Origin of the sequence: Achromobacter sp. UBA4530 (assembly GCF_002388205.1) — a bacterium.
Classification (GTDB): Bacteria; Pseudomonadota; Gammaproteobacteria; order Burkholderiales; family Burkholderiaceae_B; genus Achromobacter; species Achromobacter animicus.
In genome coordinates this window covers 276,128-332,701 of sequence record NZ_DGMA01000025.1, presented here as the reverse complement: position 1 = coordinate 332,701, position 56,574 = coordinate 276,128, and the positions used below count along the sequence as shown (strand labels likewise).

The 56,574-nt window shown below is 65.2% G+C and carries 53 protein-coding genes and 1 other RNA gene (2 of these 54 only partly in view); 44 read left to right on the top strand and 10 right to left on the bottom strand.

Features of this window, described 5'->3' with window-relative positions; all coding sequences use genetic code 11:
- Positions 1–1,426, top strand: the 3' portion of a protein-coding gene (locus tag B2W22_RS18520) for a TonB-dependent siderophore receptor (protein ID WP_286939109.1). 1,025 nt of this gene lie to the left of the window's left edge; the window shows 1,426 of its 2,451 coding nt (coding positions 1,026–2,451); its start codon lies off the left edge, out of view; the stop codon is at positions 1,424–1,426.
- A 170-nt stretch (positions 1,427–1,596) separates the two neighbouring features.
- Positions 1,597–1,851: a hypothetical protein gene (locus B2W22_RS18515; RefSeq protein ID WP_175122842.1), complete on the top strand. Its 255-nt coding sequence runs from the start codon at positions 1,597–1,599 to the stop codon at positions 1,849–1,851.
- A gap of 75 nt (positions 1,852–1,926) precedes the next feature.
- Here B2W22_RS18515 and ssrA read toward each other — a convergent pair.
- The 5 genes from ssrA to ompA all read right to left on the bottom strand — a co-directional run bounded on the left by ssrA (position 1,927) and on the right by ompA (position 6,132).
- Positions 1,927–2,315: a transfer-messenger RNA gene (gene ssrA / locus B2W22_RS18510) on the bottom strand.
- A 90-nt stretch (positions 2,316–2,405) separates the two neighbouring features.
- Positions 2,406–3,584 carry an MFS transporter gene (locus B2W22_RS18505; RefSeq protein ID WP_175122841.1) on the bottom strand — a complete coding sequence of 393 codons (1,179 nt, stop codon included), beginning with the start codon at positions 3,582–3,584 and terminating at the stop codon, positions 2,406–2,408.
- Positions 3,585–4,002: 418 nt separating this feature from the next.
- Positions 4,003–4,677, bottom strand: coding sequence for an HAD-IA family hydrolase (locus B2W22_RS18500; RefSeq protein WP_175122840.1), 675 nt, complete (start codon positions 4,675–4,677; stop codon positions 4,003–4,005).
- Positions 4,674–5,402: a bifunctional 2-polyprenyl-6-hydroxyphenol methylase/3-demethylubiquinol 3-O-methyltransferase UbiG gene (gene ubiG / locus B2W22_RS18495; RefSeq protein WP_105237922.1), complete on the bottom strand. Its 729-nt coding sequence runs from the start codon at positions 5,400–5,402 to the stop codon at positions 4,674–4,676. Before ubiG ends, B2W22_RS18500 begins: the two co-directional genes overlap by 4 nt.
- Positions 5,403–5,550: 148 nt before the next feature.
- On the bottom strand, positions 5,551–6,132 hold the full coding sequence (gene ompA / locus B2W22_RS18490; RefSeq protein ID WP_056322232.1) for an outer membrane protein OmpA: 582 nt from the start codon (positions 6,130–6,132) through the stop codon (positions 5,551–5,553).
- Positions 6,133–6,544: 412 nt separating this feature from the next.
- Here ompA and gyrA point away from each other — a divergent pair, with 412 nt between their 5' ends.
- The 15 genes from gyrA to cysM all read left to right on the top strand — a co-directional run bounded on the left by gyrA (position 6,545) and on the right by cysM (position 23,200).
- Entirely contained in the window at positions 6,545–9,205 is a 2,661-nt protein-coding gene (gene gyrA / locus B2W22_RS18485; RefSeq protein WP_175122839.1) for a DNA gyrase subunit A, read from the top strand.
- Positions 9,205–10,335 carry a 3-phosphoserine/phosphohydroxythreonine transaminase gene (serC, locus tag B2W22_RS18480; RefSeq protein ID WP_175122838.1) on the top strand — a complete coding sequence of 377 codons (1,131 nt, stop codon included), beginning with the start codon at positions 9,205–9,207 and terminating at the stop codon, positions 10,333–10,335. The genes gyrA and serC overlap by 1 nt, the downstream gene beginning before the upstream one ends.
- Complete coding sequence (pheA, locus tag B2W22_RS18475; protein WP_175122837.1) at positions 10,328–11,413, top strand: prephenate dehydratase; 1,086 nt, start codon at positions 10,328–10,330, stop codon at positions 11,411–11,413. Before serC ends, pheA begins: the two co-directional genes overlap by 8 nt.
- Before the next feature lie 10 nt (positions 11,414–11,423).
- Positions 11,424–12,545, top strand: coding sequence for a histidinol-phosphate transaminase (hisC, locus tag B2W22_RS18470; protein ID WP_175122836.1), 1,122 nt, complete (start codon positions 11,424–11,426; stop codon positions 12,543–12,545).
- Positions 12,542–13,444 (top strand): prephenate dehydrogenase, encoded by a 903-nt coding sequence (locus B2W22_RS18465; RefSeq protein WP_286939103.1) that lies wholly within the window; start codon positions 12,542–12,544, stop codon positions 13,442–13,444. The genes hisC and B2W22_RS18465 overlap by 4 nt, the downstream gene beginning before the upstream one ends.
- A gap of 4 nt (positions 13,445–13,448) precedes the next feature.
- Positions 13,449–14,771, top strand: coding sequence for a 3-phosphoshikimate 1-carboxyvinyltransferase (gene aroA / locus B2W22_RS18460; protein WP_286939101.1), 1,323 nt, complete (start codon positions 13,449–13,451; stop codon positions 14,769–14,771).
- 15 nt (positions 14,772–14,786) lie between these two features.
- Positions 14,787–15,473 carry a (d)CMP kinase gene (gene cmk / locus B2W22_RS18455; RefSeq protein ID WP_175137464.1) on the top strand — a complete coding sequence of 229 codons (687 nt, stop codon included), beginning with the start codon at positions 14,787–14,789 and terminating at the stop codon, positions 15,471–15,473.
- A 223-nt stretch (positions 15,474–15,696) separates the two neighbouring features.
- Positions 15,697–17,409 carry a 30S ribosomal protein S1 gene (gene rpsA, locus B2W22_RS18450; RefSeq protein WP_175122832.1) on the top strand — a complete coding sequence of 571 codons (1,713 nt, stop codon included), beginning with the start codon at positions 15,697–15,699 and terminating at the stop codon, positions 17,407–17,409.
- A gap of 3 nt (positions 17,410–17,412) precedes the next feature.
- Positions 17,413–17,775 (top strand): integration host factor subunit beta, encoded by a 363-nt coding sequence (locus tag B2W22_RS18445; protein ID WP_056322254.1) that lies wholly within the window; start codon positions 17,413–17,415, stop codon positions 17,773–17,775.
- Positions 17,776–17,984: 209 nt separating this feature from the next.
- Complete coding sequence (locus B2W22_RS18440) at positions 17,985–18,299, top strand: LapA family protein (protein ID WP_062838607.1); 315 nt, start codon at positions 17,985–17,987, stop codon at positions 18,297–18,299.
- Positions 18,300–18,344: 45 nt separating this feature from the next.
- Positions 18,345–19,559, top strand: a complete 1,215-nt coding sequence (gene lapB, locus B2W22_RS18435) for a lipopolysaccharide assembly protein LapB (RefSeq protein WP_175137465.1) — start codon at positions 18,345–18,347, stop codon at positions 19,557–19,559.
- The gene (gene rfaE1 / locus B2W22_RS18430; protein WP_175122830.1) at positions 19,556–20,497 is read left to right on the top strand and encodes a D-glycero-beta-D-manno-heptose-7-phosphate kinase; all 942 of its coding nucleotides are present in this window, start codon (positions 19,556–19,558) and stop codon (positions 20,495–20,497) included. The genes lapB and rfaE1 overlap by 4 nt, the downstream gene beginning before the upstream one ends.
- Entirely contained in the window at positions 20,494–21,483 is a 990-nt protein-coding gene (gene rfaD / locus B2W22_RS18425) for an ADP-glyceromanno-heptose 6-epimerase (protein ID WP_056567633.1), read from the top strand. The genes rfaE1 and rfaD overlap by 4 nt, the downstream gene beginning before the upstream one ends.
- Before the next feature lie 222 nt (positions 21,484–21,705).
- Positions 21,706–22,215, top strand: coding sequence for a ComEA family DNA-binding protein (locus B2W22_RS18420; protein WP_286939099.1), 510 nt, complete (start codon positions 21,706–21,708; stop codon positions 22,213–22,215).
- Between the two features lie 76 nt (positions 22,216–22,291).
- Positions 22,292–23,200: a cysteine synthase CysM gene (gene cysM, locus B2W22_RS18415; RefSeq protein ID WP_056569425.1), complete on the top strand. Its 909-nt coding sequence runs from the start codon at positions 22,292–22,294 to the stop codon at positions 23,198–23,200.
- 114 nt (positions 23,201–23,314) lie between these two features.
- On the opposite strand, the gene mltB is transcribed toward cysM, so the two are convergent.
- The gene (mltB, locus tag B2W22_RS18410; RefSeq protein ID WP_286939096.1) at positions 23,315–24,475 is read right to left on the bottom strand and encodes a lytic murein transglycosylase B; all 1,161 of its coding nucleotides are present in this window, start codon (positions 24,473–24,475) and stop codon (positions 23,315–23,317) included.
- A 10-nt stretch (positions 24,476–24,485) separates the two neighbouring features.
- Here mltB and B2W22_RS18405 point away from each other — a divergent pair, with 10 nt between their 5' ends.
- The 16 genes from B2W22_RS18405 to B2W22_RS18330 all read left to right on the top strand — a co-directional run bounded on the left by B2W22_RS18405 (position 24,486) and on the right by B2W22_RS18330 (position 43,181).
- Entirely contained in the window at positions 24,486–25,409 is a 924-nt protein-coding gene (locus B2W22_RS18405) for a histone deacetylase family protein (protein WP_175124735.1), read from the top strand.
- A gap of 72 nt (positions 25,410–25,481) precedes the next feature.
- The gene (locus B2W22_RS18400) at positions 25,482–26,231 is read left to right on the top strand and encodes an electron transfer flavoprotein subunit beta/FixA family protein (protein WP_056322273.1); all 750 of its coding nucleotides are present in this window, start codon (positions 25,482–25,484) and stop codon (positions 26,229–26,231) included.
- Between the two features lie 2 nt (positions 26,232–26,233).
- Entirely contained in the window at positions 26,234–27,163 is a 930-nt protein-coding gene (locus tag B2W22_RS18395) for an electron transfer flavoprotein subunit alpha/FixB family protein (protein WP_056567625.1), read from the top strand.
- A gap of 181 nt (positions 27,164–27,344) precedes the next feature.
- On the top strand, positions 27,345–29,036 hold the full coding sequence (gene aspT, locus B2W22_RS18390; protein WP_286939093.1) for an aspartate-alanine antiporter: 1,692 nt from the start codon (positions 27,345–27,347) through the stop codon (positions 29,034–29,036).
- Positions 29,037–29,144: 108 nt separating this feature from the next.
- Positions 29,145–30,965, top strand: a complete 1,821-nt coding sequence (locus B2W22_RS18385) for a bifunctional aspartate transaminase/aspartate 4-decarboxylase (protein ID WP_175184321.1) — start codon at positions 29,145–29,147, stop codon at positions 30,963–30,965.
- Positions 30,966–31,110: 145 nt separating this feature from the next.
- On the top strand, positions 31,111–32,811 hold the full coding sequence (aspT, locus tag B2W22_RS18380) for an aspartate-alanine antiporter (protein WP_175124723.1): 1,701 nt from the start codon (positions 31,111–31,113) through the stop codon (positions 32,809–32,811).
- Between the two features lie 220 nt (positions 32,812–33,031).
- A complete protein-coding gene (locus B2W22_RS18375) occupies positions 33,032–33,673 on the top strand; it encodes a peroxiredoxin (protein ID WP_175124722.1) in 642 nt (213 codons plus the stop codon).
- A gap of 213 nt (positions 33,674–33,886) precedes the next feature.
- The gene (locus tag B2W22_RS18370; protein WP_175124721.1) at positions 33,887–34,915 is read left to right on the top strand and encodes a sulfate ABC transporter substrate-binding protein; all 1,029 of its coding nucleotides are present in this window, start codon (positions 33,887–33,889) and stop codon (positions 34,913–34,915) included.
- A 24-nt stretch (positions 34,916–34,939) separates the two neighbouring features.
- Positions 34,940–35,830 (top strand): sulfate ABC transporter permease subunit CysT, encoded by an 891-nt coding sequence (cysT, locus tag B2W22_RS18365; RefSeq protein WP_286939088.1) that lies wholly within the window; start codon positions 34,940–34,942, stop codon positions 35,828–35,830.
- Positions 35,827–36,726: a sulfate ABC transporter permease subunit CysW gene (gene cysW, locus B2W22_RS18360; RefSeq protein ID WP_175124719.1), complete on the top strand. Its 900-nt coding sequence runs from the start codon at positions 35,827–35,829 to the stop codon at positions 36,724–36,726. Before cysT ends, cysW begins: the two co-directional genes overlap by 4 nt.
- A 27-nt stretch (positions 36,727–36,753) precedes the next feature.
- Complete coding sequence (locus B2W22_RS18355; protein WP_175124718.1) at positions 36,754–37,818, top strand: sulfate/molybdate ABC transporter ATP-binding protein; 1,065 nt, start codon at positions 36,754–36,756, stop codon at positions 37,816–37,818.
- Positions 37,815–38,558: a phosphoadenylyl-sulfate reductase gene (locus tag B2W22_RS18350; RefSeq protein ID WP_175184324.1), complete on the top strand. Its 744-nt coding sequence runs from the start codon at positions 37,815–37,817 to the stop codon at positions 38,556–38,558. Before B2W22_RS18355 ends, B2W22_RS18350 begins: the two co-directional genes overlap by 4 nt.
- 39 nt (positions 38,559–38,597) lie before the next feature.
- The gene (gene cysD / locus B2W22_RS18345) at positions 38,598–39,506 is read left to right on the top strand and encodes a sulfate adenylyltransferase subunit CysD (protein WP_175137476.1); all 909 of its coding nucleotides are present in this window, start codon (positions 38,598–38,600) and stop codon (positions 39,504–39,506) included.
- 42 nt (positions 39,507–39,548) lie between these two features.
- Positions 39,549–40,847, top strand: coding sequence for a sulfate adenylyltransferase subunit 1 (locus tag B2W22_RS18340; RefSeq protein WP_105237942.1), 1,299 nt, complete (start codon positions 39,549–39,551; stop codon positions 40,845–40,847).
- 212 nt (positions 40,848–41,059) lie between these two features.
- Positions 41,060–42,598 (top strand): PA0069 family radical SAM protein, encoded by a 1,539-nt coding sequence (locus B2W22_RS18335; RefSeq protein WP_286939083.1) that lies wholly within the window; start codon positions 41,060–41,062, stop codon positions 42,596–42,598.
- A 76-nt stretch (positions 42,599–42,674) separates the two neighbouring features.
- Positions 42,675–43,181, top strand: coding sequence for a hypothetical protein (locus B2W22_RS18330; RefSeq protein WP_286939082.1), 507 nt, complete (start codon positions 42,675–42,677; stop codon positions 43,179–43,181).
- Between the two features lie 33 nt (positions 43,182–43,214).
- Here the strand turns inward: B2W22_RS18330 and B2W22_RS18325 are convergent, their stop codons facing one another.
- A complete protein-coding gene (locus tag B2W22_RS18325; RefSeq protein ID WP_286939081.1) occupies positions 43,215–44,087 on the bottom strand; it encodes a DMT family transporter in 873 nt (290 codons plus the stop codon).
- Positions 44,088–44,448: 361 nt separating this feature from the next.
- On the opposite strand from B2W22_RS18325, the gene rplS reads away from it, so the two are divergent.
- On the top strand, positions 44,449–44,829 hold the full coding sequence (gene rplS, locus B2W22_RS18320) for a 50S ribosomal protein L19 (protein WP_175124715.1): 381 nt from the start codon (positions 44,449–44,451) through the stop codon (positions 44,827–44,829).
- Positions 44,830–44,952: 123 nt separating this feature from the next.
- The gene (locus B2W22_RS18315) at positions 44,953–45,684 is read left to right on the top strand and encodes a CoA pyrophosphatase (RefSeq protein WP_175137478.1); all 732 of its coding nucleotides are present in this window, start codon (positions 44,953–44,955) and stop codon (positions 45,682–45,684) included.
- A 97-nt stretch (positions 45,685–45,781) separates the two neighbouring features.
- Here B2W22_RS18315 and rsgA read toward each other — a convergent pair whose 3' ends face one another.
- A complete protein-coding gene (rsgA, locus tag B2W22_RS18310) occupies positions 45,782–46,684 on the bottom strand; it encodes a ribosome small subunit-dependent GTPase A (RefSeq protein WP_286939079.1) in 903 nt (300 codons plus the stop codon).
- A complete protein-coding gene (locus B2W22_RS18305; protein WP_218345135.1) occupies positions 46,681–47,931 on the bottom strand; it encodes a M48 family metallopeptidase in 1,251 nt (416 codons plus the stop codon). Before B2W22_RS18305 ends, rsgA begins: the two co-directional genes overlap by 4 nt.
- A 61-nt stretch (positions 47,932–47,992) precedes the next feature.
- Between B2W22_RS18305 and orn the strand changes: the two genes are divergently transcribed.
- Together orn and B2W22_RS18295 are read left to right on the top strand one after the other, a co-directional pair.
- Positions 47,993–48,538: an oligoribonuclease gene (gene orn, locus B2W22_RS18300; RefSeq protein ID WP_286939076.1), complete on the top strand. Its 546-nt coding sequence runs from the start codon at positions 47,993–47,995 to the stop codon at positions 48,536–48,538.
- Between the two features lie 52 nt (positions 48,539–48,590).
- Entirely contained in the window at positions 48,591–49,232 is a 642-nt protein-coding gene (locus B2W22_RS18295; RefSeq protein WP_286939075.1) for an NAD(P)H-hydrate epimerase, read from the top strand.
- Between the two features lie 19 nt (positions 49,233–49,251).
- Here the strand turns inward: B2W22_RS18295 and paaX are convergent, their stop codons facing one another.
- A complete protein-coding gene (paaX, locus tag B2W22_RS18290) occupies positions 49,252–50,181 on the bottom strand; it encodes a phenylacetic acid degradation operon negative regulatory protein PaaX (protein ID WP_175124710.1) in 930 nt (309 codons plus the stop codon).
- A gap of 172 nt (positions 50,182–50,353) precedes the next feature.
- On the opposite strand from paaX, the gene paaA reads away from it, so the two are divergent.
- From paaA to paaG, 7 genes are all read left to right on the top strand, one after another.
- Positions 50,354–51,343 (top strand): 1,2-phenylacetyl-CoA epoxidase subunit PaaA, encoded by a 990-nt coding sequence (gene paaA, locus B2W22_RS18285; RefSeq protein ID WP_218345132.1) that lies wholly within the window; start codon positions 50,354–50,356, stop codon positions 51,341–51,343.
- A 189-nt stretch (positions 51,344–51,532) separates the two neighbouring features.
- Positions 51,533–51,817 carry a 1,2-phenylacetyl-CoA epoxidase subunit PaaB gene (gene paaB, locus B2W22_RS18280; protein ID WP_006388300.1) on the top strand — a complete coding sequence of 95 codons (285 nt, stop codon included), beginning with the start codon at positions 51,533–51,535 and terminating at the stop codon, positions 51,815–51,817.
- 16 nt (positions 51,818–51,833) lie between these two features.
- The gene (gene paaC / locus B2W22_RS18275) at positions 51,834–52,598 is read left to right on the top strand and encodes a 1,2-phenylacetyl-CoA epoxidase subunit PaaC (RefSeq protein ID WP_286939073.1); all 765 of its coding nucleotides are present in this window, start codon (positions 51,834–51,836) and stop codon (positions 52,596–52,598) included.
- Positions 52,595–53,101 (top strand): 1,2-phenylacetyl-CoA epoxidase subunit PaaD, encoded by a 507-nt coding sequence (gene paaD, locus B2W22_RS18270; protein WP_218345130.1) that lies wholly within the window; start codon positions 52,595–52,597, stop codon positions 53,099–53,101. The genes paaC and paaD overlap by 4 nt, the downstream gene beginning before the upstream one ends.
- Positions 53,102–53,115: 14 nt before the next feature.
- The gene (gene paaE, locus B2W22_RS18265; protein WP_175124707.1) at positions 53,116–54,204 is read left to right on the top strand and encodes a 1,2-phenylacetyl-CoA epoxidase subunit PaaE; all 1,089 of its coding nucleotides are present in this window, start codon (positions 53,116–53,118) and stop codon (positions 54,202–54,204) included.
- A 47-nt stretch (positions 54,205–54,251) separates the two neighbouring features.
- On the top strand, positions 54,252–55,916 hold the full coding sequence (gene paaN / locus B2W22_RS18260) for a phenylacetic acid degradation protein PaaN (RefSeq protein ID WP_286939070.1): 1,665 nt from the start codon (positions 54,252–54,254) through the stop codon (positions 55,914–55,916).
- A 15-nt stretch (positions 55,917–55,931) separates the two neighbouring features.
- Positions 55,932–56,574, top strand: the 5' portion of a protein-coding gene (paaG, locus tag B2W22_RS18255; protein WP_175124705.1) for a 2-(1,2-epoxy-1,2-dihydrophenyl)acetyl-CoA isomerase PaaG. The gene runs 146 nt beyond the window's last position; the window shows 643 of its 789 coding nt (coding positions 1–643); the start codon lies at positions 55,932–55,934; its stop codon lies beyond the right edge, outside the window.

Genomic DNA, 56,574 nt, shown 5'->3' with positions numbered 1-56,574 from the left:
GAACAACGATCCGCGCGGACAGTCGTCGACCGGACTGCCGCTCTTTTACGCTGACGGTCAACAGACCGATTTCAAGGCGTCCGACAACGCCGGGGCACGCTGGAACACCGACGAGCTCAAGGTCTACAACGCCTTCCTCAACCTCGAGCACAAGTTCGCCAACGACTGGAAGCTCAAGTTTTCGGGCAACTACCTTCACGGCAAGCGCGAGTTTTCGTCGGCCGACGCCAGTTGGGGTTTCGTCGAGCGCAATACGGGCGAAGGCGTGCAGTTCTATGGCGGCCTGGGTAGCGCCCGCCAGCGCCAGACCGGCTTCGACGTGCAGGCGGCCGGACCATTCGAATTGTGGGGAAGGCAGCACGAGTTCGTCGTGGGAATGAATTGGGCGGAGTTCAATAACTATCACGAGCCGGCCGACGACGACATCGAAGGCCGTGACGTCAACATTTACACCTGGGGCAACGACACTGCAGGGCCTACCGCGTCAGGCCAGAAACTCATGGATTACGACGGCTGGCAAAAGCAGCAGGGCGTCTATTCCGCGTTGCGCCTGAAGCCCACAGACGACCTCGCCGTCATCGTGGGCGCGCGCGTCAGCAACTACCGCTACAAGCTCTCGCAGATCTACACGTCGCCCGCGCTGGCGCGAAACAACAAGATCACGGAAATGAGCGAAAGCGGCGTTGTCACGCCCTACGCCGGCATCGTCTACGACCTGAACGACCAGCATTCCGTCTACGCCAGCTACACCAGCATCTTCAAGCCGCAAAGCGCCCGCGATCGCAATGGCAACGTGCTGGACCCGCGCACCGGCGACAACTACGAAATCGGCTTGAAGAGCGACTACTTTGGCGGCCGCCTCACCAGCGCCATCGCGCTCTATCAGATCCGCCAGGACAACCTTGCCGAAGTCGACGAAGGCCAGTTCGTGCCCGGCACCGTGCGGGAACCGGCGTACCGCGCCGTCAGCGGCGCCAAGACGTCGGGCCTGGATATCGAGTTCAACGGCGAATTGGCCCCCGGCTGGCAAGCCGCGCTCAGCTACAGCTACAGCATCACCAAAGACGGCGAGGGCGGGACCATCCGAACGATCTTCCCGCGCCACATGGCCAAGCTGTGGACCACCTACCGCCTGCCCGGCGACTGGCACCGCCTGACCCTGGGCGGCGGCGTCAACTGGCAAAGCCGCATCTACTACAGCGCCACCACCTGGTCCCTGCCGGGCGTGACGCTCAAGGGCGAGCAGCCCGCCTACGCCGTCGCCAACCTGATGGCGCGCTACGACTTCAACCGCCAGCTCTCGGCCACGCTGAACCTGAACAACGTGTTCGACAAGAAGTACCTGCAGGGGCTGGACACCACCTTCTACACCGGGATCTACGCGCCTACCCGCCACGCCATGCTGACATTGAAGTATCAGTTCTGACCTGGGAGGCCGCGCCCGCGCCCGACCTGCTTCGGTGGGAGGGGGGAAGGCTGACGTGGGCGGCCAGGCGACCGGAGCTGCCTGACGCGGCCACCCTAATGCGAGTAAGGTACGGGAAAGGCCGTTTCGCCTGGCACGCCGGCCTGTGCCCCCAGCAGGAACCGAACACCATGAAGATTCATCACGCAGCGCTGCGCCTGCTGCTCGCCGGGGCGGCCATCGCAGCCCTCGCCGCCTGCGCAGAGACCCCGCAGCAACCGCGAAACAACGTGGACTACCGCAGCCGGCCGCTGGATTCGCCGGCGGGTTCCAACAACAACGCCAACCCGTCCGGCCAGCGCCTGACGATTCAATCGGGCGAGGGCGAACGCCTGAATCTCCCCTGGTTCATCGAAGGAGCCCAGGACTGGGTCAACCGGCAGTGACCCAAACGAAAAAAATCCTCAAGGGTCTGCACCCTTGAGGATTTTTGGTTTCAGCTGACGTTGCTGAACGGAATTTGGTGGAGCCGGGGGGAATTGAACCCCCGTCCGCAAGCCCTCCGCAACCAGTTCTACATGCGTAGTCGATTTATTTGGTTTTAACTTTGGACTTAGCCAACCGACAGGCCGGACCAAAGCGATTCACGTAATTTAAATCTGAGCCGTGTGACCCCAGCGCAGACCGATTCCTTGTGAATGTCGCTGCTGCGGTTCGAGGGTTACCCCCCTAGGAAGTTGCCTTCCTCCGCCTGACCCAAGGACAGATCAGTGCAGCGGCTCACCGCTTAAGCGGCGAGAGCGAAACGCTCGTCGTTGGCGTTTGTAGTGTTCCAGTGGTTTAACGAGCGTACTGGTGCTCGGCATGCCCTGAGTTGTTTCGCGACCCACGTCGAATCCGGATCGGCCCCAAGACCTTCCATTGTACTGCAAATGCAAGCGCCTGCCATCCTGTAAACCCAAGCGGTGTCAAGCGTGGCGGGGGCGAGACAAGCTTGGCGTCAGGCCGCGTTGGCGCACGCCGCCTTGGATTGCCGCCGGCCCCGGGACGCCGCCATCATTAGCGCGGCCAACCCTACGGAAACCGCCACGATGACGGCCGCGGCGCCGCCCAGCGTCGCCAGGCCATAGTGGTCGATCACATGTCCGCCAACCACCGCGCCCAGGCCGATGCCGATGTTCGCGCCGGAGATGTTCAGCGACGCGGCAAACGCGGGCGCCTCGGGGGCGGACTTCATCAGCCGTACGTGGCAGACGATGAAAAGTGCGGCCTGCGCGATTCCCCAGATGCCCAGCGCGACAGCCAGCAGGCCGTGCGACTGCATGACCGGCGCGACGAACGCCAGGCCAACCGCCATCAGCGACGAGAACAGCGCCGTGGCGCCGAGCGGGCTGCGGTCCACCAGGCGTCCGCCCAGCGTGTTGCCCACCAGTCCAACGGCGCCAAACGCCATCATCGTCCAGCCGACGGTCTCGCCGTCAAAGCCGCCCAGCCGCTCCAGCATGTCGGCAAGATAGGTATAGGCCGTAAACATGCCGGTGAAAACCAGCAGCGACAGCACCACATGGCTCACAACGATGGGTTTGCGCAGGATCCGCAGCTGCGTGACGAGGCGCACGCTGTCGGCGCGGATGCGCGTGCTGGGGAAGGTCAGCAGCAGTAGCAGGGCCTTGGCAAACGCCACCACGGACAGCACCCAGAACGCGGCGCGCCACCCGAACGCGTCCGAGATCAGCACACCGATCGGAATGCCGAATACCGTGGCGGCCACGATGCCGAACGCCACCGTCGAAATGGCGCGTCCGGCGCGCGCGGGGCCCACCAGTTCAACGGCGGTGGCGCTGGCCAGCGACCAGAACACCGGCAGGGCCAGCGCCGGCACAAAGCGCGCGATCGCCATGATCCAGATGTTGGGCGCCACGGCGGCCAGCGCGTTGGACAGGCCAAACAGCACCAGCACCCCGATGAACAGGCGCTTGCGCTCCATGTTGGCCATCAGGGCGGTGAGCAGGGGGCCGGTCGCCGCGACCGTAAAGGCAAACAGCGTCACCAGCAGGCCTGCCTGGGAAACGGTCACGTCCAGATCGCGGGCAAGCCCGGGCAGCAGCCCCACGATCAGGAACTCGGTGGTCAGGATGGTGAAGCCGGCGGCGGAAAGTAGCAGGATGGGCAAAAGCATAGGCATTCCTTGGACGCGAGGCCGGATGGCGCCGCGCGGGCAGGGAGTTGAAGGCAAGGTCAAAAGGTCGGGCGTGCGCCGCGTCAACGTAGCGGGCACGGTGCGGCGGGACGCGGAGGTCCGCCAGCACGGAGATGTCGTCGCCGCCTGCGAGAGGCTGCAACGCCGGCATGAGCCGGAAACGGAGCGATCCGGACAACCCGGATCGCGATGCACGGTTCACACTTTAGGGGAGATCGCCGGCCGGATAAACCCCCGGCATCCGGATAGATTGTTCGGCCTGCTGCACTAATTCGGCCGAACAATCGCGGGCAGCTGCGGCGTCATCAGCGAGAATGCCGCGTTGGAAGGTGCGTCATCACCGAAGGCGGGCGTGACCGAAGGCGGGGCGGACGGGCAAAGGGCCCATCCTCGAAATTTAGCGCAAGTCGCGGGGCAGCAGCGGCTCGATGGCGGACCAGAGTTCCTCTGGCGAATTCGCGCAGGTTTCAGCCTGCCAGGCAATGACGTTGTCGTCTTCGCCGACATAACCATAGGCCGCGGCGACAGCGGGCATGCCCGCCGCGTGGGCGGCCTGGATATCGCGCAGGTCATCGCCGACGTAGACGCAGCGGTCGGTCTCAAAACCCGCTTCGCGCGCGGCGTGCTGCAAGGGTAGGGGATGCGGCTTGGCGTGGGCAGTGGTGTCGCCGCAGACCAGCACGGCGCTGTCGCGCGTCAGGTCCAGGAATTCGACGATGGGCAGGGTCAGGTAGGTGACCTTGTTGGTGACGATGCCCCAGGACATGCCACGGTTGCGGATGTCGGCCAGCAGGTCTTCGATCCCGGGGAACAGCTTGCTGTGAACCGTCGAGCTGGCGGCGTAGTCTTCCAAAAACTGCAGGCGGGTGGGCTCATAGTCTGCGTCGCCCGGTTGCAGGTTCAGCGCGACGCGCAACAGTCCGCGCGCGCCCTGAGATGCCACGGGACGCAGCGCCTCGTATGCCATCGGCTCCAAGCCGCGGCGGGTGCGCTGACGGTTCGCGGCGGCTGCCAGGTCGGGGGCGGTGTCGGCCAGGGTGCCGTCGAAATCGAACAGGATCAGGGCGCTCATTTACGGGTTGCCATCAGATAGTTGACCGAGGTGTCGGAAGTCAGCGAGTAGATCTGGGTGATCGGGTTGTATTCCATGCCGCGCATGCTCACCGGTTCCAGGGCCGCGCCGCGCGCCGCCGCCGACAGCTCGCTGGGCTTGATGAACTGGTCGTAGGTGTGGGTGCCGCGGGGCAGGAGGCGCAGGACGTACTCCGCGCCGATGATCGCGAACACGAACGACTTGGCGTTGCGGTTCAGCGTGGAAAAGAACACCCAGCCGCCAGGTTTCACCAGCGTCGAGCAGGCGCGCACGATCGAGGCCGGATCCGGCACGTGCTCCAGCATTTCCATGCAGGTCACCACGTCGTACTGACCCGGCTGCTCGGCAGCCAGTTCTTCGACGGGCACCTTGCGGTACTCCACCTTCACGCCCGATTCCAGGCCATGCAGGCGCGCGATCTTCAGGGACTTGTCGGCCAGGTCGATGCCGGTTACATCGGCGCCGCTGCGGGCCATCGCTTCCGACAGGATGCCGCCGCCGCAACCTACGTCCAGCACCTTGCGGCCGGCTAGGCTGCCGGCGCATTCCTGAATCCACTCCAGCCGCAGCGGATTGATGGCATGCAGCGGCTTGAACTCGCTTTCGGGGTCCCACCAGCGGCTGGCCAAGGCGCTGAACTTGTCGATTTCGGCCTGATCGGCGTTGACGGAGGCTTGCGCGGTGTCGTGAGTTTGCGTGTTCATGGGCGGTCCGGCGTAAAGCTGCTCTATATATAGAGGGGTCCAGCGCGCTAGGCGAGGAAGGGGCTTGCCGATGCACCAGAGGGGTGCATCGCAGGCGAAAAAAAGGGCCTCGCTATGCGAGGCCCCCTTATTGTAGCTAGTCCGGCAATTACTTGCGGCTACCCACGATTTCGATCTCAACGCGACGGTTCTGGGCGCGGCCTTCCTTCGTCTTGTTGGAAGCGATCGGCTGCAGTTCGCCCTTGCCTTCCGTGTAGATACGGTTGGGGTCGATGCCCAGGCTGACCAGGTAAGCCTTGACCGAAGCGGCGCGGCGCTCGGACAGCTTCTGGTTGTACTGTTCGGTACCGATCGAGTCGGTGTGGCCGACGGCGATGATCGTTTCCAGATCGATGGTGCTGGCTTGCTGAGCGACTTGCTGCAGCAGTTGGCGACCTTCGGGCTTCAGGGTCGACTTGTCGAAGTCGAAGAACGTGTCAGCATTGAACACGACCTTTGCCGCCATCGGGGCCGGCTTCGCCTTCTGTTGGGCAACCGGGACGCCGTCGCAACCGGGGATACCGGTGGCCGGGGTCCAGAAGGCATCGCGCCAGCACAGTTCGTTCGTGCCGTTCTTCCAAACGTTACCGAACGGGTTGCGCCAGTTGTCCACGGTTTGCGCGGAAGCTACACCAGAGGCCGTGACGGCGGCGAAGGCGAGCGCCAGAGCGAATTTGGAGGGTTTGTTCATGTTTCTCCTCGTTGAGCTTGAAGCTGGATAAGTGACTCGCAGCGAACCCCCGCCGCATATCAGGAAAACGGGGCCAGTATAGCAACGCCAAGAGCTGGTTCAAAGGAATAGCTACTGGGTTTCCTGCGTGCTGGAAACAATCTTAAGGCATTTGGGGGGCTTTGGCTTCCCTGGACAGGCGCATTAATGCTGGATATGACGTTTTCGGCACTCCTGCCGTTTCCCATGTTGGTTTTTGACAACAGGGCCGCAGGGCGCGGGTGGGCGTGGCCGGGCGGCGTTTCTGATCGGTCCGTCGCGGCCCGCTTTCGGCGCCTTCGGACGGCCCATCGGACCGGTCCCCCAATCGAATGATAGAATTTCCTGTTTACCCGGCCCGGGTTCCTCCTTACACGATTCTGTCGTTATATATATGGATTCCTTTGCCAAGGAGACGCTTCCGGTATCGCTGGAAGAAGAGATGCGCCGCAGTTACCTCGATTACGCGATGAGCGTGATCGTCGGTCGGGCGCTACCGGATGTGCGGGACGGCTTGAAGCCTGTCCACCGGCGCGTGCTCTACGCGATGCACGAGCTGAACAACGACTGGAACCGCGCCTACAAGAAGTCAGCGCGTATCGTCGGGGACGTCATCGGTAAGTACCACCCCCACGGCGACCAGTCCGTGTACGACACCATTGTCCGCATGGCGCAGGATTTCTCCATGCGCTACATGCTGGTCGACGGCCAGGGCAACTTCGGTTCCATCGACGGCGACAACGCCGCGGCGATGCGTTACACCGAAATCCGCCTGGCCAAGATCGCCCACGAGCTCCTGGCCGACATCGACCAGGAAACCGTCGACTTCGGACCCAACTACGACGGCAGCGAACAGGAACCCCTGCTGCTGCCGTCGCGCCTGCCCAACCTGCTGGTCAACGGCAGCTCCGGCATCGCGGTGGGCATGGCGACCAACATTCCGCCGCACAACCTCCAGGAAGTGGTCGACGGCTGCCTGTACTGCCTGCGCAATCCGGCGTGCACGGTCGATGAGCTGATCGAGCTCATCCCGGCGCCGGACTTCCCCACGGGCGGCATCATCTATGGCATGTCCGGCGTGCGCGAAGGCTATCGCACGGGTCGCGGCCGCGTCATCATGCGCGCCAAGACGCACTTCGAAGACATGGAGAAGGGCAATCGCCAGGCGATCGTGATCGACGCGATTCCCTACCAGGTCAATAAGAAGACGCTGCAGGAACGCATCGCAGAGCTGGTCAACGACAAGAAGATCGAAGGCATCTCCGACATCCGCGACGAGTCGGACAAGGACGGCATGCGCCTTGTCATCGAGCTCAAGCGCGGCGAAGTGCCCGAGGTCGTGCTGAACAACCTCTACAAGAACACCCAGCTGCAGGACACCTTCGGGATGAACCTGGTGGCGCTGGTCGACGGCCAGCCCCGCCTGCTCAACCTGAAGCAGATGATCGACTACTTCCTGCAGCATCGCCGGGAAGTGGTCACGCGCCGCACGGTTTTCCAGTTGCGCAAGGCCCGCGAGCGCGGCCACGTGCTGGAAGGCCTGGCGGTGGCGCTGGCAAACATCGACGATTTCATCGCGATCATCAAGGCGGCCCCGACTCCTCCTGTCGCCCGTCAGGAACTGATGGCGAAGTCCTGGGATTCGTCGCTGGTGCGCGAAATGCTGTCGCGCGCCGACGGCGACACGCCGGGCGGCCGCGCGGCTTTCCGTCCGGACGATCTGGGCGTCGAGTTCGGTCTTCAGGGCGACGGCCTGTATCGCCTGAGCGATACGCAGGCCCAGGAAATCCTGAACATGCGCCTGCAACGCCTGACCGGGCTGGAGCAGGACAAGATTGTTGGCGAGTACAAGGACATCATGTCCACCATCGCCGACCTGCTGGACATCCTGGCCCGTCCCGAGCGCATCACGACGATCATCAGCGAAGAGCTGCAGGCCATCAAGGCCGAGTTCTCGACCGGCGCCAAGGATTCGCGCCGTTCGGAAATCGAACTGAACGCGACGGAACTCGATACCGAAGACCTGATCACGCCGACCGACATGGTCGTGACGCTGTCGCACGGCGGCTACATCAAGAGCCAGCCGCTGTCCGAGTACCGCTCGCAAAAGCGTGGCGGACGCGGCAAGCAGGCGACGGCCATGAAGGAAAACGACTGGATCGACCAGCTCTTCATCGCCAACACGCATGACTTCCTGCTGTGCTTCTCGAATCGCGGCCGTGTGTACTGGCTGAAGGTCTGGGAAGTGCCGCAAGGCACGCGTAACTCGCGCGGCAAGCCGATCGTCAACATGTTCCCGCTGGCCGACGGCGAGAAGATCACGGTGGTGCTGCCGGTCAAGGAATTCAGCGAAGACCACTATGTCTTCATGGCGACCTCGCGCGGCACGGTCAAGAAGACCCCGCTGTCCGACTTCTCCAACCCGCGCAAGGCCGGCATCATCGCCGTCGACCTTGACGATGGCGACTACCTGATCGGCGCGGATCTCACCGACGGCAAGCACGACGTCATGCTGTTCTCGGACGCCGGCAAGGCCGTGCGCTTCGACGAAAACGACGTGCGTCCGATGGGCCGTAACGCCCGCGGCGTGCGCGGCATGATGCTCGAGGACACGCAGACGGTCATCGCGCTGCTGGTCGCCGGCGACGAAACGCAGACGGTGCTGACCGCCACGGAAAACGGCTACGGCAAGCGCACGCCGATCGCGGAGTACACGCGCCATGGCCGCGGCACGAAGGGCATGATCGCCATCCAGACCACCTCGCGTAACGGCAAGGTGGTGGGGGCGGTGCTGGTCACGCCTACCGATGAGATCATGCTCATCACCACCGGCGGCGTCCTGGTGCGCACCCGTGTCGCGGAAATCCGCGAAATGGGCCGTGCGACGCAGGGCGTCACGCTGATCAACGTCGACGACGGCAGCACGCTGTCCGGCGTGCGCCGTGTCGTCGAAAGCGACGCGGACGATGACGGCGAACTGGACGAAGACGGCCAGCAAACCGGTGGCGACGACAGCAACGACGCAGCAGATTCGACGGAACCTACGGAGCAATAATGGCCCGCCCCTGGAACTTCTCGGCCGGCCCCTCGGTCTTGCCCGAGGTGGTGCTGCAGCAAGCCGCTGCAGAAATGCTGGACTGGCACGGCAGCGGCATGTCCGTGATGGAAATGAGCCATCGCGGCAAGCATTTCGTGCAGATCTGCGATGAAGCAGAGTCCGATCTGCGCGACTTGCTGGGCCTGCCGGCCGATTACGCCGTCATGTTCATGCAAGGCGGCGGTTCCGGGGAAAACGCCATCGTTCCCATGAATCTCATGGGACGCCGCGGCGCGCCAGCCGCGGATTTCGTCGTGACGGGCCATTGGTCCAAGCGTTCGTACAAGGAAGCCGGCCGCTACGGCAGCACGCACGTCGCGGCCAGCTCCGACCACGCCACCCAGATTGACGGCCGCGAACAGGCGCCGCTGACCTGGGTGCCTCCTGCCGATACCTGGCAGGTGCGCAAGGAATCGGCCTATCTGCACCTGTGCAGCAACGAAACCATTGGCGGTGTCGAATTCCTGGACTGGCCCGACACCGCTGACCTCGGTGCACCCGACGTGCCTCTGGTCATCGACGCCTCTTCGCACTTCCTGTCGCGCCCGATGGACGTGTCGCGCTGCGGCATGATGTACGCCGGCGCGCAGAAAAACGCTGGCCCGGCCGGCGTCACCATGGTCATCGCGCGCCGCGACCTGATTGGCCAGGCCTTGCCGATCTGCCCCTCGGCGTTCGACTACGCCAACGTAGCGGCCGAACACTCGCGCTACAACACCCCGCCTACCTTCGCGATCTACATCGCGGGCCTGGTGTTCAAGTGGGTCAAGGCCAATGGCGGCGTGGCCGGCATGGAAGCCGCCAACAAGGCGAAGGCCGATCTGCTGTACGGCTACCTGGACAGCACCAGCTTCTACCGCAATCCCATTCACGCACCCGTGCGTTCGCGCATGAACGTGCCGTTCGTGCTGCATGACGAGTCGCTCAACGACGCCTTTCTGAAGGGCGCCGAGGCAGCGGGCCTCACGCAGTTGAAAGGCCACAAGAGCGTGGGCGGCATGCGCGCCTCCATCTACAACGCGCTGCCGCTCGAAGGCGTGGCGGCGCTGGTCGAGTACCTGAAGGAATTCGAGCGCCGCCATGGATGACGAGCTGCAGCGCAAGCTGCTTCCCCTGCGCAAGCGCATCGACGACCTCGATGCGCAGATTCTCGATCTTCTGTCGCAGCGCGCGCGCGCCGCGCTGGAAGTGGGCGAGGCCAAGCATGCCGCGCACGCCGATGGACCCGTGCTGCGTCCCGAACGCGAAGCCGAGGTCATCCGCCGCCTGCAGCAGATCAATCCCGGTCCGTTCCCGAACGCCGGCGTGGCGTCGGTCTGGACCGAAATCATCTCCGCATGCCGGGGCCTGGAGCGCGGCATGACCGTCGCGTTTTTGGGACCGCAGGGTTCTTTCTCTGAGCAGGCCGCGCTGGAACACTTTGGCCATGCGGTCCAGAAGCTGCCTTGCGCCTCGTTCGACGAGGTCTTCCGCGCCGTGGAAGCCGGCCAGGCCGACGTGGGGATGGTGCCGGTGGAAAATTCCACCGAAGGCGCCGTCAACCGCAGCCTGGACCTGCTGCTGAACACGCCGGTCAAGATCCTGGGCGAGCGTTCGCTCGTCATCCGCCATTGCCTGATGTCGCAATCGGGCGGCATGGACGGCATCAAGACCATTTCCGCGCACCCGCAGGCGCTGGCCCAGTGCCAGGGCTGGCTGACGCGCAACTATCCCGACGTCGAGCGCGTGGCCGCCTCCAGCAATTCCGAAGCAGCGCGCGCCGCCGCGTCGGATGCGAGCATCGCGGCCATTGCCGGCGAAGTGGCTGCGCCCGCCTGGAACCTGCAGATCGTCGCCGCCGGCATCCAGGATGACCCGCACAACCGCACCCGCTTCCTGGCAATCGGCAACATCGAGCCCCTGGTCAGCGGCAAGGACAAGACCAGCCTGATCCTGGCGGTGCCGAACCGCGCGGGCGCCGTCTATGAAATGCTGGCGCCCCTGGCCGCCAACGGCGTGTCGATGACGCGCTTCGAGTCGCGCCCCGCGCGCACGGGCCAGTGGGAATACTATTTCTACGTCGACGTCCTGGGCCATCGGAACGACCCGAATGTCGAGCGCGCCCTGGCGGCCCTGCAGGCGCAGGTTGCCTACCTCAAAGTGCTGGGTTCGTACCCGGCGCAGTGAATCCCACATCATGACCCACGCATCCAAGCCCCTCGTTGCCCCCGTGCACGTCAGCGCCATCGCCCCGTACCAGGCAGGCAAGCCGATCGAAGAACTGGCCCGCGAATTCGGGCTGGATCCGGCGACCATCGTCAAGCTGGCGTCCAACGAAAACCCGTTGGGCATGCCCAAATCGGCGAAGGCGGCCATGCTGGCTGCGGCCGAATCGCTGGCACGCTACCCGGACCCCAACGGCTTTGACCTGAAGGCGGCGCTGGCTGAACGCTACGGCGTGCCGATGAACTGGATCACGCTCGGCAACGGCTCGAACGACATCCTGGAAATCGCCGCGCTGGCGCTGCTGGAGCCGGGCGCTTCCGCGGTGTACGCGCAGCACTCGTTTGCGGTCTACCGCCTGGCCACGCAGGCGCGCGGCGCGCGCCACATCGTGGTGCCCGCCGTGGACCACGGCCACGACCTGGATGCGATGTTCGACGCGATCGCCGACGACACGCGCCTGGTGTTCATCGCCAACCCGAACAACCCCACCGGCACCTTCGTGCCGGGCGACAAGGTTGCGGACTTCCTGGAACGCGTGCATGCCGCGCACGGCGACCGCGTCACGGTCGTGCTGGACGAGGCCTACAACGAATACCTGGATCCGGAGCTGCGCTTTGACAGCACCGCGCTGGCGCGCCAGTACCCGAACCTGATCGTGTCGCGCACGTTCTCCAAGGCTTATGGCCTGGCCGGCCTGCGCGTCGGTTTCTCGGTGGCGCAGCCCGGTCTGACCGACCTGCTAAACCGCGTGCGCCAGCCGTTCAACGTTAATACGCTGGCCCAAGCCGCAGCCATCGCCGCACTCGGCGATGCCGACTACCTCGAGGAAGCCTACGCTTCCAACAAGGCAGGCAAGGCCCAGTTGTGCGCCGCGTTCGACAAGCTGAATCTGCGTTACGTGCCCAGCTATGGCAACTTCGTGCTGGTCCACGTGGGCGACGCGCCTCGCATCAATCTTGAACTCCTCAAGCGCGGCGTCATCGTGCGTCCCGTTGCGGGCGACGGTCTGCCGGAGTGGCTCCGCGTGTCCATCGGACTGCCTCAAGAGAACGCCCGATTCATCGACGCCCTGACCGCCATCCTGACCGCATGAACGACGCGTTACCTTCTTCAGATCAGGGGGCCGCGGGCCCCCTGATTCCTGTATTGGCAGTGGTTGGCGTCGGCTTGATCGGCGGATCGTTCGCGGCGGCCTTGCGGCAGGCAGGGCAGGTGGGCAAGGTGCTGGGCGTGGGGCGCAATGCGCAGTCGCTGGAACGCGCTGTGGCGCTGGGCCTCATCGACGAGGCCGTGACGGCCGAAGCCGCGGCGGCCCAGGCGGATCTCATCATGCTGGCAACGCCGGTCGGCGGCCTGACAAATGTGCTGTCGCAGATGCGGACGCACCTCTCGCCGCGCGCCGTCCTGACCGACGGCGGCAGCACCAAGGCCGAAGTGGTCGAGGCGGCGCGCGATGCGCTGGGCGATCGCATCGGGCAGTTCGTGCCGGGCCATCCCATCGCGGGCGCCGAGCGCACCGGGCCGGAAGCCGCGGATGCGGACCTCTACCGCGGACGCACCGTCATCCTCACGCCTGTGCCTGAAAACGGCGCGGCGGCCATGGCGTTCGTGCGCCAGGCTTGGCAGGCTTGCGGCGCGCACGTGATCGACATGGACGCCGACGCACACGATCGCGTGCTCGCGTCGGTCAGCCATCTTCCGCATCTGCTGTCGTCGGTGTATATGGAACAGGTGGCCACGGCCGCCGACGCCGCGACCCGGCTGGAACTGGCGGGCAGCGGCTTTCGTGATTTCACCCGTATTGCCGCCGGATCGCCCGAAATGTGGCGCGACATTTTTTTGTCCAATCGCGACGCGATGCTGGCCGAGCTGGCCGCTGTGCGCGGCGTGCTGGACCGGGCCGAGCGCGCCATCGCCGATGGCGACGGCGAGGCTTTGCTGACGCTGCTGGACACGGCGGCGCGTGCGCGCCGCGGCTGGCGCAAGGAGTAGTTCAATGGGCGCTTTGTCTTACCTCGATCTGCCGCGCGTGCGGCGCGCGCAGGGCGCGATGGCCTTGCCGGGATCCAAGAGCATTTCCAACCGCGTGCTGTTGCTGTCGGCCATCGCCGAAGGCACGACGGTCATCACCGGCCTGCTGGACTCCGACGACACTCGCGTCATGCTGGCGGCGTTGCGCCAGTTGGGCGTGCAGGTGTCCGACCTGGAAGCCGGGCGCGTCACGGTGCAGGGCGTGCGCCGTTTTCCGGTGGAAAGCGCCGACCTCTTCATGGGTAATGCGGGCACCGCAATCCGTCCGTTGACGGCGGCTCTGGCCCTCATGGGCGGCGACTACCGCCTGTCCGGCGTGCCGCGCATGCACGAGCGCCCGATCGGCGACCTGGTCGATGCCCTGAACGCGCTGGGCGCGCGTATCGACTATCTGGGCCAGCCGGGTTATCCGCCGCTGCACATCGGCCGCGGCGACATCGCTGAAACCGCCGTGACCCGCGTGCAGGGTTCGGTCTCCAGCCAGTTCCTGACCGCCTTGCTGCTGGCCGCGCCTTTGCAGGCTGCTCGCAGCGGCAAGCCCGTCACGATCGAGGTCTTGGGAGAGCTGATTTCCAAGCCCTACATCGAGATCACGCTGAACCTGATGGCGCGCTTTGGCGTGCTGGTGCAGCGGGACGGCTGGAGCCGATTCGTTGTGGACGCGGGCGCCGCCTATCGCAGTCCGGGGCAGATCGCCGTGGAAGGGGACGCATCGACGGCGTCGTATTTCCTGGCGCTGGGCGCCATTGGCGGCGGCCCGGTGCGCGTGACCGGCGTCGGCGCCGACAGCATCCAGGGCGATGTGGGATTCGCGAGCACACTGGCCGACATGGGCGCCAAGGTTACCTACGGTCCTGACTGGATCGAGGTGTCGGGCGTGCAGGTTGCCGACGGCGAGCGCCTCAAGGCCTTTGATACCGATTTCAACCTGATCCCCGACGCGGCGATGACAGCCGCGGCGCTGGCCCTTTATGCCGACGGTCCTTGCCGGCTGCGCAACATCGGCAGCTGGCGCGTCAAGGAGACGGACCGCATCCATGCCATGCAGACCGAGCTGGAAAAGCTGGGCGCGCAGGTGGAGTCCGGCCCCGATTGGCTGCGCGTGACGCCGCCGGCGCAGGACGCCTGGCGCGATGCCCACATCGGCACCTGGGACGACCACCGCATGGCGATGTGCTTTTCGCTGGCGGCATTCGGACCGGCGGCGGTCCGCATTCTTGATCCCGGATGTGTCAGCAAGACGTTCCCGGGTTACTTTGACGTCTACGCCGGCCTGGTTTCGCCCTAGCGCTGCATCGCATCCATGACTTTGACTGCTTCAACTCCCGCCTCCCTGGCCCCGGTCATCACGATCGACGGTCCCACCGCGTCCGGCAAGGGCACCGTGGCTCATCGCGTCGCCAAGGCGCTGGGCTGGGCGGTGCTGGACAGCGGCGCCCTCTACCGGCTGACTGCGCTGGCTGCCATCAACCGCGGCGTTGCCGCCGACGACGAGCCCGCCGTGGCGCGCGTGGCCGAGACGCTGGATGTGCGGTTCGACGGACCGCACGTTTACCTCGAAGGGGCCGATGCCGGCCATGACATCCGCCGCGAGGAAGTGGGCAATTTCGCATCTCGCGTGGCGGCTTTCCCGGGGGTGCGGCAGGCCTTGCTCGAGCGCCAGCGCGCCTTCCGGCTGCCGCCCGGCCTGGTTGCGGACGGCCGCGACATGGGCACCGTCGTGTTCCCGGACGCGTCCCTGAAGGTCTTCCTGGTCGCCGACGTGGTCGCCCGGGCGGAGAGGCGGCGTAAGCAGTTGATCGAAAAGGGAATTTCTGCTAACCTAGACGACCTTTTGCGGGATATGCGCGAGCGTGACGCGCGCGACACCGGGCGCGCCACTGCGCCGCTGGCTCCCGCAGCAGATGCACACGTGCTGGATTCGTCCAATCTGACGATCGCGGAAACGGTGCAGGCAATCCTGGATTTCTGGCAGCAAGCCAACCCGTGAAATTAAGTGAAGTTAAGTGAATTTACGGGCAGTGTTGCTACAGGCAGTATTGCTACCGGCAGTTTTTAGCATTTTTTGATTAGGCCCTGCTCAAGCCAGGCGACTCCCCCACGGGCCACCCCGCAAGGGTCAGCCAGCCGGCAGGTATTTTGACTCCACTGTGGCGGGCAATCCGCTGCGGTGTGTTCTTAACGGCCATTTCGGCCCAATGGATTTCAACCCCATGTCTTCCGTTTCCACTACCGCCACCGGCGGCGAAAGCTTCGCCGACCTTTTCGCACAAAGCCTCAAGAGCCAGGACATGAAGTCCGGCGAGGTCATCAGCGCCGAAGTCGTGCGCGTCGACCACAATTTCGTCGTCGTCAACGCCGGCCTGAAGTCCGAAGCGCTGATCCCCCTGGAAGAGTTCCTGAACGACCAGGGCGAGCTCGAAGTGCAACCTGGCGATTTCGTCTCGGTGGCCATCGATTCCCTGGAAAACGGCTACGGCGACACCATCCTGTCGCGTGACCGCGCCAAGCGCCTGTCGGCCTGGCTGCAACTGGAAAAGGCCCTGGAGAACGGCGAACTGGTTACCGGCACCATCACCGGCAAGGTGAAGGGCGGCCTGACCGTCATGACCAACGGCATCCGCGCCTTCCTGCCGGGTTCGCTGGTGGACCTGCGTCCGGTCAAGGACACCACCCCGTACGAAGGCAAGACCCTCGAATTCAAGGTCATCAAGCTCGACCGCAAGCGCAACAACGTTGTGCTGTCGCGTCGCCAGGTGCTGGAAGCCAGCATGGGCGAAGAGCGTCAAAAGCTGCTCGAAACCCTGCACGAAGGTGCCGTGGTCAAGGGCGTGGTCAAGAACATCACCGACTACGGCGCGTTCGTCGACCTGGGCGGCATCGATGGTCTGCTGCACATCACCGACATGGCCTGGCGCCGTGTGCGTCACCCCTCCGAAGTCCTGCAAGTGGGTCAGGAAGTCGAAGCCAAGGTCCTCAAGTTCGACCAGGAAAAGAGCCGCGTCTCCCTGGGCGTCAAGCAGCTTGGCGAAGATCCGTGGGTGGGCCTGGCTCGCCGCTACCCGCAAGGCACCCGCCTGTTCGGCAAGGTCACGAACCTGACCGACTACGGCGCGTTCGTTGAAGTCGAAGCCGGCATCGAAGGTCTGGTCCACGTGTCCGAAATGGACTGGACCAACAAGAACGTCGACCCGCGCAAGGTTGTGACCCTGGGCGAAGAAGTCGAAGTCATGGTCCTGGAAATCGACGAAGACCGTCGCCGTATTTCGCTGGGCATGAAGCAGTGCCGCCAGAACCCGTGGGAAGAGTTCGCCACGAACTTCAAGCGTGGTGACAAGGTCCGCGGCGCCATCAAGTCGATCACCGACTTCGGCGTGTTCGTCGGCCTGCCCGGCGGCATCGACGGCCTGGTTCACCTGTCCGACCTGTCGTGGGCGGAATCTGGTGAAGAAGCCGTGCGCAACTTCAAGAAGGGTGACGAAATCGAAGCCGTGGTTCTGGGCATCGACACCGACAAGGAACGCATCTCGCTGGGTATCAAGCAGCTGGAAGGCGACCCCTTCAACAACTTCGTCGCCACGTTTGACAAGGGCGCCGTCGTTCCGGGCACCATCAAGTCCGTCGAAGCCAAGGGCGCCGTCGTGACGCTGTCCGTGGACGTCGAAGGCTACCTGCGCGCTTCCGAGATCTCCTCGGGCCGCGTCGAAGATGCCACCACCGTGCTGTCCGCCGGCGAAAACATCGAAGCCATGATCGTCAACATCGACCGCAAGACGCGTTCGATCCAACTGTCGATCAAGGCCCGTGACAACGCCGAAACCGCCGACACGATCCAGCGCATGTCCGATGCCAGCGCTTCGTCCGGCACCACCAACCTCGGCGCGCTGCTGAAGGCCAAGCTGGACCAACAGCGCAACGACGGTTAATTCGTGACCAAGTCGGAGCTGATCGCCGCCTTGGCGGCCCGCTATCCTCAGCTGGCCGCCCGCGACACCGATTACGCGGTCAAGACCGTACTGGATGCAATGACCCAGGCCCTGGCCTCGGGTCAGCGCATCGAGATCCGCGGTTTTGGCAGCTTCTCGTTGTCGCAACGGTCACCCCGTATCGGTCGCAATCCCAAATCCGGCGAGCAGGTGCTGGTGCCTGGTAAACAGGTGCCGCACTTCAAGGCGGGCAAGGAATTGCGCGAGCGGGTGGACCTGGTCGGCGGCAATGACGAGGACGCTCAATCCTCTGGGTCGAGCGAGTCGATGCCGTCTTCCATGGCAGGTTTGCACGCCATGCACTGACGCGTCGGCCAGGCAGGGCTGCCTTCGGGCAGATCGGACCGCGAGCAAAGCCCCTTGAGAAATCAAGGGGCTTTGTTTTTGTGGCGCCGGTTCATGCGGGCGCCCGGCTTGCGCAAGGGCCGGCCGTGCTCCGCCTTGGGGCTTTTTTTTCTCTCGTCATGAAGACGTCGCTTACAATTGACGGTCTCGAATCATCTGGAGCATGCGCCATGCGCTATCTCGTCTGGGCCCTGCGATTGCTCGTCTTTGTTGCGGTGTTGATGTTCGCCTTGAAGAACACCGACCCCGTCGCCGTGAAGTTCTACGCCGACTACGTCATCCAGGATGTCCCGCTGATCGTCGTCATGCTGGTCGTGTTCGTGCTTGGCGCGCTGTTCGGCCTGCTGCTGACGGTGCCCGCCGCGCTGCGCCGCCGCCGCGAGGCCATCCGCCTGCGCCGCGAACTGGATCGCATCCAGGCCGCCGCCAATGGCACGACGCCCGTCGTGCCCCCCGAAGCCGTCGCTCCCATGTCGCCGCTGTGACATCGCGCCGCCTTTTTGCACCGAATTACCGCATGAGTCCGAATAGTGGATTTTGAACCTTGGTGGTTGATATTCGTCCCGGTGCTGTTCGCGCTGGGCTGGCTGGCCGCGCGATTCGACATCCGGCAGATGCTGCGGGAAACGCGCAGCCTGCCCGACTCCTATTTCCGCGGGCTGAATTTCCTGCTCAATGAAGAGCCTGATCGCGCCATCGACGCCTTCGTCGAAGTCGCCAAGCTGGACCCGGAAACCACGGAGCTGCACTTTGCTTTGGGCAGTCTGTTCCGCCGCCGCGGCGAAATGGAGCGCGCTATCCGGGTGCACCAAAGCCTGCTGAACCGTTCCGACCTGCCGCAGGCCGAACGCGAACACGCGCAGCACGAGCTGGCGCAGGACTTCCTGAAGGCAGGGATGCTGGATCGCGCCGAAAGCGGTTTCGAGCAGCTCAAGGACACGCGCTACGCCTTGCCCGCGCTGCGCTCGCTGATCCGCATTTATGAATCCGAGCACGATTGGCCGCGCGCGATCGAGGCCGTGAAGACCCTGCAAGGCCTGATCGACGAGCCCGTCCCGCAAATCGTGCATTACTACTGCGAACAGGCCCAGACCGCGTTGGCGGCCAAGCCCGCCGACGTCGAGGCCGCGCACGAGGCGCTGGACGCGGCGGACCATGCGCTGTCCACCACCGAAGCCGCCTCGAGCAAGGGCGCCAAGGTGCGCACCGCCATGCTGCGGGCGCGCCTGGCGCTGATCGAACAGGATCCGAAGCGCGAACGGCTGTATCTCGAGTCGGTCATGACCGACGCGTCCGAATACGCCGGGCTGGTGGCCGAACAGTTGCTGGCCAATTACCGCAATGCCAACCAGGTGGCGGAGGGCTTGGATTTCCTGCAAAAGCAGTATGGCCGCCATGCGTCCCTGGACCTTTTCAATGTCGTGTTCCGGGAGCTGCGGGTGCAGCAGGGCGCCGCGACCGCGTGGGCCTTTGCCCGCGGCGCGCTGCGCAGCCATCCTTCGCTGTTGGGGCTGGATCGCTTGCTGGAAGCCGAACTCGCCAACGGCGACAGCGACGGCGATCACGGTCCGGTGCCGGGCGCCGATCTGACGCTGCTGCGCAGCCTGATTCACAAGCACACGCAACGGCTCGATCGCTACGCATGCCGCAATTGCGGTTTTCAAGCGCGTCGTTTTTACTGGCAATGTCCCGGCTGCAACGCCTGGGAAACCTATGCGCCGCGCCGTCTGGAAGAACTTGAATGAACTCTTTTCCCGCCGAAGCCATTTCGCGTAGCCGCGTGCTCGTGGTTGGCGACGTCATGCTGGATCGCTACTGGTTCGGTGAAGTCGAACGTATCTCGCCCGAAGCGCCGGTGCCGGTCGTGCGGGTCGCGCGACGCGAAGACCGTCTGGGCGGCGCCGCCAACGTGGCGCGCAACGTCGCGGCCTTGGGTGGCCACGTGACCCTGGTCGGCGTGCTGGGCCAGGACGAAGCCGGCGACAGCGTTCGGCGCCTGGCCACCGAGGCCGGCATCCAGGGCGACCTGATTGCCGACAACGAACTGCACACCACCCTCAAGATGCGCGTGCTGGGCCGCCAGCAACAGCTGCTGCGTGTGGACTTCGAACAGCATCCCACCCAGCCATCGCTTGACGCGGTGGACGCCGCGCTGGCCCGGCATCTGGCCAACCACGACATCGTCGTTCTGTCGGACTATGCCAAAGGCGTGCTGACCCGGGTCGAATCGCTGATTGCGCTGGCGCGCAGCGCGGGCATCCCGGTGCTGGTGGACCCCAAGGGCGACGACTATTCGCGTTATCGCGGCGCGACGCTGGTCACGCCCAACCGCTCGGAGATGCAGCAGGCAGTTGGCCGCTGGACGTCCGAAGCCGAATTGACCGATCGTGCGCAGCGCCTGCGCGCCGATCTGGACCTTGAAGCCTTGCTCGTGACGCGGTCCGAGCAAGGCATGACTTTGTTTTCCGATGCGGGACGCGACCACACCGACGCGCAAGCGCATGAGGTGTTCGATGTGTCCGGTGCGGGCGACACCGTGCTGGCCACGCTGGCGGTTACGCGCGCCATCGGTTTGCCGTGGGCCGAAGCCATGGGCTGGGCCAACAAGGCCGGCGGCATCGCCGTGGGCAAGCTGGGCACGTCCGTCGTCACGGCCGCGGAATTGGCAGGAGAATCCTCATGATCGTCGTTACCGGAGCCGCGGGCTTCATTGGCAGCAACCTGGTTCGCGGACTCAACCGCCGCGGCATCGAAGACATCATTGCCGTCGACGATCTGACCGAAGGCGACAAGTTCGTCAATCTGGTCGACTGCAAGATCGCCGACTACATGGACAAGGACGACTTCCGCCGGCGCGTCGCCGATGGCAGCCTGCCCGAAATCCGCGCGGTGCTGCACCAGGGTGCGTGCTCGGACACGACCGAGCGCAACGGCCGCTACATGCTGGACAACAACTACCGCGTCACGCTGGAACTCTTCGAGTTCTGCCAGGCGCGCCGCGTGCCGTTCCTGTATGCGTCCTCGGCGGCCGTGTACGGCGGTTCGACGACCTACGTCGAGCATCCCGACAACGAGGGCCCGCTGAACGTCTACGGCTATTCCAAGCTGCTGTTCGACCAGGTGCTGCGCAAGCGCATGGACAGCCTGACGGCGCAGGTCGTCGGTCTGCGGTACTTCAACGTGTACGGTCCGCACGAGCAGCACAAGGGCCGCATGGCCTCGGTGGCGTTCCACAACATGAACCAGTTCCTGGAGCACGGGCACGTGCGCCTCTTTGCGGGCTGGGACGGCTACGTGGATGGCGGCCAGAGCCGTGACTTCATCTCGGTCGAGGATGTGGTGGCGGTGAATCTGCATTTCCTGGATCACCCCGAGCAATCGGGCATCTTCAATTGCGGCACCGGCAAGGCGCAGCCGTTCAACGACGTGGCGGCCGCGGTGGTGAACACGCTGCGCGCCGAGCGGGGCGAAGCCGAGCTGACGCTGGCTCAACTGGCCGAGCTGGATCTGATCCGCTACATCCCGTTCCCGGACGACCTCAAGGGACGCTACCAGAGCTACACGCAGGCGGACGTCACGCAGCTTCGGGCCGCCGGTTTTGCTGCGCCGATGCGCGATGTGCAGACGGGCGTGGCCGAGTACGTGCGCTACTGGCGCGCCCGGAAGTAATCCGCCGCGCAGGCAAGGCGACAACGAAGGCCACCGCGACGCGGTGGCTTTTTTTTGCCCGCGACGTTGCCTGCCATTGGCCGGGGACATTGCCGGGGTATCTGCACGCGTAGTTGCCGGGGTGGATGTTTTGGTTCACCGGACCGGCGCTGCGAGCCGCCCGCCCCGATGATGGCAACGGGGCGCGTCAACCGTCGCGTCCAGAACCGTCAGGAGAACCCCATGAATCCCTTCGTCCATCCCACCGTTGCCCGCAACGTGCCTCTGGCCTCGTGGCGCCGCGCGCGTCCCGCGGCCATGACCGCATGCCCCCGCGAGCGGCACCGCATCCTGCGGCGGGCGCTCGGCGCGTTGCTGCTGTCCGCTGGCCTGGGCGTGGCCGCGCCGCCCGCGCATGCGGTGGACATCAACCAGGCCACCGCAGCCCAGCTTGAGGGCGTGCGAGGCATCGGCCCGCGCACCGCTGAAATCATCGTCCGTGAACGCGAGCGCGGCGGCGGCTTTGAGTCGCTGGACGACCTGACCGAACGTGTGCGGGGCATCGGCCAGAAAAAGGCTCAGGCGCTGCAGGCGGCCGGGCTGACAATCGGCGCGGCGGGTGCGGCCGCCAAGCCGTCGGCAGGCCAGTCCGGCGCGGCGCCCGGAGCCCGGCCCGCGCCCGGCAAGGCCGCTGCGCCAAAGCCGGCGCCGCCTGCCGCCAGTGCGCCGGCACAGGTCCGCGCAAAGCCCTGAGCCGGGTTCTGGCTAACCCTGGCGTGTGCGCGGCTTTTGCGGCCGCGCGGCGCCGGGCGGAGTTATGATCGACCGCATGACTACTACCTACCCCACTATCGAGCAGACCGTCGGCAACACGCCCCTGGTGCGCCTGCAGCGCATTCCTGGGGCGGCGGGCGACGCGCGCGGCAATGTCATCCTGGCCAAGCTGGAAGGCAACAACCCGGCGGGATCTGTCAAGGATCGTCCCGCCTTGTCGATGATCCAGCGCGCGGAAGAGCGCGGCGACATCAAGCCCGGCGACACCCTCATCGAGGCCACCAGCGGCAACACCGGCATTGCGCTGGCCATGGCGGCCGCCATGAAGGGTTACCGCATGATCCTGATCATGCCGGACAACCTGTCCGTCGAGCGGCGCGCAGCCATGGCCGCCTATGGCGCTGAGCTGATCCTGACGCCGGCCGACAAGGGCGGCATGGAATACGCCCGCGACCTGGCCACCGAGATGCAGGCCGATGGCCGTGGCGTGGTGCTGGACCAGTTCGCCAATCCCGACAATCCGCGCGCGCACATCGAAACGACGGGCCCGGAACTCTGGAATCAGACGGAAGGACGCATCACCCACTTCGTCAGCGCGATGGGCACCACGGGCACGATCATGGGCGTGTCCACCTACCTGAAGTCTCGCAATCCCGCCGTGCAGGTGGTGGGCGCGCAGCCGGCCGAAGGATCGCAGATTCCCGGCATCCGCAAGTGGCCCGAGGCCTACCTGCCCAAGATCTTCGACCGCAGCCGCGTGGACGCCTACGAGTCCATCCAGCAATCCGAGGCCGAAGTGATGGCACGGCGGCTGGCTGCCGAGGAAGGCATTTTCGGCGGCATCTCGTCGGCCGGCGCGCTGGTCGCGGCCCTGCGGGTTGCCGAACGCGTCAACGATGCGACCATCGTGTTCATCGTGTGCGACCGCGGCGATCGCTATCTGTCGACGGGCGTGTTCAACTGACACGCGGGGCTCCCGGCCGCCCCGGCCAGTAGGGCACCCAAATGAAAAACGCCCTGGCGGTTGAACCTGCCAGGGCGTTTGTCTTTCGGCGCGGACGTGTCCGCACGAGGTCGCTCACCGCGCGACGCGGGCCTCGATCTCCGTTGCCAGATCCGCCACCGACGTCGCATAGAAGTAGCTGCGGTTGTACTTGGTCAGGGCAAAGAAGTTGGGCGTGCCCACGCGATACTGCGCCGTGCCGCGCATTTCTTCGACCAGATCCACCACGCCCAGCGGCTGGCTGCTCCAGCCATCGCTGGTCGCGCCGGGCTTGAGCTGCGAGCCGGCCGCCGACAGCGTGGTCCAGCTTTGCTTGGGCTCCAGGCCGCCGTCCACCAGCGCGGTGGGATCGGCGGGCAGCACCACGGGCGCGAACACCGGCAGGCCGCGCTGCCAACCGTGCTGCGCCAGGAAGCTGCCCACGGACATGATCGCGTCCTGCGTATTGTTGGTCAGGTCGATATGGCCGTTGCCGTCGCCGTCCACGGCGTAGTGCATCACGCTGGTCGGCATGAATTGCGGCATGCCGATGGCGCCGGCATAGGAGCCCTGCGTTTCCAGCTCGAGCTTGTCGTTCATGACCAGCGTCAGAAAGTCCGCCAATTGGGTGCGGAACATGGTGGCGCGCTCGGGCTTGGCGGGATCGGGGTAGTCAAAGGCCAGCGTGGCCAGCGCGTCCAGGACGCGGAAGTTGCCCATGTTGCGGCCATACAGCGTTTCGACGCCGATGATGGAGGCAATGATGGGCGCGGGCACGCCGAACCGTTGCGCGGCCTGATTCAGCAGGTCGCGGTTTTCGTTGTAGAACTCGACGCCCCAGGCGATGCGCTTGGGCTCGACGAAGCGCGACCGGTAGGTCAGCCAGCTGCGCCAGACCTTTTTGCCCGGCGGGGAGGGCGCAATCAGCCGCGCGACCGTCGCGTTGTAGCGCGAGCTTTCCAAGGCGGACACCATCGGCGCCAGCGGCAGCTGCCGTTCGGCGGCCAGGTTCTCGACGAAGGTGCGGACCTCGGGGCGCAGCGCGCCCGACGGCGTCAGCGTGGCGGGTGCGTCGTCCGCCAGTTCGGGGCCGAGCGTCGGCGTGCTGGGCCCGATGCGGATGGGGGTTGTCCCTGAAGCCTGGGCCGTTTGGGGAGCGAGGGACGTGGAGGGTGTTGCGGTGGGAGTGGTGGTGGAGCACCCCGCCAGCAGGGCGGAAAGCGCGCCGAGTTGCAGTATTCGCCGACAGATGAACATAATCTTCCTTATGGAGACCATGTATCTTACCCACCCGGCATGCCGCTTGCATGAAATGGGAAGCTGGCATCCGGAAAGCCCCCAGAGGCTGGACGCCATCTCCGATCAGTTGCTCGCAAGCGGATTGATGCCTTATCTGGATGACCGGCAGGCGCCGCAGGCGTCCCGCAATGACCTCTTGCGCGTGCACACTGTCCAGTACCTGGACAGTTTGCAGAAACATACGCCGGACCAAGGGTATTACCCTATCGATCCCGACACCCTCATGAACCCGCACACCTACGAAGCCGCGCTGCATGCCGCGGGCGCCGGGGTGGCCGCGGTCGACGCGGTGCTGGGCGGCGAGGCGCGTACGGCCTTCTGCGCGGTGCGCCCGCCGGGGCATCATGCCTGCCGATCGCAGGCCATGGGATTCTGCTTTTTCAATAACGTCGCCATTGCGGCGCAGCACGCCATGGACTTCCACGGCCTGACGCGCGTGGCGATCGTCGATTTTGACGTTCACCATGGCAACGGCACGGAAGACGTCTTCGCCGGCGATGATCGGGTGCTGATGTGCAGCTTTTTCCAGCATCCGTTCTTCCCCAACAGCGGCGCGAATCACCCGGCCGCCAACATGCTGAATGTGCCCGTGCCTGCCTACACCGCGGGCGCCGCCGTCCGGACCATCGTCACGGACACGTGGCTGCCGCGGCTGGAAGCGCACCGCCCCGAACTGATCCTCGTGTCGGCGGGCTTTGACGCCCACCGCGAGGACGACATGGGGCAGATGGGGCTGGTCGAGGCGGACTATGCCTGGATCACCGAGCAGCTTGTCGACGTGGCGGACCGACACTGTCAGGGCCGGATCGTGAGCACGCTCGAGGGCGGTTACAACTTGTCGGCCCTGGGCCGCAGCGTGGTCGCGCACATACGGGCGCTGGCGAAGCTGTAGAATCAGGAAAAAATTGTGCAATGCGATCCCGGCGCAAAGCCGGGTCATTATTTTCCAATTGGAGGCAGCGGGATGAAGGTGTTGGTACCTGTCAAGCGCGTCGTTGACTACAACGTCAAGGTGCGCGTCAAGTCTGATCAGACCGGCGTGGATATCGCCAACGTGAAGATGTCCATGAACCCCTTTGACGAAATCGCCGTCGAAGAAGCCACCCGCCTGAAGGAAAAGGGCGCGGTCGCTGAAGTCGTGGCGGTTTCTTGCGGCGTTGCGCAATGCCAGGAGACACTGCGCACCGCCATGGCCATCGGCGCCGATCGCGGCGTGCTGGTCCAGACCGATGCCGAACTGCAACCGCTGGCTGTCGCCAAGCTGCTCAAGGCGCTGGTCGACAAGGAACAGCCCCAGCTCGTGATCCTGGGCAAGCAGGCCATCGACGACGACGCCAACCAGACCGGCCAGATGCTCGCCGCGTTGCTCGACTGGCCGCAAGCCACGTTCGCCAGCAAGGTCGAGCTGGCCGACGGCAAGGTCACCGTGACGCGTGAAGTCGACGGCGGCCTGGAAACCCTGTCGCTCAAGCTGCCCGCCATCGTGACCACCGACCTGCGCCTGAACGAGCCGCGCTACGTCACGCTGCCGAACATCATGAAGGCCAAGAAAAAGCAGTTGGACACCGTCACGCCGCAAGACCTGGGCGTTGATCCCGCGCCCCGCCTGAAGACGCTGAAGGTCAGCGAGCCGCCCGCCCGCAAGGCCGGCATCAAGGTTGCCGACGTCGCGGCGCTGGTGGACAAACTCAAGAACGAAGCGAAGGTGGTCTGATCATGACGACGCTGGTTATTGCCGAACACGATAACGCCCAACTCAAGGGCGCAACCCTGAACGCCATCGCCGCCGCCGCCAAGATCGGAGGCGACGTGCACGTGCTGGTCGCCGGCGCCAACGCGCGCGCCGTGGCCGACCAGGCTGCCCAAGCCGCTGGCGTGGCGAAGGTGCTGTTGGCCGATGCCCCGCATCTGGCGGACGGTCTGGCCGAAAACGTCGCGGCGCAGGTGCTGGCCGTGGCCTCGAACTACAGCCACATCCTGTTCCCGGCCACCGCGTCGGGCAAGAACGTGGCGCCGCGCGTTGCCGCCAAGCTGGACGTGGCCCAGATCTCCGACATCATCGGTGTCGAATCCGCCGACACGTTCCAGCGCCCGATCTACGCTGGCAACGCCATTGCCACCGTGCAATCGGCCGACGCCGTCAAGGTCATCACCGTGCGCACGACCGGCTTTGACGCCGTCGCCGCCCAAGGCGGTTCCGCCTCGGTCGAAGACGCCGCTGCCGTGGCCGATTCCGGCCTGTCCACGTTCGTGGGCCGCGAAGTCGCCAAGAGCGATCGTCCCGAACTGGCCGGCGCGCGCGTCGTGGTCTCGGGCGGCCGTGGTCTGGGCAGCGCCGAGAACTTCAAGATCCTGGATCCGCTGGCCGACAAGCTGGGCGCCGCACTGGGCGCTTCGCGCGCCGCGGTCGACGCGGGCTACGCGCCGAACGACTGGCAGGTTGGCCAGACCGGCAAGATCGTCGCGCCGCAGCTGTACGTGGCCGTCGGCATCTCGGGCGCCATCCAGCATCTGGCCGGCATGAAGGATTCGAAGGTCATCGTTGCGATCAACAAGGACGCCGAAGCGCCGATTTTCGGCGTCGCCGATTACGGCCTGGTGGGCGACCTGTTCACGGTCGTTCCCGAGCTGACGAACGCGCTGTAAGTTTCAGCCGGTTCGATCAAAACCGCGGGCCTTCGGGTCCGCGGTTTTTTTTGCGGACGCGCCACGCATTTATTTCAGATATTCGAAAATCTTTGATTTTCTGAAAGACTCTGATAACGTACTTCGCGCTACTCACCGTTTGCGATTGTGCTTGACCTGTACAGAACGAAGGAGATTCGTGATGGAATGGTTCTTTGACACGCTACGTAAGTACCCGGAGCTGGCGATTTTCTTGACCCTGGGCCTCGGTTATTGGATCGGGGCCAAGAAAATCTTCGGATTCAATCTGGGCGCAGTGACCGGGACATTGTTGGTGGGCGTGCTGGTCGGCCAGCTCAACATTTCGATTGCTCCCATTCTCAAGCAGGTGTTCTTCCTGCTTTTTCTTTTTGGTCTTGGCTACGGCGTCGGACCGCAATTCTTCCGCGGCATGAAAAGCGATGGCCTTCCGCAGGTCATCTTTGCCGTCATCATCTGCGTGCTCTGCCTGCTGGTCACCTGGGTGACCGCCATCGGATTCGGCTTTGATGCCGGCACCGGCGCTGGGCTGCTGTCCGGCGCGCAGACGATATCGGCGGTCATGGGCGTGGCGACCGACACGATCAACGGCCTGTCCGTCGACGCGGCGACCAAGAAACAGTGGATCGACAACATTCCCGTCGCGTACGCGGTCTGCTACATCTTCGGCACGGTCGGCAGCGCCTGGCTGTTGGCGTCCCTCGGTCCCAAGCTGATGCGCGTGGACATCGTGAAGGAATGCAAGGACTACGAGGCCAAGATGTCCGGCGGGGCCGACTCGATGGAACTGTCGGGCTACCGCAAGTTCACGGCGCGGGCGTACCGGCTGGACAACGCGGAATACGCCGGAAAGACGGTGGGCGAACTGGAAGCAAAGTTCGTGAACGCCCGGGTCTTTGTCGAGCGCATTCACCGCGGCGACCAGATCATCGACGCCGACTCGACCACGATGCTGCAGGCCGGCGACGTGCTGGGCGTGACGGGCCGCCATGACGCGCTGGTGCTGCAGGCCTCGGGCCTCATCGGCACCGAGGTCGAGGACCGCGACGTCATCAACCTGCCGGCGGAGATCGTCGAAGTCGTGCTGACCAACAAGAACGTGGCCGGCAAGACGCTCAAGGAACTTGCCGAGAACGAGACCGTGCGCCAACTGGGCCGCGGCGTGTTCCTGCGCAAGGTCGTGCGCGGCGGCCACGAGATGCCGGTCAACTGGGGCCTGAAACTGGACCGCGGCGACCGCCTCTTCATCCTGGGCGCCACACGCGACGTCGAACGCGTGGCCAGCAAGCTGGGCTACGTGGACCGCGCCACCAACCAGACCGACATGGTGTTCGTGGGCTTCGGCATCCTGCTGGGCGGCCTGTTCGGCACGCTGGTGCTGACGGTGGGCGGCATTCCGATCACGCTCTCCACCTCGGGCGGCGCGCTGATCTCGGGCCTCATCTTCGGCTATCTGCGGTCGGTGCATCCAACGTTCGGGCGCGTGCCCGAGCCGGTGCATTGGTTCCTGACATCGGTGGGCCTGACCGCATTCGTCGCGGTGGTGGGCATCGTGTCGGGACCGGGCTTTGTGCAGGGCTTCCAGCAGCTGGGCGCAAAGCTGTTCATCGCGGGCGTCATCGCCACCAGCATCCCGATGATCCTGGGCGTGCTCATTGCCCGCTACGTCTTCAAGTTCCACCCCGCCATCTCATTAGGCGTGTGCGCGGGGGCGCGGACCACCACCGCGGCGATCGGCCAGATCACCGAGACGGCAAAGAGCCAGGTCCCGGCGCTTGGCTACACGGTGCCTTACGCCATCGGCAATACCCTGCTCATCATCTGGGGCATTGTCATCGTCATGCTCATGGCTTAGCAGGACTGCCCGCAAGCGCCGGCTTGCGGGTGCTGGATAGAAGCGCGGCAATCGTAACGGCGCTCGACTTGATGGCGCCTGTCAACATGCACACCAGGAGTACACAAAATGGCTTCCACTGCGCCTGTCACCGTCAGCCTGGCCTCGGCCCTGAAGACCACGCGTTCCCACCAACGCGACCTGGAGCAACTCTCACCGTTCGAACTGAAGGACTACCTGATCACGTTGGCCAAGGACAGCCAGCAGTCTGCTGCGGCGTCCATGTTGAATGCGGGCCGCGGCAATCCCAACTGGATCGCCACGGAGCCGCGGGACGCCTTCTTCCTGATGGGCCGGTTCGCCATGAAAGAGGCGCGCCGGGTGCGCGACGAGGGCATCCTGGCGGGCATGCCGGCCAAGAAGGGATGCGCCGACCGGCTGCGCAAGTTTCTGTCCAAGCACAAGAGCGAGGACGGCTACGATTTTCTGGTCGGGGTGCTGGAATACGGCGTCAAGATCAAGGGGTTCGATCCGGACGAGTGGATCCATGAACTGACCGACAGCATCATCGGCGATCACTATCCCGTGCCGCCGCGCGCGTTGGTGCACACCGAGCAGATCATCCACGACTACCTGATCAAGGAAATGTGCGACGGCCGCCCGCCCAAGGGCAAGTTCGACCTCTTCCCGGTGGAAGGCGGCACAGCCGCCATGTGCTACATCTTCGATTCGCTGATGGTCAACGGCCTCTTGAAGCAGGGCGACACCATCGCGCTGTTCCTGCCGACGTTCACGCCCTATATCGAGATCGCGCACCTGGAGCGTTTCCAGTTCAAGATCGTCGGCATCAACGCCAGCAGCCTGCGCGCCGACGGCACGCACGATTGGCATTATCCGGCCTCGGAAATCGCCAAACTGGAAGATCCCAAGATCAAGCTGGCGGTCACGGTGAACCCCAGCAACCCGCCGTCGGTGGCGTTCAGCCCTGCCGAGATGAAGCAGATCGTGCGCATCATCCGCAAGAATCCCGACCTGGTGCTGGTGACCGACGACGTGTACGGCACCTTCGTGCCGAACTTCCGCTCGCTGATGGCGGAGGTGCCGCAGAACACCATCTGCGTGTACTCGTTCTCAAAGAACTTCGGCTGCACCGGCTGGCGCCTGGGCGTCATCGCCACGCACGAAAACAACACGATGGACCGGCGCATCGCCGAGCTGCCCGCGTCCTGGAAAAAGCGCCTGGACAAGCGCTACGGCGCCATGACGATGGAGCCCGAAAAGCTGAAGTTCATCGACCGCCTGGTTGCCGACAGCCGCGAAGTGGCGCTGAACCACACGGCGGGGCTGTCCTTGCCGCAGCAGGTTCAGATGGGCTTTTTTGCGCTGTCGCACCTGCTGGACCTGAAGGACGCCTACAAGCACCTGACCATGCAGATCGTGCGCAGCCGACGCGACGCGTTGTGGCGCGGGCTGGGCATCCCGATGCCGCCGGAAGATCCGATGCGCGGCTGGTATTACGTCGAACTGGACTTCATGGTCTGGGCCAAGATCATGTACGGCGATGCGTTCTGCAAGTACATGATCGACAACTACGAGCCGGTGGACTTCCTGTTCCGCCTGGCGGAGAAGACGGGCGTGGTGCTGATGGACGGCGGCGGGTTTGGCGGGCCGCCGTGGTCGATCCGGATCTCGCTGGCGAACCTGGACGATGCGGACTACGCCAAGATCGGCAAGTACATGGTCGAGTCCGCGACCGAGTATGTCGAGGCGTGGAAGGCGTCCGAGCTGGTGCGTTCCGGTCCGACCGCGGGCAAGGGCCAGACGGTCAAGGCATCGGCCGCCAAGAAGGGCGCGGCTGCCGGCAAGACTGCGGCCAAGAAGGCCGTGAAAAAGGCGGTGAAGAAGGCGGACACGGCGGCCAAGTCGGCCAAGAAGGCGACCGCAAAGTAGGCCACCGAGAGACAGGCAACCGCGACGCCGGCAACCGTGCAGTCGGTTGGGGGCGACGCGGGCTGCCGCAGGCCAAGCAACCGCAAAGCAGGCAACCGCAGAGCAGGCAACCGCAGAGCAGGCAACAACAGGGCGGCGTGGACTCATGACGTGTTCGGTCGGGTTTTTCAATAGCGTTCCCATCGCGGTGCTGTTCGTCACGGTGGGTTTGGGATACCTGATCGGCAAGCTGAAGGTCGGGCCGATTCAGCTAGGCGGCGTGTGCGGCACGCTCATCGTCGCCCTGCTGATCGGCCAGACGGGCTGCCAGATGCGCGGCGACCTGAAGGAGGTCGCGTTTGCGCTGTTCATCTTCGCCATGGGCTACTCCGGTGGCCCGCAGTTCTTCGCGAACCTAAACCGGTCCAGCCTGCGCTATGTCGTCCTGCCGCTGATCGAGGCGGTGCTGGTGCTGACGATCGTGCTGGCGGCCGTGCCGCTGTTCGGGCTGGATGCCGGCACTGCTGCAGGCCTGGCGGCGGGCGCTGCGACCGAATCGGCCGTGGTAGGCACCGCCGCCGAGGCGCTCAAGCACCTGGGCCTGCCGGACGCGGAAGTGCAGCGCATGGAGGCCAACATCGCCACGGCCTACACGCTGACCTATCTGGTGGGCCTCATCAGCATCGTGTTCTTTACCAGCCAGGTGGCGCCCGCGTTGCTGCGCATCAACCTGCGCGAAGCGTCCAAGGCGCTGGAGGCCAAGCTGGGTGCGGCGCCCGGCGACAACGACGAGGCCAGCCTGCCGACGCTGCCGCGTCTGGTGGGACGCGCCCACGTGGTCAAGGACGTGGACGGCAAGCGGGTGGGCGACGTGGAGGCGCAACTGGGCGGGCGCACCGTGATCAGCCGCGTCCTGCGCAACGGCGAGGCCGTCGACGCCACGCCCGACTACGTGCTTGCGACGGGCGACATCGTGGTGGTGCTGGGATTACGCCGCTTTGCGCTGCGTGCCGGATCGGTGATCGGTCCGGAGATCCAGTTGCCCGAAGCGCACGCGGACGACCTGCAATTGAGCGAGCTGCAGGTCATCGTCAGCAAGAAGACCGTGAACGGCCACACGGTGGGCGAGCTGGCTTTGCGGCCCAATGCCCGGCGCGCGCGAGGCGTGTTCCTGCAATCCATCTCGCGCTCCGGCCACGTGCTACCCCTGACGCCGGCGACCGTGGTGCAGTTCGGCGATCTGGTCACGCTGGTGGGGGCGGAGCCCGAACTGTCCGAGGCGGGCGCCGCGCTGGGTTCCGAATTGCGCCGCAGCGGCGTGACGGACCTGGTGTTTCTGGCGTTTGGCATTCTGGCCGGGCTGATGATCGGCAGCCTCGGGGCAAGACTGTGGGGGATTCCGGTCTCGCTGGGCAGCGGGGGCGGGGCGCTGGTCAGCGGTCTGGTGTGCGGCTGGATCAATGCCAAGCGGCCGTCGATCGGGCACATGCCGGCCCATGCGGTGCAACTGCTCAAGGACCTGGGCCTGGCGATTTTCGTGGCCTGCGTGGGCTTGTCCGCCGGGCCGGATGCGCTGTCGCTGATCCGCGAGCATGGGGCGGTGCTGCCGCTGATCGGCCTGCTGGTGTCGCTGGGGCCCGCGTGCCTGTCGCTGTGGGTGGGACACAAGCTGTTGAAGATCGAGGGGCCGCTGCTGGTGGGCGCCATTGCCGGGCAGCATGTCAGCACACCGGCCATCAGCGCCATCCTGACCGCCAGCGGCAGCTCCGTGCCGCTGCTGGGCTACACGGTGACATACGCGATCGCCAATGTGCTGCTGCCCGTGCTGGGACCGATCATCGTGTCGCTGGCCTATCACCTGAGCTGACCCGGTGGCAGGGGCCGCCAGCGCTCGCCGTTAAGGCGGCTGCGAATATTGCATAAGGTTATATGACTTGCGTATTTCCTCGCCTAAAGGTTTGATGGAAGAATCGTTTCACACGCGGTAACGTCACACGGCAACCTCCGCCACGAAACGCGATTGCCCGCTGCAGTCCATGCTGGACCGTCAGCCGGTCCCTACAACTGAATCCCGTACAGGAGACATCATGAGTCAACTACGCCTGGGCGACGTCGCCCCCGATTTCGAGCAGGAATCCTCGGCTGGCAAGATCCGCTTCCACGAGTACCTGGGCAACAGCTGGGGTGTGCTGTTCTCGCATCCGGCCGATTTCACGCCGGTTTGCACGACCGAACTGGGCTACACGGCCAAACTGGCCGACGAGTTTGCCAAGCGCAACGTGAAGGTCCTGGCCCTGTCGGTCGATGGCGCCGATTCGCACGCCAAGTGGATCGAAGACATCAACGACACGCAATCGACGACGGTCAACTTCCCGATCATCGCCGACAAGGATCGCAAGGTTTCCGAGCTTTACGACATGATCCACCCGAATGCCAGCGCCACGGCGACCGTGCGTTCGGTGTTCGTCATCGATCCGAACAAGAAGGTCCGCCTGACCATCACGTATCCCGCCAGCACGGGCCGCAACTTCAATGAAATCCTGCGCGTCATCGATTCGCTGCAGCTGACCGACAGCCACAGCGTGGCCACGCCGGTCAACTGGGAAGACGGCGACGACGTCATCATCGTTCCGTCCCTGCAGGACGAAGCGGTGATCAAGGAAAAATTCCCGAAGGGCTACAAGGCCGTGCGTCCGTACCTGCGCATCACGCCGCAACCGAATAAGTAAATTCGAAAAATGGGGGGTTGGCCCCCCGGCTTGAACGCGGTCCCGCGCCGCCCGAACCGCCGCGATCTTCATAGAGGATCGCGGCGGTTTTTCGTTGTTGGGATGCCTGTCCTATATGCCTCTTGGCGATGAGCAACCAAATAATGATTCGTTCCGTTCAGATCGGCCAACACGCAAACTTGCCTCCACATTGCAGATCACAGGGAGCAAGGGATGTCTTTCAGGAAAGCCGGTTGGTTGGCCGCCTTGGCCGCAGTGACGGTTTCATTTGCCGCGATTGCGCCGGCGCAGGCGCAGCAGAAGCAGACGCTGCTGAACGTGTCCTACGATCCGACGCGCGAGCTCTACCGCGCGATCGATGACGCCTTCATCAAGCAGTACAAGGAAAAGGCGAACGTCGATCTGACGATCCGCCAGTCGCACGGCGGTTCCGGCCGCCAGGCGCGCTCGGTGATCGATGGGCTGGAAGCCGACGTGGTGACGCTGGCGCTGGCCTACGACATCGACGCCATCGCCGACCGCGGTCTCTTGCCCGAGAACTGGCAGGCCCGCCTGCCGCAGAACAGCTCGCCGTACACGTCCACCATCGTGTTCCTGGTGCGCAAGGGCAACCCCAAGCAGATCAAGGACTGGGACGATCTGCTCAAGGACGGCGTGCAGGTCATCACGCCCAATCCCAAGACCTCGGGCGGCGCCCGCTGGAACTATCTGGCCGCCTGGGCGTATGCGCTGGAGAAGAACGGCGGCAGCGAGGACAAGGCGCGCGCCTTCGTCGGCGATCTGCTCAAGCACGTGCCGGTGCTGGATACCGGGGCGCGCGGCGCCACCACGACGTTCGTGGAACGCGGCGTGGGCGACGTGCTGCTGGCGTGGGAGAACGAGGCTTTCCTGGCGCTGGAAGAACTGGGTCCGGACAAGTTCGACATCGTGGTGCCGTCGCTGTCCATCCTGGCCGAACCGCCGGTGGCCATCGTCGATAAGGTCGTGGACAAGAAGGGCACCCGCGCCGCCGCGCAGGCCTATCTGGAATTCCTGTACACCCCGGCCGCGCAGGAAATCATCGCCAAGAACTACTACCGGCCGCTGGACAAGACGGTCGCCGCCAAATACGAAGCCAAATTCCCCAAGGTCAAGCTCGTCACCATCGACGACAAGATCTTCGGCGGCTGGCGCAAGGCGCAGAAGGATCACTTCAGCGACGGCGGCACCTTCGACCAGATCTACCAGCCGCAGAAGAAATAACTGCATAACGTTCGGACGACGGCCATGACTTCAGCCTCGAACCCGGCGGCAATCGGCGCGCAAGCGTCTTTTGCCGTTCGGCGCAACAGCCCGGGCGTGCTGCCCGGATTCGGCATTTCCATGGGCTACGCGGTGCTGTATCTCAGCGTGCTCGTGCTGATCCCGCTGGCCGCCTTGCCCATCAAGAGCGCCGGCCTGGGATGGCAGGGTTTCTGGGACGCGGTGACCGCGCCGCGCGTGATGGCCTCGTACAAGCTGACTTTCGGCGCGTCGTTCATCGCCGCGCTGGTGAACCTGGTGTTCGGCACGGTCGTCGCCTGGGTGCTGGTGCGCTATCGCTTTCCCGGCAAGAAGATCCTGGATGCGCTGGTCGACCTGCCGTTCGCGCTGCCGACGGCCGTGGCGGGCATTGCGCTGACCGCGCTGTACTCGCAAAAGGGCTGGCTGGGCGGGCCGCTGTCCGACTGGTTCGGCCTGAAGGTGGCGTTCACGCCGCTGGGTATCGTCATCGCGCTCATCTTCATCGGGGTGCCGTTCGTCGTGCGCACGGTGCAGCCGGTGCTCGAAGACGTGGAGCGCGAAATCGAAGAGGCCGCCGCCAGCCTGGGCGCGGATCGCTGGCAGACCTTCCGGCGCGTGCTGCTGCCGACGATCATGCCGGCCCTGATGACGGGCTTTGCGCTGGCGTTCGCGCGGGCGGTGGGCGAGTACGGCTCGGTGGTGTTCATCGCCGGCAACATGCCGATGGTGTCCGAGATCACGCCGCTGCTGATCATTTCCAAGCTGGAGCAGTTCGACTACGCCGGCGCGGCCGCCATCGCGACCGTGATGCTGGTGCTGTCGTTCGTGCTGCTCTTCATCATCAACCTGTTGCAGGGCTGGCAGGCGCGCCGCGGCCTGGGGAGGCAGTCATGAGCGCACCGGATCGTCCCGCGCATTTGACCGAGCCGCGCTGGGTGCGCGGCGTTTTGCTGTTCATCGCGCTGGGATTTCTGGCGCTGTTTCTGCTGGTGCCGCTGGCGGCCGTGTTTGCCGAGGCCTTCCGCAAGGGATGGGCGCTTTATCTTGAAGCGATCGTCGAGCCGGACGCCTGGGCGGCCATCCGGCTGACGTTGCTCGTCGCGGCCATCGCCTTGCCGGTGAACCTGGTGTTCGGCGTCGCCGCCGCGTGGGCCATCACCAAGTTCCAGTTTCGCGGAAAGCAGTTCCTGATCACGCTGATCGACTTGCCGTTCTCGGTGTCGCCGGTGGTGGCGGGCCTGGTGTTCGTGCTGCTGTTCGGCTCGCAGGGCTGGTTTGGCGAATGGCTGCAGGCCCACGACATCAAGATCGTCTACGCGGTGCCCGGCATCATTCTGGCGACGTTGTTCGTGACCTTTCCGTTCGTCGCGCGCGAGCTTATCCCGCTGATGCAGGCGCAAGGCAGCGAGGAAGAGCAGGCGGCGCTGACGCTGGGTGCGAGCGGCTGGCAGATCTTCTGGCGGGTGACGCTGCCGAACATCAAGTGGGGCTTGCTGTACGGCGCGATCCTGTGCAATGCGCGGGCCATGGGCGAATTCGGCGCGGTGTCGGTGGTGTCGGGCCAGATCCGCGGGCTGACCAACACGATGACGCTGCATGTCGAGATTCTCTACAACGAATATCAGTATTCCGCGGCGTTCGCCGTTGCCTCGCTGCTCGCGCTGCTGGCGCTGGTGACGCTGGTGGCCAAGAACGTGGTCGAGTGGCGCAACGCGCGCCTGCAGCAGAACGCGGACCAGCCGGTGGAGTATCCCGGCGCCGCGGTAGCCATCAAGCCGGCGGTCGCCTGACGTGACCGGCCGGACAAGGAGACAGGCATGAGTATCGAAGTACGCAATCTATCCAAGCGGTTCGGACAGTTCCGCGCGCTGAACGACGTGTCGCTGCACATCGAAACCGGCGAACTCGTGGCGCTGCTGGGCCCGTCGGGCTGCGGCAAGACGACGCTGCTGCGCATCATCGCCGGGCTGGAATCGGCCGATTCGGGTAGCGTGCTGTTCGCCGGCGAGGACGCCACCGCGGTGGACGTGCGCCAGCGCCAGGTGGGATTTGTGTTCCAGCACTACGCGCTGTTCAAGCACATGACGGTGTTCGAGAACGTGGCGTTCGGCTTGCGCGTGAAGCACCGTTCGCAGCGCCCGTCCGAGGACCAGATCAAGCGCAAGGTGCACGACCTGCTGGGCCTGGTGCAACTGGACTGGCTGGCCGACCGCTATCCGGCGCAATTGTCGGGCGGACAACGCCAACGCATTGCCCTGGCGCGTGCGCTGGCGGTCGAGCCGCGCGTGCTGCTGCTGGACGAACCGTTCGGCGCCCTGGACGCCAAGGTCCGCAAGGAATTGCGCCGTTGGCTGCGGCGGCTGCACGACGAGTTGCACGTGGCCAGCGTGTTCGTCACGCACGATCAGGAAGAGGCGCTGGAAGTCTCGGACCGCGTGGTGCTGATGAACGCCGGCCGCATTGAGCAGGTGGGCACGCCCCGCGAGGTCTGGGAAGGTCCGGCCACGCCGTTCGTCTACGGCTTCCTGGGCGACGTGAACCAGCTCCAGGGCACGGCCACGCGTGGCGTGTTCGAAGGGGCGGGCCTGTCGCTGCCCGCCCCGGAGCTGGCGCAGGCCGATGCGCAGCGCGCCACCGCGTACGTGCGTCCGCACGAGTTCGAGGTCGAGCGTTATCGCGCCGGCGCGGATGGCATCCCGGTCCGTCTGTCGCACGCCTATCTGGCCGGTCCCAGCGCGTATCTGGAACTGGCGCGCCAGGACACGGACGCGATCATCGAAGCCGAGGTACCCGAATCGCTGTATCAGGAGCTGAATCTGCGGGACGGCGAAATCCTGCTCGCGCGTCCCCGCCGGGCGCGCATCTTTGCGGTGCAGCCATGACGACGACCGATACCTCCGTTGAACTGACCCCGGCGCTGGCGGCGCGCTGGCGCGATCTGACTGAGCGCCTGGCGGACATCCAGCGCCGTTATCCGGACGCCGCGCTGGCGTCGTCGCTGGCGGCCGAAGACATGGTGCTGACCCACGCCATCTACGACGGCGGCCTGGACCTGGAAGTCTTCACGCTGGACACCGGCCGCCTGCACGCCGAGACGCTGGGCGTGCTGGACGCCGTGCGGGAGCGCTATGGCCGTGAGGTCACCGTGTACCGGCCCGTTCAGGCGGCGGTCGACGAGCACGTCGCGGCGCACGGCGCTTATGCGTTCTACGAAAGCGTCGATCTGCGCAAGGCCTGTTGCCAGATCCGCAAGGTCGAACCGTTGAAACGCGCCCTGGCCGGCCGCGGCGCCTGGATCACGGGGCAGCGGCGCGCGCAGTCCACGACGCGCGGCGAGCTGCTGCTGGAAGAGGACGACGCGACCTTTGGCCTCTACAAGTTCAACCCGCTGGCCGAGTGGAGCGAGGACGAGATCTGGTCCGCCATCCGCGCGCTCGGCATTCCGTACAACCCGCTGCACGACCAGGGCTACCCGTCCATCGGTTGCGAACCCTGTACGCGCGCCATCCGCCCCGGCGAAGACCTGCGGGCAGGGCGCTGGTGGTGGGAGTCGTCCGACTCGAAGGAATGCGGCCTGCATGCGGGCAACCGGGTCATCACCATTGCGGCGCGCGCCGATTGAGCGCGGCCATGAATTCAAAATTGTTTTAGGGGAATATCTATGTCTGCCGTGATCCAACGCAGCCACCTGGATTGGCTGGAATCGGAAGCGATCTTCATCCTGCGTGAAGTCGCCGCCGAGTGCGAAAAGCCCGTCCTGCTCTTTTCGGGCGGCAAGGACTCCGTGGTGCTGCTGCGCCTGGCCGAAAAGGCCTTCCGGCCGGGACGGTTTCCGTTCCCGCTGATGCACATCGACACCGCCCACAACTTCGACGAGGTGATCGCCTTTCGCGATGCCCGCGCGGCCGAGCTGGGCGAAACCCTGATCGTGCGCAGCGTTGAGGACTCGATCAAGCGCGGCAGCGTCGTGCTGCGCCGCGAGACCGATTCGCGCAACGCGGCCCAGGCGGTGACGCTGCTGGAAGCCATCGAGGAGTTCGGGTTCGACGCCTGCATCGGCGGCGCGCGTCGCGATGAGGAAAAGGCGCGCGCCAAGGAACGCATCTTTTCGTTCCGAGACGAGTTCGGGCAGTGGGATCCCAAGGCTCAACGCCCCGAACTCTGGAACCTGTTCAACACCCGCGTGCATCGCGGCGAGAACATGCGCGTCTTTCCGATCTCGAACTGGACCGAACTGGATGTCTGGCAGTACATCCAGCGCGAACAGCTGGCGCTGCCCCCGATCTACTACGCGCATGAGCGCGAGGTGGTGCGCCGCAAGGGCCTGCTGGTGCCCGTCACCCGCCTGACGCCGCCGGCGGAAGGCGAACAGGTTGAGCGCCTGTCCGTCCGGTTCCGCACGGTGGGCGACATCTCGTGCACCTGCCCGGTCGCCTCCGACGCCGCCGACACCATGGCCATCATCGCCGAGACCGCCGTGACGGACATCACCGAGCGCGGCGCCACGCGCATGGACGACCAGACTTCCGAGGCCTCGATGGAGCGCCGCAAGAAGGAAGGCTATTTCTGAATGAGATGACGCGCCGGCGCATGCCGGCGCCTGGGGAACCACATGAATGCACTGAACGATTCCTTTCTTTCCGGCGCCGACACCGGCGTGCTGCGGCTGATCACGGCGGGCTCCGTCGATGACGGCAAATCCACGCTGATCGGCCGCCTGCTGTACGACAGCAAGGGCGTCTTCGCTGATCAGCTGGACGCGATCTCGCGCGCCAAGCACAAGCGCGTGGCGGGCGACGGCATCGACTTTTCGCTGCTGACCGACGGCCTGGAAGCCGAACGGGAGCAGGGCATCACCATCGACGTCGCCTACCGCTACTTCTCGACGCCCACGCGCAAGTTCATCATCGCCGACGCGCCGGGCCATGAGCAGTACACGCGCAACATGGTGACCGGCGCGTCGACCGCGGACGTTGCCGTGATCCTGATCGACGCGACCCGCGCCGCCGACGGCAAGCTGCTGCCGCAGACCAAGCGGCACAGCACCATCGCGCGTCTCTTGGGCATCCGCCACATCGTCGTGGCGGTCAACAAGATGGACCTGGTGGACTGGGACCGCGCGGTGTTCGAACGCATCCGCGATGCCTATGCGGACCTGGCGGTCAAGCTGGGCATCCCGCACTTCGACGCGCTGCCGCTGTCGGCGCTGAGCGGCGACAACGTCGTCACGTTGTCTGCCAAGACGCCTTGGTACGAAGGGCAACCGCTGCTCGCCCTATTGGAATCGCTGGATCTGTCGGGCGACGGCCGCACCTTGCCGCTGCGCTTTCCGGTGCAGTGGGTGTCGCGTCATGGCGGCGATCGCGCGGATGATTTCCGCGGCTATGCCGGCCGCGTCGCCAGCGGCGTGCTGCGCCCCGGCGACGAAGTGACGGTGCAGCCGTCGGGCGTGACGGCGGTGGTGCAGGAAGTGCGTGCGTTTGATCGTGCGCTGGATGAAGCGGTGGCTGGCGATTCGATCACGCTGGTGCTGGACCGCGACGTCGACGTGTCGCGCGGTGACGTGATCGTGCACACCGCCGCGCCGGCGCAGGTCTCGCGCGAGTTCGAAGCCGAACTGTGCTGGCTTGATGCGCAGGCGTTGAATCCCGCGCGCAAGTATCTGCTGAAGTCGGGCACGCGGCTGACGTCGGCGAAGGTGCGCGCGGTGTTGTCGCATCGGGACATCCATGAACTGCAGGAGGTCGAGAACACAGAAGGCACCTTGCGCATGAACGACATCGGACGCGTGACGTTGACGACGCGCGAGTCGCTGGCGGTTGATCGTTATGACGATGTGGCGGCGACCGGCGCGTTCATTCTGATCGACGAAGCCACACATCAGACGGCCGCGGCGGGCATGCTGCGGTAAACCGCAATTTTGGATGAAAGGCGGGCCCCCGCGGCCCGTTTTTCCGTGTTGTTTTTCGTCCAAACCCAATGCTGGCGCGGGTTTCCGGGCCATATCGCAAGATGAAATCGAATTGTTCAGACGATGTCTTCTTCTTGCGGTAAAGTTGGGCTGTCTTACGAAAAGGCTTTTGGTGCTTGTCAAAACCACTGTGTTTTTGTACAGTAGTTTTTATGGCACGCACCGATCATTCTTTTCCCGCCGGTTCTGGGTCCCCGGCTGCCGCCCCCGCCGCCTTGCGCGGTCGGGGTGCGGTTACTAATGTTCGGCATCGCTTTCAGCGCGATGACCGCGTGCAGGTCGACGACGGCTGGTCCGCTTCCGGTCTGCCTGCCGACTTCGTCGATTCTGTCCCCGATTCCTTTCCCGATATTTCATCGTCTGCCGGTCAAGCCGCTGCGGTTGAACAGACTGCAGGCGCTGCTGCCCGCGCCACGGTCATCCCCATCCTGCCCGACACGCGCTCCACGCCGGCCGCCCCTAAAACCACGGTCACTGCAGAAGAGGCGCGCAAGATCCTGTCGCGCAACGATTCCCCTGACATTCCCTTTGAAGTGGCTGCCAATCCGTACCGAGGTTGCGAGCACGGTTGCGTGTACTGCTATGCCCGGCCCACGCATTCCTACCTGGGTTATTCACCCGGGCTGGACTTCGAAACCCGGCTGGTCGCCAAGGCCAATGCGGTCGAGGCCCTGCGCGCCGAACTGGCCCGCCCCGGCTACAAGCCGTCGCCCATCAATATCGGCTCGGCCACCGACGCCTACCAGCCCATCGAGCGCGATTGGCGCCTGACGCGCGGCATGCTCGAACTGGCGCTTGAAACCCGCCACCCGGTCACCATCGTCACCAAGAACGCGCTGGTTGCCCGCGACCTGGACCTGCTGGCGGCTCTGGCGCAGCTGAATCTCGTGGTGGTCTACATCAGCATCACCACGCTGGATGCCGGCATGGCCCGCACGCTGGAACCGCGCGCCGCCGCGCCGTGGCGCCGCCTGGAAGCGGTGCGCAGCCTCACCGACGCCGGCGTGCCGGTGGGCGTGCTGGTGGCTCCGGTCATCCCGTTCATCAACGACGAATCCATGGAACACATCCTCCAGGAGGCCAAGGCGGCCGGCGCGCATTACGCCAGCTACACGGTCCTGCGCCTGCCCTGGGAGGTCAAGACGCTGTTCGAGGACTGGCTCAACGCCCATTACCCGGACCGCGCGCAACGCGTCCTGCATCGCATCGAAGACCTGCGCAACGGCCGCCGCAACGATCCCAACTTCGGGTCGCGCATGCGCGGCACGGGCATCTGGGCTGACCTGCTGCGCCAGCGTTTTGCGGTTGCCACGCGCAAGCTGGGGCTGAACCGTGCCCGCCTGTCGCTCGATTGCAGCCGGTTCGTGCCGCCTGCGGGGCCCGGTGCCTCAGCGTCGTTATTCGATGGCGCGGCGTCCGGAGCTGCAGGGGTTGACGCAGCGGGTGCTGCAACCGGCGTAGCCGCAACGCCGTCGGGATCAACCAGCGTTGCTGGCGATGCCCGCTCGGCTGGCGCCGGCAACGCTGCCGGCTCCGCCAATGCCGCTACCGATTTTCAATCCCCGGTTGGCGCGAAAGCGTCTTCAGGGGTCCCTTTTCCTGGTGGTTTGCCCGCGGTCAGCGGCGCATACGGGCGCGGTGCGCGCCAGTTGCGCGCCATGGCGGCCGGCCAATTGTCTTTGTTCGATTGACCGCAGGCTGCTGTTGCCTCGGGTGCATGCCAGGGCGATTTGCCTCGGCGCTGGAACGTTTATCCAAGGAGTTCCCATGAACACCGCTGATTTTTCCGTCCTGCCGGATGAGCTTGTCGTTTCCCTGAATCCGCTGCGCCGCGGCGCCAACCGCGCGCGCACCTTCTGCGCCCGGCTGACCGGCATGGCCATGCCCTGGAGCGGCACGATGTCCGGCCAGCCGGCACGGTCGACGCGCATGCCCGCCCGCTGGCCGTTCCCCCCGGCGCCCACCCCCGAGGAAGTCTCGGGCGCCGCAGGGGAGGCCGTCGCGCCGGCGGCCAGTGCTCCAGCGGTTGGCGTCCCGGCGGCCGGCCTTCCGGCGGCTGGCGTACTGGCGGGTCTGCCCGTTGCCGACGCCGCCACTTCCACGCCGGCCGCGCCCGTCGCTGCGGCGCGCAATCACAGCATCGGAGACGCCAAGGCGCAGCCGGTGGCCAATCAGCTCACGATGAAAGCCATGATTACGGACGTAGTGCTGGTGCTGGCCTGGGGCGCGATGATTCCCGGCCTGATGTGGTTGGGCGTGGCTGGCGGCTTCTGATGGCCGCTGGCTTCTGACGACCCGCGCCGGCGGTCAGCTCGATCCCAGCAGGATCACGCCCGCCAGAATGGACACGCAACCAACCAGACGGCCCACGCCCACTTTTTCGCGCAGCAGGAACATGCCGGCCAGGGTGCCGAGCATCATGGACATTTCCCGGGCAGGCGCCACCAGGCTTAGCGGCGCGCCGTTGCGCAGCGCATACAGCACCAGGATGTACCCCAGCGGCGACAGAAACCCCACGGCCAGTGCCAGATGCCAATGGCCGCGCATGGATTCCCACGATTGGGTGGGGCGGCGCAGCATATGCGGGGTCATCATGGCGGTGCGGGTCACACAGGTAAACCAGTCGAACAGCACCGGACTGATCAGCAGCACTTTCACGCCGTACGCGTCCACCACCGTATAGGCCGCGATGAACAGGCCGATCACCACACCCCAGCGCACGCCGATCCACGCCTGCGCCTGCTTGAAGATGGCGAGCCGACCCTGGGTGGCAATCAGCAGGACGCCGGCCACGACGCACAGCATGCCGGCGATGCCGGTGCTGGTGGCGGGTTCGCCCAGCAGCAGGAAAGCGCCTGTCGTCGACAGCAGGGGGCCGGTGCCCCGCGCAATCGGATACACCACGGACAGGTCGGCCACCTGATAGCCGCGCTGCAGGCACAGGCTGTAGCCCAGATGCAACAGGCTGGATGTCAGGATGGCGCCGACGACGGGCCAGGTCCAGTTCATGCCGTCGTGCATCAGCACCCAGATCACCCACGGCGCATACAGCACCGTCGCGCACAAGCCGTAGGCAAAGACGAACGGCGCGCCCACCATGGCCGCGCGCTTGGCAAGGAGGTTCCACGTGGCGTGGGCCATCGCCGCCAGGACGACCAATATCAGGGACGAGTACGACATGAGGGAACAGCGTCAGATGACGTGTTTGTTACAGGGAGTTGGAAGGGTACCGCAAACCGTGCTCAAGGCGCACATGTTACCCGAGGCTCTGGGGAATTTTTGGTGTAGAATCATCGGTTTGCCAAATCTCATCCTCTGCTTGCGGCATAGCATCGCAATACACGCCAACAGGAAAACCGCATTGCGGCTTACGCATTGCGGCTTACCTAGCGGACAGGTTGCCATGCACACGCACCAGGCCGGATGTGGCCGAAATCTTGATTCTTCAGTCTGGAATCCTGGGCCACGCGAAAGCCGGGCGTGAACAACATCGATCGGCAAAAGTTTTAGTCCGCAAAGACATGATGATCTAGGAGTTCACATGAACCTCATCGCTATCCTGGAACAGGAAGAAATTGCCCGTCTGACCGGCGGTCAAGCCAAGCCTGAATTTGCTCCTGGTGACACCGTCATCGTGAGCGTCAACGTCGTTGAAGGCACCCGCAAGCGCGTGCAGGCTTTCGAAGGCGTTGTTATCGCCAAGCGCAATCGCGGCCTGAACTCCGCGTTCACCGTGCGCAAGATTTCGTCGGGTGAAGCCGTGGAACGTACGTTCCAGCTGTACTCGCCGCAAATCGCCAGCATCGAAGTGAAGCGCCGCGGCGACGTGCGCCGCGCCAAGCTGTACTACCTGCGCTCGCGCTCGGGCAAGTCGGCTCGCATCAAGGAAAAGCTGGTCAGCAAGCAAGCCCCCGCGGCTTGATCGCTTATCGGCACACGGCCCTGACAGTGTCGGACGTTCACGCCAATCCGCGTTTCCGTCCGGCACGGTTTTCCGGGTTAAAAAGGCACCTGCGAGGGTGCCTTTTTTCTTACTTCTGAGCGTATGTCTGAAACCTCGTCCTCCGCGCGGCCTCGACGGCCGCTGGCGCGCCCCGGATTCGATCCGGCGACGCAACCGTGGGTGGTGGCCAACGAATCGCTGCCGCCCGTGCCCACCCGCCTGCTGACGCCGGATTCCCTGCGCGGCACGCTGAGCCAGCCGTCCACCTGGACGCTGGAGCTGTCGCGCGACAACGATCTTCGCTATCCCGGCCGCGAGGGCACGCCTGTGCCCGCTGCCGTGCTGATCCCGCTGGTGACGCGCGACGAGGGCGTGAACATCATGCTGACGCAGCGCGCCGCGCATCTGCACGACCACGCGGGCCAGATCAGCTTTCCCGGCGGTCGCATCGAGACCAGCGACGCCACGCCTGTGGATGCGGCGCTACGAGAAGCCCAAGAAGAAACGGGCCTGCCGGCCAATCATGTCGAAGTCCTGGGCAGCATGCCGCCGTACCTGACGGCGACCGGCTTTTCGATCATTCCCGTGGTGTCGCTGGTGCGGCCGGGTTTTGAGCTGGCGCCCGACGCGTTCGAAGTGGCCGAGGTGTTCGAGGTGCCGTTGTCGTTCCTGATGGACCCGGCCAATCATCGCCTTTATGAAGCCCGGCTCGATGACGGACGGGTGCGCCAGTATTACGGCATGCCGTACGGCAAGCACTTCATCTGGGGCGCCACTGCGGGCATGCTGCGCAACCTCTATCATTTGCTGCGCCACGGATTCACGCCGCGCTGATTGGCCTTTGAATCCGCTTCGGAACGATCGGGCGTGCAGGCCCGCACAAGCAAACGGCCCCGATGGGGCCGTTTTCAATGGGGGGGCGCGGCAAGCGTCAGTAGCGCTGCTGGCCCGCCAGGTTTTCTTCAAGGATGCGTTCGTACAGCGCGTAGCGCGCCGGATCGATCCTGCCGCTCTGCAGCGCCGCCACCACCCCGCACCCGGGCTCGTGGCGATGCGTGCAGTTGTAGAAGCGGCATTCCTCGATGGGCTGCGTGAACTCCGGAAACCCGCGAATGATGTCATCCCGCGTCAGGTGATGCAGACCGAAGGCCTGGAACCCCGGTGAATCGATCAGGTCGCCCCCCGGCGCCGGCAAATGGTAGAGCCGGGTGCTGGTGGTCGTGTGCTTGCCCATGTCCAGCGCGGTGGAGTGCTCGCGCGTCGCTGCGGCGGCATCCGGCACCAGCGCGTTGAGCAGCGTGGATTTGCCCATGCCGCTCTGTCCCAGCAGCAGGTTCGTGCGGCCGGCCAGGCGCGGCGCCAGCAACGTGTGGACTTTCTCGGGCTCGAGCGCGCTCAGTTCGATGATGTCCACGCCCAGCGCCGCGATGGGCGCGAGCCGTGTGCGCGCGGCCGGCAGCTCGTCGGTCAGGTCCGTCTTGTTCAGGATGATGAGGGGCGCGATGCCGGCGCTCCATGCGCCCGCCAGCGCGCGGCCGGTCAGGTCGTCCGAAAAGGTGGGCCGGACAGCCACGACGATCAGCAACTGGTCGACGTTGGATGCAAACTGCTTGGACCGCATTTCGTCGGAACGATAGAGCAGGTTGCTGCGGGGCAGAATGGCGTCGATGGCGCCTTCGTCCTTGCCTTGCGGCGTGATCTTGACCCGATCGCCCACTGCGGCGCCGGTTTTCTTGCCGCGCGGGAAGCACTTGCGTAGGGCCCCATCGGCCAATTCCACAGTGTAGTGGCGGCCATGCGCGGCGATGATGCGGCCTTCCATCGGCGCGCTCATGCGGCGGCCGCCATCAGGTGGCGGATGCGCACGGCGGCAGGAGGGTGACTGTCGTAAAAGGCGGAATGCACAGGGTCGGGCGTCAGAGTTGCAGCGTTGTCGTCGTACAGCTTGACCAGCGCCGAGACCAGACGGTCCGGCGAGCTTTGCTCGGCGGCATAGCGGTCCGCTTCGAATTCGTCGCGGCGCGAGTACCAGCTGGCCAGCGGCGTCAGCATGAAGGTGAATACAGGAATGACCAGGAAGAACAGCAGCAGCGCCATGGCGTCGTTGCGGCCGCCCAATTGCGGCATCACGCCCAGGCCCACATAGAACCACGGTTGCTGCGCGATCCAGCCCAGGATGGCAAAGAACACCAGCGCGGCGGCAAAGCTGAAGATCACGCGCTTGATGATGTGGCGCTTGGCGAAATGCCCCAGCTCGTGCGCCAGTACGGCCTCGATTTCGTCGGCGTTCAGGCGGGCCAGCAAGGTATCGAAGAACACGATGCGGCGGGATTTTCCGAAGCCCGTGAAATACGCGTTGCCGTGGGCCGAGCGGCGCGAGCCGTCCATGACGAACAGGCCATTCAGAGCAAAGCCGCAGCGCTGCGCCAGGCGCTGGATGCGGCCGGCCAGTTCAGGGTCGGACAGCGGCGTGAACTTGTTGAAGAGCGGGGCGATGAACATCGGGTAGATGATCAGCAGGGCCAGGTTGAACACGGTCCATAGCGCCCAGGCCCAGATCCACCAGTAGGCGCCGGCGCTGCCCATCAGCCACAGCACCGCGGCGGCCAGCGGCAGGCCTAATACCGCCGCAACAAGGAGGCCCTTGGCGGCGTCGGCGACGAACAGCCCCGGCGTCATGCGGTTGAAACCAAAACGCGCCTCCAGCTTGAACTGCCGCCAAAGCGTGAAGGGCAGACCGAGCAGGCCCAGCACCAGCGCAACCACCACCAGCAGCAGCATCTGCCGCACGAAGTCGTTGCTGGTAAGCTGGCTGACCATCAGGTCGATGAACTGCAGGCCGCCCAGCAGCGTCAGGGCGACCAGCACCAGGGCGTCATAGGTGCGCTCGAGCATGCCCAGCCGAACCCGCGCCACGGTGTAATCCGCCGCCCGCTGATGGCTGGTCAACCCGATGCGATGGGAGAATTCCGCAGGCACCTGGTCGCGATTGCGGGCGACATGGCGGATCTGGCGTGACGCCAGCCACATGCGCACGGCAATATCGGTCAGCAGGAAGGCAACGAACAGCAGTGTGAACATGGGCAAAGCGTTTTGCTCAAGAAGGGATGTGCGAAAATCGCGCGTTTTAAAGGCAAATTATATGGCTGCGAACGAAAATCGCCTGATCTGGCTCGACATGGAAATGACGGGGTTGGACCCCGAGAAAGAACGCATCATCGAAGTCGCCGTCGTGGTGACCGAACCCGACCTGACGGTCGTGGCCGAAGGTCCGGTGATCGTCGTGCACCAGTCCGACAGCCTGCTCGACGCGATGGACAACTGGAACAAGTCGACCCACGGCAAGAGCGGGCTGATCGACAAGGTCAAGGCGTCCACGGTGACCGAGGCAGAGGCAGAGGATACGCTGTTGGCGTTTCTTGCGCAGCATGTGCCGGCGGGCAAATCGCCCATGTGCGGCAACACCATCAGCCAGGACCGCCGCTTCATGTTTACCTACATGCCGCGCCTGGAACAGTTCTTCCATTACCGCAACCTGGACGTCAGCACGCTCAAGGAGCTGGCGCGCCGCTGGGCCCCCGCCGTCTACAAGGGATTCGAGAAAAAGAGCCGCCACGAAGCGCTGGCCGACATCTACGAGTCCATCGACGAGCTCAAGTATTACCGCGAGCATTTCCTGAAGGTCTGAGACCGTCGGCGGACCGCCCGGTTCCCACGGACTTTCGCCGCACCCGACTGTCATGCCGTCCTACTCCGTCGCGCAGATCCGCCAAGCCGAACAGCGCGCCCTGGCAACGGGGCGTGCGCTGATGCCGCTGGCCGGCGCGGCGGCGGCCGGCTTCGTCGCGGCGTGGGCGCCGGCCGGCACGTCGATTCTGGCGCTGGCCGGGCCCGGCAATAACGGCGGGGACGCATTGGAAGCGGCTGCGCTATTGCTGGCGCGCGGCCTGGATGTTCAGGTGGTGCTGCCTTCGGGGCCAGACAGGCTGCCTGCCGATGCAGCGCGCGCCTGGGGCCGCTGGCTGGCCGCGGGCGGAGCACCCCGGACGCACGCCGTGTTGCCGACCGGGCCGTTTCAGGGGCTGGTCATTGACGGGCTGTTCGGCATCGGTTTGAACCGTCCGCTCGATGCCGCGTGGCAATCCCTGATCGACACGGTCAATGCGTGGCAGGTTCCGGTGCTGGCGCTGGATGTGCCCAGCGGCATTGATGCCGACACCGGGGTGGCGCTGGGCCGCCCGATCCGGGCGCGATGGACGTTGTCGTTCATTGCGGCATGCCGTGGACTCACGCTGGCCGGCGCAGGACGCGAGACGGCGGGAGAATGCCACGTCGACACGCTAGGCGTCGTCATGGCCGGCGAGGGCAGCCCGGGCCGCTAAGCCCGCAACGCGCCGGCCGTCAGGCTGGCCGGCCGCCAAAGCGCGATTCGACTTCGGGCGACAGGGGGCGGTAGCGTTCGTTGTCCTGCCCGGCCAGGGCATTCAGGTGGGTTTCGGAGGGATCGAACACCTTCCAGTAGAGCCGTCCGCACAATTCCCGCGCGGCGTGGCCCGGCCAGTTGTCGGGCAGCATGGGGGCAGGCAGTTGCGGATCGTGCAGCACGATCCGGCGCCAGTTGTGCAGCACCATGACGCGGACGGTGAACGCCTCGGCGGGCGAGGGCGCCTCGTCCAGCAGCTTTTCCAACGGGCCGAAGTTGCGCGAGAACTGGCGGTATTGCTCGGCCACGTCGTCCAGGTTCCAGCATTGCGTGGCCAGGCTGGCGATCGGCAGCCCGCCGGCGCCGGCCAGGTCGCGGGCCGACAGCACCAGCGCCCGGTCCGGGATGCCCAGCTTTTCAAGAATGTCGTGCGCGGCGCGCGCCTCGGTATGCGGATGCGCAAACAGCCCCGGCGCGATCATGCCGAAGCCTTCCCACGTCAATTCGCGGCGCAGCTCGCCGCGTTCAGCCAGTCCGTTGCCTGTGCGCGGCAGCGCGACCAGCGTCCATTCCCCGTTCCATTCCTTGGCGCCGCCCACGTAAATGCGTTGCGACGCGTGCGACGTGTGGCGCAAGCCCTGCTCGGAAATCAGGTAGAGGCTGCGCCGGCCGTGGCGTTCGGATTGCAGCCAGTTTTGCGCCACCAGACGAAAGACGCTGGTGCGCAGCAGGCGTTCGTTGATCCCGAGCGGGGCCAGAAGCTCGATCAGGCTGCCCAGCCAGATGGCGCCGCCGTGCGGGGCCAATGCATCGCCCAACACGCTGACGCAGAGCGATTTCGCGCGGGGCGGATCGCTTTTCAATAAGCGGGACAGAGCGCGTTCCAGGGTCGACTGAGGGTTTGCCATGAGGAGGGCCGCGGACGGCCGATATCGGGATGCCGGATATGATACATAAATCCAATGTGATACAGATTTGAGTTTGACAATGATTTTTTTGTATTAAATAATCGTCTCATGACATGACGGCACTGCGCAGCGTTTGCTTTGCGTTTTCGCAAACCGTCTCAAGGAGACAACTATGTACGCTCAACTCGTCGAAACCGGCGTCAAGCAGGTCAAGACCGCGGACCAGCTTGAAGGCCAGGAACAGACGTTCCAGCGGCGCATCGACGACGGCGTCCGCATCGAGGCCAAGGACTGGATGCCCGAGGCCTACCGCAAGACGCTGGTGCGGCAGATTTCGCAGCACGCGCACTCGGAAATCGTGGGCATGCTGCCGGAAGGCAACTGGATCACCCGCGCGCCGTCCCTCAAGCGCAAGGCCATCCTTCTGGCCAAGGTGCAGGACGAGGCGGGCCACGGGCTCTATCTGTACAGCGCCGCCGAAACCCTCGGCGTGTCGCGCGACGACCTGATCGACGACCTGCACGCCGGCCGCGCCAAGTACTCCAGCATCTTCAATTACCCCACGCTGAGCTGGGCCGACATCGGCATGATCGGCTGGCTGGTCGACGGCTCGGCGATCATCAACCAGATCCCGCTGTGCCGCTGTTCCTACGGCCCGTATGCGCGCGCCATGGTGCGCGTCTGTAAGGAAGAGTCCTTCCATCAGCGCCAGGGTTACGACCTGCTCATGCAGATGTGCCTGCACGGCACGCCCGAACAGAAGGCGATGGTGCAGGACTCGCTCAACCGCTGGTGGTGGCCCGCGCTGATGATGTTCGGTCCGTCGGATGCGGATTCGCCCAACAGCGCCCAGTCGATGGCCTGGAAGATCAAGCTCTTTTCCAACGACGAACTGCGCCAGAAGATGGTGGACCAGACCGTGCCGCAGGCCGAGTACCTGGGCCTGACCGTGCCGGACCCCGATCTGAAGTGGAACGCGGAGCGCGGTCACTACGACTTCGGCGAAATCGACTGGACGGAGTTCTACGCCGTGCTCAAGGGCAACGGTCCGTGCAACCGCGAACGGCTTGCCGCGCGCGTGAAGGCGCATGAGGACGGCGCCTGGGTGCGCGACGCGCTAGTCGCCTACGCCGACAAGCAGTCTGCCCGTAAAGCCGCTTGAGGTCCCCCCCCCCGGAGCGCTGCGCGCTTCCCCCCCAGGGGGGCGCCGCAGCGGACCGGCGGAGCCCGGATCCGCGCGGCCCCGCTGGCCCTCGCTGGCGCTTCGGGATGCGTGACTTTCTGGACACCTTCTTTTTATTTATTGCAGACCGGCCGTGCAATGCGCACCCGGCACTAGAGGAAATCCATCATGAGCAAAGACTGGCCTCTGTGGGAAGTCTTCATCCGCAGCCAGCACGGCCTGGCGCACAAGCACGTGGGCAGCCTGCACGCGCCGGATGCGGAAATGGCGATCAATCACGCCCGCGACGTTTACACGCGCCGCAACGAGGGTCTGAGCATCTGGGTGGTGCGTGCGTCGGATATTTCGGCCAGCAGCCCGGGCGACAAGGATCCGCTGTTCGAGCCGGCCAACAGCAAGGTCTACCGGCATCCGACCTTCTTCCCGATGCCCGAAGAAATCAAGCACATGTAAGGCGGGTGGGGGAGACATGGACAAAGCATTGTTTGAATACCTGCTGCGCCTGGGCGACACGTCGCTCATCCTGTCGCAGCGGCTGGGCGCCTGGACGGGCCACGGTCCCATCCTGGAAGAGGACCTGGCGCTGACCAATACCGCGCTCGACCTGCTGGGCCAGGCCCGCATGTGGCTGACGCTGGCCGGCGAGGTCGAAGGCGCGGGCCGCGACGAGGACGCGCTGGCCTATCTGCGCGACGCGCACGAGTTCCGCAACGCGCTGCTGGTCGAGCGCGACAACGGCAACTACGCCGACACGATGGCGCGGCAGTTCCTGTTCGACGTCTGGCACTACTTCCTGCTGCAGCGCCTGGAGGCGTCCACGGATGAGCGCGTCGCGGCCATCGCGGCCAAGTCGCTCAAGGAAGTGACCTATCACGTGCGCCGCTCCTCGGACATGGTGGTGCGCCTGGGCGATGGCACGGCGGAAAGCCACGCCAAGATGCAGGCCGCCATTGACGACGCCTGGCGTTTCACGGGCGAGCTCTTCACCGACGACGACATCGACCAGGACGTCGCGGCGCGCGGTATCGGTTGTGCCCTGTCTGCGCTGCGCCAGCCGTGGCTTGCGCACGTGTGCGAAGTGCTGGAAGAAGCCACCCTGACCGTTCCCGACGAAGCCGCCGCCAACCACGCCGCGCATCGCGGCGGCCGGCAGGGCAAGCACACCGAGGCGCTGGGCTATGTGCTGGCGGAGATGCAGCATCTGCACCGCGCCTACCCGGGAGCCACGTGGTGAACGCGCTGGCGCCCATTTCCGCCGACCAGGTCTATGCCTGGCTGCAGGAGGTCCCGGACCCCGAGATCCCCGTGCTGTCCGTGGTGGACCTGGGCGTGGTGCGTGACGTGTCGTGGGACGGCGATGCATGCGTCGTCGTCATCACGCCCACCTATTCGGGCTGCCCGGCCATGCGCGAGATCACGCAGGACATCCGTCAGACGCTCGAACGCCACGGCGTGTCCGAGGTCCGGGTGGAGACGCGTCTTGCGCCCGCCTGGACGACCGACTGGATGAGCGAAAAAGGGCGCGAGGCGCTCAAGGGCTACGGCATCGCCGCGCCCGCTGAACGCGCCATCGACATTTCGGGCATCAGCCGCCGCACGGCGGCCCCGGCCATCGCCTGCCCGCGCTGCGGCTCGCGCGACACGCGGCTGGTCAGCAATTTCGGGTCGACGTCGTGCAAGGCGCTGTATCGCTGCGTTTCGTGCCGCGAGCCCTTCGATTATTTCAAGACTCACTAAAGAGTGGTTTCGAGATGAGCCAGAACCAATTCCATGCTTTGAAGGTGGCGTCCGTGGCGCGCAATACGCGCGATGCCGTGGTCGTGACCTTTGATCTGCCCGACACGCTGACGAACGAGTTCGCCTTCCTGCCCGGCCAATACCTGACGCTGCGCACCCAGCTCAATGGCGAAGAACTGCGCCGTTCGTATTCGATCTGTTCGGCGCCGCACGACAAGCTCTTGCGCGTGGCGATCAAGAAGGTCGACGAGGGCGTGTTCTCGAGCTGGGCCAATCACGAATTGCAGCCCGGCCAGACCCTGGAGGTCATGGCGCCGGCGGGCAACTTCACGGTGGACTTCTCGCCCGAGAACCAGCGCCACTATGTGGCGTTTGCCGTGGGCAGCGGCATCACCCCCGTGTTTTCGCTGGTCAAGACGGCGCTGTCGACCGAGCCGCGCAGCAAGTTCACGCTGTTCTTCGGCAACCGCGCCTCGTCCGCGGTGCTGTTCCGCGAGGAAATCGAGGACCTGAAGAACCTGTACATGGACCGCTTCTCGCTGGTCTACGTGATGAGCCGCGAAACGCAGGACATCGAGCTCTTCAACGGCCGCCTGGATGGCGACAAGGTCGACCAGCTGATGTCGGCCTGGATGAGTCCCGAGGATATCGATTACGCTTTTGTGTGCGGTCCGCAGACCATGACCGAGAGCGTGGTCGAACGGTTGCAGGCGCGCGGCATCCCCAAGTCGAACATCAAGTTCGAGCTCTTCGGCGCACCCAAGGGGCCGCGCGCGCTGCGCACCGGCCAGGACGCCCCGCAGGCGCCCGGCAAGGGGCAGTGCGAAGTCACCGTGGTGCAGGACGGACACAGCCGCATGTTCGTCATCGACAAGAACAAGGACAGCGTGCTGGATTCGGCGCTGGCGCAGGGCATTGAACTGCCGTATTCGTGCAAGGGCGGGGTATGTTCCACGTGCCGTTGCAAGGTGATTGAAGGCGAGGTGGACATGGACGCCAACTTCGCCCTTGAAGATTATGAAGTCGCGCGCGGGTTCATCCTGAGCTGCCAGAGCTTCCCGGTCAGCGACCGGCTGGTCATCGACTTCGACCAGGAAACCTGACCCGGCGCACGCCAGGCAAGCATTCAAAACTTATTGGAGAGACGAGCGTGTCCCAGAAATTCTTCGAACGTCACCAGCCCCTGCTGGAACAATCCCTGGCTGCCGCCGCGCTGCGCGGCTACTGGAGCCCGTTTGCCGAGTCGCCCAGCCCGCGCAACTACGGCGAGACCGCCAACGACGAAGGCCGCGCCGCCTTCGAAGCGCTTCAGGGCAAGCCCTTTCCGCTGAACCTGCATGATGCCGACGGCGTCGTGGGCGGCGAAAAATCTCCCTATGGTTTCGACCTGGGCATCACGTATCCCCGCGTGCCGGCGGACAAGCTGATCGCCGCCTCCAAACGCGCGCTGGAAGACTGGCGCCGCGCCGGTCCCCACGCCTGGGTGGGCGTGTCGCTGGAAATCCTGGCGCGCCTGAACAAGCTCAGCTTCCAGATCGCCTACGCGGTCCAGCACACCACGGGCCAGGGCTTCATGATGGCCTTCCAGGCCGGTGGCCCGCACGCGCAGGACCGCGGCTTTGAAGCCGTGACCTACGCCTGGCAGGAAATGTCGCGCATCCCGGGCACCGCCGTCTGGGAAAAGCCGCAGGGCAAGAACGATCCCATTCGCATGGAAAAGCAGTTCACCGTCGTGCCGCGCGGCGTCGCGCTGGTGATCGGCTGCTCGACCTTCCCGACGTGGAACGGCTACCCCGGCCTCTTCGCCAGCCTGGCGACGGGCAACACCGTCATCGTCAAGCCGCACCCGGGCGCGATCCTGCCGCTGGCCATCACCGTGAAGGTGGCGCGCGAAGTGCTGCAGGAAGCGGGCTTCGATCCCGACGTCGTGCAACTGGCCGCCCACGAGGCAGGTGACGCCACCGCGCAGAAGCTGGCGCTGGACCCCGCCGTCAAGATCGTTGACTTCACCGGCAGCACCGCCAACGGCGACTGGCTTGAAAACAATGCGCGCCAGGCTCAGGTCTACACCGAGAAGGCCGGCGTGAACCAGGTCATCATCGATTCGACGAACGACCTGAAGGGCGTGGCCCGCAACCTGGCGTTCTCGCTGGCCCTGTATTCCGGTCAGATGTGCACGGCGCCGCAGAACATCTACGTGCCGCGCGACGGCATCAACACGCCGGAAGGTCGTGTCAGCTTCGACGACGTGGCCGCCGCGCTGGGCGTGGCGCTGGAAAAAGTGGGCGCCGATGCCGCCAAGGCCGTCGAGCTGACGGGCGCCATCCAGAACGAAGGCATCGTCGAGCGCATCGAGAAAGCCCGTGCGCTGGGTCTGCCCGTTGTGGCGGACAGCAAGACGCTGGCGCATCCCCAGTTCGAAAACGCCCGCGTGCGCACGCCGCTGCTGCTGCGCACCGAGGCCGGCAATGCGGCGCTGGGCCAAGAGTGGTTCGGCCCCATCGCGTTTGTCGTCGCCACGGATTCCACCGCGCACAGCATCCAGCTGGCGCGCGACAGCGTCATCAAGCACGGCGCGCTGTCGCTGTCGGCCTACACGACGGATGATCGCGTGGCCGAGCAGGTGCAGGACGCCGCCGAAGTCTCGGGCGTGTCGCTCTCGCTGAACCTGACCGGCGCGGTGTTCGTCAACCAGACCGCCGCCTTCAGCGACTTCCACGGCACCGGCGCCAATCCGGCGGCCAATGCCGCGCTGTCGGACACGGCGTTTGTCTCGAACCGCTTCCGCGTGGTGCAAACCCGCCGTCACATCTAAGCCGGGCGATCGCAGATGAGCTATCAGGATATTCAATTCGACCTGTCCGGCGGCGTTGCCCGCCTGACGCTGAACCGCCCGGACAAGCTGAACAGCTTCACGGCCAACATGCACGCCGAAGTGGCCGACGCGCTGACCCGCGTCGAAACCGAAGGCGCGCGCGTGCTGGTGCTGACCGGCGCGGGCCGCGGCTTCTGCGCCGGCCAGGACCTGAGCGAGCGCAAGCCCGCACCGGACGGCACGCCGCCCGACCTGGGTGAGACCGTCGACAAGTTCTATGGCCCGCTGGTGCGCCGCCTCAACGCCTTGCCCATGCCCGTCGTGGTGGGCGTCAATGGCGTCGCGGCAGGCGCGGGCGCCAATCTGGCCTTCGCGGGCGACATCGTCATCGCCAAGGCCTCGGCCAGCTTCATCCAGTCGTTCTGCCGCCTGGGCCTCATCCCCGACACGGGCGGCACGTTCGTGCTGCCGCGTCTGGTGGGCCGCGCGCGGGCCATGGGCCTGGCGATGCTGGGCGACAAGCTCAGCGCCAAGCAGGCAGAAGAGTGGGGCCTGATCTGGCAGTGCGTGGCGGACGAGGAATTCGATGCCACGCTGGACCGCCTGGCCACGCACTTCGCGGCCGCGCCCACCAAGGGCCTGGCGTTCACCAAGCGCG

What these genes read in the sequence shown, in the direction of transcription:
- B2W22_RS18515 (WP_175122842.1), top strand. Translation starts at nt 1,597, where the DNA reads ATGAAGATTCATCACGCAGCGCTGCGCCTGCTGCTCGCCGGGGCGGCC.
- B2W22_RS18505 (WP_175122841.1), bottom strand. Translation starts at nt 3,584, where the DNA reads ATGCTTTTGCCCATCCTGCTACTTTCCGCCGCCGGCTTCACCATCCTG.
- B2W22_RS18500 (WP_175122840.1), bottom strand. Translation starts at nt 4,677, where the DNA reads ATGAGCGCCCTGATCCTGTTCGATTTCGACGGCACCCTGGCCGACACC.
- ubiG (WP_105237922.1), bottom strand. Translation starts at nt 5,402, where the DNA reads ATGAACACGCAAACTCACGACACCGCGCAAGCCTCCGTCAACGCCGAT.
- ompA (WP_056322232.1), bottom strand. Translation starts at nt 6,132, where the DNA reads ATGAACAAACCCTCCAAATTCGCTCTGGCGCTCGCCTTCGCCGCCGTC.
- gyrA (WP_175122839.1), top strand. Translation starts at nt 6,545, where the DNA reads ATGGATTCCTTTGCCAAGGAGACGCTTCCGGTATCGCTGGAAGAAGAG.
- serC (WP_175122838.1), top strand. Translation starts at nt 9,205, where the DNA reads ATGGCCCGCCCCTGGAACTTCTCGGCCGGCCCCTCGGTCTTGCCCGAG.
- pheA (WP_175122837.1), top strand. Translation starts at nt 10,328, where the DNA reads ATGGATGACGAGCTGCAGCGCAAGCTGCTTCCCCTGCGCAAGCGCATC.
- hisC (WP_175122836.1), top strand. Translation starts at nt 11,424, where the DNA reads ATGACCCACGCATCCAAGCCCCTCGTTGCCCCCGTGCACGTCAGCGCC.
- B2W22_RS18465 (WP_286939103.1), top strand. Translation starts at nt 12,542, where the DNA reads ATGAACGACGCGTTACCTTCTTCAGATCAGGGGGCCGCGGGCCCCCTG.
- aroA (WP_286939101.1), top strand. Translation starts at nt 13,449, where the DNA reads ATGGGCGCTTTGTCTTACCTCGATCTGCCGCGCGTGCGGCGCGCGCAG.
- cmk (WP_175137464.1), top strand. Translation starts at nt 14,787, where the DNA reads ATGACTTTGACTGCTTCAACTCCCGCCTCCCTGGCCCCGGTCATCACG.
- rpsA (WP_175122832.1), top strand. Translation starts at nt 15,697, where the DNA reads ATGTCTTCCGTTTCCACTACCGCCACCGGCGGCGAAAGCTTCGCCGAC.
- B2W22_RS18440 (WP_062838607.1), top strand. Translation starts at nt 17,985, where the DNA reads ATGCGCTATCTCGTCTGGGCCCTGCGATTGCTCGTCTTTGTTGCGGTG.
- rfaE1 (WP_175122830.1), top strand. Translation starts at nt 19,556, where the DNA reads ATGAACTCTTTTCCCGCCGAAGCCATTTCGCGTAGCCGCGTGCTCGTG.
- rfaD (WP_056567633.1), top strand. Translation starts at nt 20,494, where the DNA reads ATGATCGTCGTTACCGGAGCCGCGGGCTTCATTGGCAGCAACCTGGTT.
- B2W22_RS18420 (WP_286939099.1), top strand. Translation starts at nt 21,706, where the DNA reads ATGAATCCCTTCGTCCATCCCACCGTTGCCCGCAACGTGCCTCTGGCC.
- cysM (WP_056569425.1), top strand. Translation starts at nt 22,292, where the DNA reads ATGACTACTACCTACCCCACTATCGAGCAGACCGTCGGCAACACGCCC.
- mltB (WP_286939096.1), bottom strand. Translation starts at nt 24,475, where the DNA reads ATGTTCATCTGTCGGCGAATACTGCAACTCGGCGCGCTTTCCGCCCTG.
- B2W22_RS18405 (WP_175124735.1), top strand. Translation starts at nt 24,486, where the DNA reads ATGGAGACCATGTATCTTACCCACCCGGCATGCCGCTTGCATGAAATG.
- B2W22_RS18400 (WP_056322273.1), top strand. Translation starts at nt 25,482, where the DNA reads ATGAAGGTGTTGGTACCTGTCAAGCGCGTCGTTGACTACAACGTCAAG.
- B2W22_RS18395 (WP_056567625.1), top strand. Translation starts at nt 26,234, where the DNA reads ATGACGACGCTGGTTATTGCCGAACACGATAACGCCCAACTCAAGGGC.
- aspT (WP_286939093.1), top strand. Translation starts at nt 27,345, where the DNA reads ATGGAATGGTTCTTTGACACGCTACGTAAGTACCCGGAGCTGGCGATT.
- B2W22_RS18385 (WP_175184321.1), top strand. Translation starts at nt 29,145, where the DNA reads ATGGCTTCCACTGCGCCTGTCACCGTCAGCCTGGCCTCGGCCCTGAAG.
- aspT (WP_175124723.1), top strand. Translation starts at nt 31,111, where the DNA reads ATGACGTGTTCGGTCGGGTTTTTCAATAGCGTTCCCATCGCGGTGCTG.
- B2W22_RS18375 (WP_175124722.1), top strand. Translation starts at nt 33,032, where the DNA reads ATGAGTCAACTACGCCTGGGCGACGTCGCCCCCGATTTCGAGCAGGAA.
- B2W22_RS18370 (WP_175124721.1), top strand. Translation starts at nt 33,887, where the DNA reads ATGTCTTTCAGGAAAGCCGGTTGGTTGGCCGCCTTGGCCGCAGTGACG.
- cysT (WP_286939088.1), top strand. Translation starts at nt 34,940, where the DNA reads ATGACTTCAGCCTCGAACCCGGCGGCAATCGGCGCGCAAGCGTCTTTT.
- cysW (WP_175124719.1), top strand. Translation starts at nt 35,827, where the DNA reads ATGAGCGCACCGGATCGTCCCGCGCATTTGACCGAGCCGCGCTGGGTG.
- B2W22_RS18355 (WP_175124718.1), top strand. Translation starts at nt 36,754, where the DNA reads ATGAGTATCGAAGTACGCAATCTATCCAAGCGGTTCGGACAGTTCCGC.
- B2W22_RS18350 (WP_175184324.1), top strand. Translation starts at nt 37,815, where the DNA reads ATGACGACGACCGATACCTCCGTTGAACTGACCCCGGCGCTGGCGGCG.
- cysD (WP_175137476.1), top strand. Translation starts at nt 38,598, where the DNA reads ATGTCTGCCGTGATCCAACGCAGCCACCTGGATTGGCTGGAATCGGAA.
- B2W22_RS18340 (WP_105237942.1), top strand. Translation starts at nt 39,549, where the DNA reads ATGAATGCACTGAACGATTCCTTTCTTTCCGGCGCCGACACCGGCGTG.
- B2W22_RS18335 (WP_286939083.1), top strand. Translation starts at nt 41,060, where the DNA reads ATGGCACGCACCGATCATTCTTTTCCCGCCGGTTCTGGGTCCCCGGCT.
- B2W22_RS18330 (WP_286939082.1), top strand. Translation starts at nt 42,675, where the DNA reads ATGAACACCGCTGATTTTTCCGTCCTGCCGGATGAGCTTGTCGTTTCC.
- B2W22_RS18325 (WP_286939081.1), bottom strand. Translation starts at nt 44,087, where the DNA reads ATGTCGTACTCGTCCCTGATATTGGTCGTCCTGGCGGCGATGGCCCAC.
- rplS (WP_175124715.1), top strand. Translation starts at nt 44,449, where the DNA reads ATGAACCTCATCGCTATCCTGGAACAGGAAGAAATTGCCCGTCTGACC.
- B2W22_RS18315 (WP_175137478.1), top strand. Translation starts at nt 44,953, where the DNA reads ATGTCTGAAACCTCGTCCTCCGCGCGGCCTCGACGGCCGCTGGCGCGC.
- rsgA (WP_286939079.1), bottom strand. Translation starts at nt 46,684, where the DNA reads ATGAGCGCGCCGATGGAAGGCCGCATCATCGCCGCGCATGGCCGCCAC.
- B2W22_RS18305 (WP_218345135.1), bottom strand. Translation starts at nt 47,931, where the DNA reads ATGTTCACACTGCTGTTCGTTGCCTTCCTGCTGACCGATATTGCCGTG.
- orn (WP_286939076.1), top strand. Translation starts at nt 47,993, where the DNA reads ATGGCTGCGAACGAAAATCGCCTGATCTGGCTCGACATGGAAATGACG.
- B2W22_RS18295 (WP_286939075.1), top strand. Translation starts at nt 48,591, where the DNA reads ATGCCGTCCTACTCCGTCGCGCAGATCCGCCAAGCCGAACAGCGCGCC.
- paaX (WP_175124710.1), bottom strand. Translation starts at nt 50,181, where the DNA reads ATGGCAAACCCTCAGTCGACCCTGGAACGCGCTCTGTCCCGCTTATTG.
- paaA (WP_218345132.1), top strand. Translation starts at nt 50,354, where the DNA reads ATGTACGCTCAACTCGTCGAAACCGGCGTCAAGCAGGTCAAGACCGCG.
- paaB (WP_006388300.1), top strand. Translation starts at nt 51,533, where the DNA reads ATGAGCAAAGACTGGCCTCTGTGGGAAGTCTTCATCCGCAGCCAGCAC.
- paaC (WP_286939073.1), top strand. Translation starts at nt 51,834, where the DNA reads ATGGACAAAGCATTGTTTGAATACCTGCTGCGCCTGGGCGACACGTCG.
- paaE (WP_175124707.1), top strand. Translation starts at nt 53,116, where the DNA reads ATGAGCCAGAACCAATTCCATGCTTTGAAGGTGGCGTCCGTGGCGCGC.